59 protein-coding genes, 1 other RNA gene and 2 pseudogenes (2 of these 62 cut by a window edge) are annotated in these 56,747 nt (G+C 40.7%); 31 read left to right on the top strand and 31 right to left on the bottom strand.

All coding sequences use genetic code 11. The annotated features are described in order from the left end of the window. Positions 1-362, bottom strand: partial view of a CDP-glycerol glycerophosphotransferase family protein gene (locus tag CWC16_RS09860; protein WP_138541417.1) — the 5' end (the start) only. It extends 709 nt beyond the left edge of the window; the window shows 362 of its 1,071 coding nt (coding positions 1-362); its start codon is at positions 360-362; its stop codon lies off the left edge, out of view. Positions 363-731: 369 nt separating this feature from the next. On the opposite strand from CWC16_RS09860, the gene CWC16_RS09855 reads away from it, so the two are divergent. The 6 genes from CWC16_RS09855 to CWC16_RS09830 all read left to right on the top strand — a co-directional run bounded on the left by CWC16_RS09855 (position 732) and on the right by CWC16_RS09830 (position 7,431). Further along, positions 732-1,835, top strand: a complete 1,104-nt coding sequence (locus CWC16_RS09855) for a phosphoribosylaminoimidazolesuccinocarboxamide synthase (RefSeq protein WP_138541416.1) — start codon at positions 732-734, stop codon at positions 1,833-1,835. Positions 1,836-1,956: 121 nt separating this feature from the next. Then, complete coding sequence (locus tag CWC16_RS09850) at positions 1,957-2,613, top strand: methylamine utilization protein (protein ID WP_138541415.1); 657 nt, start codon at positions 1,957-1,959, stop codon at positions 2,611-2,613. Next, positions 2,606-4,921, top strand: a complete 2,316-nt coding sequence (locus CWC16_RS09845) for a bifunctional diguanylate cyclase/phosphodiesterase (RefSeq protein ID WP_138541414.1) — start codon at positions 2,606-2,608, stop codon at positions 4,919-4,921. The genes CWC16_RS09850 and CWC16_RS09845 overlap by 8 nt, the downstream gene beginning before the upstream one ends. Beyond that, entirely contained in the window at positions 4,908-5,741 is an 834-nt protein-coding gene (locus tag CWC16_RS09840; protein WP_138541413.1) for a DUF3034 family protein, read from the top strand. The genes CWC16_RS09845 and CWC16_RS09840 overlap by 14 nt, the downstream gene beginning before the upstream one ends. After that, positions 5,741-6,160: a group I truncated hemoglobin gene (locus CWC16_RS09835; RefSeq protein WP_138541412.1), complete on the top strand. Its 420-nt coding sequence runs from the start codon at positions 5,741-5,743 to the stop codon at positions 6,158-6,160. Before CWC16_RS09840 ends, CWC16_RS09835 begins: the two co-directional genes overlap by 1 nt. A gap of 176 nt (positions 6,161-6,336) precedes the next feature. Beyond that, positions 6,337-7,431 (top strand): capsular polysaccharide export protein, LipB/KpsS family, encoded by a 1,095-nt coding sequence (locus CWC16_RS09830; protein ID WP_138541411.1) that lies wholly within the window; start codon positions 6,337-6,339, stop codon positions 7,429-7,431. Between the two features lie 37 nt (positions 7,432-7,468). On the opposite strand, the gene CWC16_RS09825 is transcribed toward CWC16_RS09830, so the two are convergent. Then, positions 7,469-7,819 (bottom strand): DUF5522 domain-containing protein, encoded by a 351-nt coding sequence (locus tag CWC16_RS09825; RefSeq protein ID WP_138541410.1) that lies wholly within the window; start codon positions 7,817-7,819, stop codon positions 7,469-7,471. Between the two features lie 43 nt (positions 7,820-7,862). Here CWC16_RS09825 and CWC16_RS09820 point away from each other — a divergent pair, with 43 nt between their 5' ends. Then, on the top strand, positions 7,863-8,189 hold the full coding sequence (locus CWC16_RS09820; protein WP_138541409.1) for a hypothetical protein: 327 nt from the start codon (positions 7,863-7,865) through the stop codon (positions 8,187-8,189). 123 nt (positions 8,190-8,312) lie between these two features. On the opposite strand, the gene CWC16_RS09815 is transcribed toward CWC16_RS09820, so the two are convergent. Next, a complete protein-coding gene (locus CWC16_RS09815; protein WP_138541408.1) occupies positions 8,313-9,281 on the bottom strand; it encodes a class 1 fructose-bisphosphatase in 969 nt (322 codons plus the stop codon). Positions 9,282-9,436: 155 nt separating this feature from the next. On the opposite strand from CWC16_RS09815, the gene CWC16_RS09810 reads away from it, so the two are divergent. Next, positions 9,437-11,866: a zinc-dependent metalloprotease gene (locus tag CWC16_RS09810; protein WP_138541407.1), complete on the top strand. Its 2,430-nt coding sequence runs from the start codon at positions 9,437-9,439 to the stop codon at positions 11,864-11,866. Between the two features lie 46 nt (positions 11,867-11,912). On the opposite strand, the gene mgtE is transcribed toward CWC16_RS09810, so the two are convergent. From mgtE to CWC16_RS09750, 12 genes are all read right to left on the bottom strand, one after another. Then, the gene (mgtE, locus tag CWC16_RS09805) at positions 11,913-13,271 is read right to left on the bottom strand and encodes a magnesium transporter (RefSeq protein WP_055014217.1); all 1,359 of its coding nucleotides are present in this window, start codon (positions 13,269-13,271) and stop codon (positions 11,913-11,915) included. Between the two features lie 140 nt (positions 13,272-13,411). Then, positions 13,412-13,684, bottom strand: a complete 273-nt coding sequence (locus CWC16_RS09800) for an HPr family phosphocarrier protein (protein ID WP_055014216.1) — start codon at positions 13,682-13,684, stop codon at positions 13,412-13,414. Positions 13,685-13,724: 40 nt separating this feature from the next. Further along, positions 13,725-14,570, bottom strand: a complete 846-nt coding sequence (gene rapZ / locus CWC16_RS09795) for an RNase adapter RapZ (protein WP_055014215.1) — start codon at positions 14,568-14,570, stop codon at positions 13,725-13,727. Positions 14,571-14,589: 19 nt separating this feature from the next. Beyond that, the gene (locus CWC16_RS09790; protein ID WP_138541406.1) at positions 14,590-15,042 is read right to left on the bottom strand and encodes a PTS sugar transporter subunit IIA; all 453 of its coding nucleotides are present in this window, start codon (positions 15,040-15,042) and stop codon (positions 14,590-14,592) included. A 4-nt stretch (positions 15,043-15,046) separates the two neighbouring features. Beyond that, on the bottom strand, positions 15,047-15,334 hold the full coding sequence (hpf, locus tag CWC16_RS09785; protein ID WP_004589084.1) for a ribosome hibernation promoting factor: 288 nt from the start codon (positions 15,332-15,334) through the stop codon (positions 15,047-15,049). Positions 15,335-15,361: 27 nt separating this feature from the next. Continuing rightward, positions 15,362-16,861, bottom strand: coding sequence for an RNA polymerase factor sigma-54 (locus CWC16_RS09780; RefSeq protein WP_055014213.1), 1,500 nt, complete (start codon positions 16,859-16,861; stop codon positions 15,362-15,364). Positions 16,862-16,930: 69 nt separating this feature from the next. Beyond that, positions 16,931-17,656, bottom strand: a complete 726-nt coding sequence (lptB, locus tag CWC16_RS09775) for an LPS export ABC transporter ATP-binding protein (RefSeq protein WP_004589086.1) — start codon at positions 17,654-17,656, stop codon at positions 16,931-16,933. Beyond that, positions 17,653-18,201, bottom strand: coding sequence for a lipopolysaccharide transport periplasmic protein LptA (lptA, locus tag CWC16_RS09770; RefSeq protein ID WP_138541405.1), 549 nt, complete (start codon positions 18,199-18,201; stop codon positions 17,653-17,655). Before lptA ends, lptB begins: the two co-directional genes overlap by 4 nt. Continuing rightward, positions 18,191-18,745, bottom strand: a complete 555-nt coding sequence (gene lptC, locus CWC16_RS09765) for an LPS export ABC transporter periplasmic protein LptC (protein WP_138541404.1) — start codon at positions 18,743-18,745, stop codon at positions 18,191-18,193. The genes lptA and lptC overlap by 11 nt, the downstream gene beginning before the upstream one ends. Then, a complete protein-coding gene (gene kdsC / locus CWC16_RS09760) occupies positions 18,742-19,293 on the bottom strand; it encodes a 3-deoxy-manno-octulosonate-8-phosphatase KdsC (protein ID WP_055017522.1) in 552 nt (183 codons plus the stop codon). Before kdsC ends, lptC begins: the two co-directional genes overlap by 4 nt. Beyond that, on the bottom strand, positions 19,294-20,265 hold the full coding sequence (locus CWC16_RS09755) for a KpsF/GutQ family sugar-phosphate isomerase (RefSeq protein WP_138541403.1): 972 nt from the start codon (positions 20,263-20,265) through the stop codon (positions 19,294-19,296). It abuts the gene before it with no gap. A 2-nt stretch (positions 20,266-20,267) separates the two neighbouring features. Beyond that, entirely contained in the window at positions 20,268-21,236 is a 969-nt protein-coding gene (locus CWC16_RS09750; protein ID WP_055017521.1) for a calcium/sodium antiporter, read from the bottom strand. A gap of 254 nt (positions 21,237-21,490) precedes the next feature. Here CWC16_RS09750 and CWC16_RS09745 point away from each other — a divergent pair, with 254 nt between their 5' ends. The 7 genes from CWC16_RS09745 to murA are packed head-to-tail and all read left to right on the top strand — an operon-like array spanning position 21,491 to position 26,143. Further along, positions 21,491-22,294, top strand: a complete 804-nt coding sequence (locus tag CWC16_RS09745) for an ATP-binding cassette domain-containing protein (protein WP_138541422.1) — start codon at positions 21,491-21,493, stop codon at positions 22,292-22,294. Then, complete coding sequence (gene mlaE, locus CWC16_RS09740; RefSeq protein WP_055014206.1) at positions 22,294-23,073, top strand: lipid asymmetry maintenance ABC transporter permease subunit MlaE; 780 nt, start codon at positions 22,294-22,296, stop codon at positions 23,071-23,073. Before CWC16_RS09745 ends, mlaE begins: the two co-directional genes overlap by 1 nt. A gap of 13 nt (positions 23,074-23,086) precedes the next feature. After that, positions 23,087-23,635, top strand: coding sequence for an outer membrane lipid asymmetry maintenance protein MlaD (gene mlaD, locus CWC16_RS09735; RefSeq protein ID WP_004589094.1), 549 nt, complete (start codon positions 23,087-23,089; stop codon positions 23,633-23,635). A gap of 5 nt (positions 23,636-23,640) precedes the next feature. Beyond that, on the top strand, positions 23,641-24,321 hold the full coding sequence (locus CWC16_RS09730) for an MlaC/ttg2D family ABC transporter substrate-binding protein (protein ID WP_055017520.1): 681 nt from the start codon (positions 23,641-23,643) through the stop codon (positions 24,319-24,321). Then, positions 24,314-24,607 carry an STAS domain-containing protein gene (locus CWC16_RS09725; protein WP_138541402.1) on the top strand — a complete coding sequence of 98 codons (294 nt, stop codon included), beginning with the start codon at positions 24,314-24,316 and terminating at the stop codon, positions 24,605-24,607. The genes CWC16_RS09730 and CWC16_RS09725 overlap by 8 nt, the downstream gene beginning before the upstream one ends. A 5-nt stretch (positions 24,608-24,612) precedes the next feature. Further along, positions 24,613-24,870 (top strand): BolA family protein, encoded by a 258-nt coding sequence (locus CWC16_RS09720; RefSeq protein WP_004589097.1) that lies wholly within the window; start codon positions 24,613-24,615, stop codon positions 24,868-24,870. Positions 24,871-24,883: 13 nt separating this feature from the next. Continuing rightward, the gene (murA, locus tag CWC16_RS09715; protein WP_138541401.1) at positions 24,884-26,143 is read left to right on the top strand and encodes a UDP-N-acetylglucosamine 1-carboxyvinyltransferase; all 1,260 of its coding nucleotides are present in this window, start codon (positions 24,884-24,886) and stop codon (positions 26,141-26,143) included. A gap of 147 nt (positions 26,144-26,290) precedes the next feature. Here the strand turns inward: murA and CWC16_RS09710 are convergent, their stop codons facing one another. The 3 genes from CWC16_RS09710 to CWC16_RS09700 all read right to left on the bottom strand — a co-directional run bounded on the left by CWC16_RS09710 (position 26,291) and on the right by CWC16_RS09700 (position 29,386). Further along, positions 26,291-27,373, bottom strand: a complete 1,083-nt coding sequence (locus tag CWC16_RS09710) for a trypsin-like peptidase domain-containing protein (protein ID WP_138541400.1) — start codon at positions 27,371-27,373, stop codon at positions 26,291-26,293. 100 nt (positions 27,374-27,473) lie between these two features. Beyond that, positions 27,474-28,826 carry a Do family serine endopeptidase gene (locus CWC16_RS09705; RefSeq protein ID WP_055014201.1) on the bottom strand — a complete coding sequence of 451 codons (1,353 nt, stop codon included), beginning with the start codon at positions 28,824-28,826 and terminating at the stop codon, positions 27,474-27,476. Positions 28,827-28,975: 149 nt separating this feature from the next. Further along, the gene (locus tag CWC16_RS09700) at positions 28,976-29,386 is read right to left on the bottom strand and encodes a Z-ring associated ZapG family protein (RefSeq protein ID WP_502705073.1); all 411 of its coding nucleotides are present in this window, start codon (positions 29,384-29,386) and stop codon (positions 28,976-28,978) included. Here CWC16_RS09700 and CWC16_RS20405 point away from each other — a divergent pair. The 9 genes and pseudogenes from CWC16_RS20405 to CWC16_RS09660 all read left to right on the top strand — a co-directional run. Next, positions 29,331-29,459: pseudogene (locus tag CWC16_RS20405) on the top strand (hypothetical protein); the annotation flags it as partial. The gene CWC16_RS09700 and the pseudogene CWC16_RS20405 sit on opposite strands and share 56 nt — an antisense overlap. Positions 29,460-29,554: 95 nt before the next feature. Continuing rightward, positions 29,555-30,643 (top strand): cell division protein ZapE, encoded by a 1,089-nt coding sequence (gene zapE / locus CWC16_RS09695; RefSeq protein WP_138541398.1) that lies wholly within the window; start codon positions 29,555-29,557, stop codon positions 30,641-30,643. Positions 30,644-30,931: 288 nt separating this feature from the next. Continuing rightward, positions 30,932-31,360, top strand: a complete 429-nt coding sequence (rplM, locus tag CWC16_RS09690) for a 50S ribosomal protein L13 (RefSeq protein WP_004589103.1) — start codon at positions 30,932-30,934, stop codon at positions 31,358-31,360. A gap of 8 nt (positions 31,361-31,368) precedes the next feature. Continuing rightward, positions 31,369-31,761 (top strand): 30S ribosomal protein S9, encoded by a 393-nt coding sequence (gene rpsI / locus CWC16_RS09685; RefSeq protein WP_024600778.1) that lies wholly within the window; start codon positions 31,369-31,371, stop codon positions 31,759-31,761. Between the two features lie 555 nt (positions 31,762-32,316). Then, a complete protein-coding gene (gene petA, locus CWC16_RS09680; RefSeq protein ID WP_004589105.1) occupies positions 32,317-32,907 on the top strand; it encodes a ubiquinol-cytochrome c reductase iron-sulfur subunit in 591 nt (196 codons plus the stop codon). Then, the gene (locus CWC16_RS09675; RefSeq protein WP_138541397.1) at positions 32,907-34,172 is read left to right on the top strand and encodes a cytochrome b; all 1,266 of its coding nucleotides are present in this window, start codon (positions 32,907-32,909) and stop codon (positions 34,170-34,172) included. Before petA ends, CWC16_RS09675 begins: the two co-directional genes overlap by 1 nt. Beyond that, positions 34,169-34,918 carry a cytochrome c1 gene (locus CWC16_RS09670; protein WP_138541396.1) on the top strand — a complete coding sequence of 250 codons (750 nt, stop codon included), beginning with the start codon at positions 34,169-34,171 and terminating at the stop codon, positions 34,916-34,918. Before CWC16_RS09675 ends, CWC16_RS09670 begins: the two co-directional genes overlap by 4 nt. An 80-nt stretch (positions 34,919-34,998) precedes the next feature. Continuing rightward, entirely contained in the window at positions 34,999-35,625 is a 627-nt protein-coding gene (sspA, locus tag CWC16_RS09665; protein ID WP_055014195.1) for a stringent starvation protein SspA, read from the top strand. After that, complete coding sequence (locus CWC16_RS09660) at positions 35,625-36,065, top strand: ClpXP protease specificity-enhancing factor (protein ID WP_055014194.1); 441 nt, start codon at positions 35,625-35,627, stop codon at positions 36,063-36,065. The genes sspA and CWC16_RS09660 overlap by 1 nt, the downstream gene beginning before the upstream one ends. Positions 36,066-36,114: 49 nt before the next feature. On the opposite strand, the gene dolP is transcribed toward CWC16_RS09660, so the two are convergent. From dolP to CWC16_RS09640, 4 genes are all read right to left on the bottom strand, one after another. Next, positions 36,115-36,681: a division/outer membrane stress-associated lipid-binding lipoprotein gene (gene dolP / locus CWC16_RS09655; RefSeq protein ID WP_004589110.1), complete on the bottom strand. Its 567-nt coding sequence runs from the start codon at positions 36,679-36,681 to the stop codon at positions 36,115-36,117. Continuing rightward, positions 36,674-37,267, bottom strand: coding sequence for an SIS domain-containing protein (locus tag CWC16_RS09650; RefSeq protein WP_138541395.1), 594 nt, complete (start codon positions 37,265-37,267; stop codon positions 36,674-36,676). Before CWC16_RS09650 ends, dolP begins: the two co-directional genes overlap by 8 nt. Positions 37,268-37,337: 70 nt before the next feature. Next, entirely contained in the window at positions 37,338-37,709 is a 372-nt protein-coding gene (locus CWC16_RS09645; RefSeq protein ID WP_138541394.1) for a YraN family protein, read from the bottom strand. A 12-nt stretch (positions 37,710-37,721) separates the two neighbouring features. Continuing rightward, positions 37,722-39,605, bottom strand: a complete 1,884-nt coding sequence (locus tag CWC16_RS09640) for a penicillin-binding protein activator (RefSeq protein ID WP_138541393.1) — start codon at positions 39,603-39,605, stop codon at positions 37,722-37,724. A 61-nt stretch (positions 39,606-39,666) separates the two neighbouring features. Here CWC16_RS09640 and rsmI point away from each other — a divergent pair, with 61 nt between their 5' ends. Together rsmI and rnpB are read left to right on the top strand one after the other, a co-directional pair. Continuing rightward, complete coding sequence (rsmI, locus tag CWC16_RS09635) at positions 39,667-40,524, top strand: 16S rRNA (cytidine(1402)-2'-O)-methyltransferase (RefSeq protein ID WP_138541392.1); 858 nt, start codon at positions 39,667-39,669, stop codon at positions 40,522-40,524. Between the two features lie 43 nt (positions 40,525-40,567). Next, an RNA gene (gene rnpB / locus CWC16_RS09630) (RNase P RNA component class A) lies at positions 40,568-40,946 on the top strand. A gap of 167 nt (positions 40,947-41,113) precedes the next feature. Here the strand turns inward: rnpB and CWC16_RS20240 are convergent. Both CWC16_RS20240 and CWC16_RS09625 read right to left on the bottom strand, forming a co-directional pair. Beyond that, positions 41,114-41,274, bottom strand: a pseudogene (locus CWC16_RS20240) (IS3 family transposase); the annotation flags it as partial. A 170-nt stretch (positions 41,275-41,444) separates the two neighbouring features. Then, on the bottom strand, positions 41,445-42,632 hold the full coding sequence (locus CWC16_RS09625) for a DNA-methyltransferase (protein ID WP_138541391.1): 1,188 nt from the start codon (positions 42,630-42,632) through the stop codon (positions 41,445-41,447). Positions 42,633-42,757: 125 nt separating this feature from the next. Here CWC16_RS09625 and CWC16_RS20400 point away from each other — a divergent pair, with 125 nt between their 5' ends. Genes CWC16_RS20400 through CWC16_RS09605 form a run of 4 tightly spaced genes read left to right on the top strand, consistent with a single transcriptional unit; the run spans position 42,758 to position 45,778 of the window. Next, the gene (locus CWC16_RS20400; RefSeq protein WP_138541390.1) at positions 42,758-42,994 is read left to right on the top strand and encodes a helix-turn-helix domain-containing protein; all 237 of its coding nucleotides are present in this window, start codon (positions 42,758-42,760) and stop codon (positions 42,992-42,994) included. Then, positions 42,991-43,881: a hypothetical protein gene (locus tag CWC16_RS09615; RefSeq protein ID WP_138541389.1), complete on the top strand. Its 891-nt coding sequence runs from the start codon at positions 42,991-42,993 to the stop codon at positions 43,879-43,881. The genes CWC16_RS20400 and CWC16_RS09615 overlap by 4 nt, the downstream gene beginning before the upstream one ends. Before the next feature lie 15 nt (positions 43,882-43,896). Continuing rightward, entirely contained in the window at positions 43,897-44,928 is a 1,032-nt protein-coding gene (locus CWC16_RS09610; RefSeq protein ID WP_138541388.1) for a ParA family protein, read from the top strand. Further along, complete coding sequence (locus tag CWC16_RS09605) at positions 44,921-45,778, top strand: SIR2 family protein (RefSeq protein WP_138541387.1); 858 nt, start codon at positions 44,921-44,923, stop codon at positions 45,776-45,778. The genes CWC16_RS09610 and CWC16_RS09605 overlap by 8 nt, the downstream gene beginning before the upstream one ends. Positions 45,779-45,989: 211 nt before the next feature. Here the strand turns inward: CWC16_RS09605 and CWC16_RS09600 are convergent, their stop codons facing one another. The 5 genes from CWC16_RS09600 to CWC16_RS09580 all read right to left on the bottom strand — a co-directional run bounded on the left by CWC16_RS09600 (position 45,990) and on the right by CWC16_RS09580 (position 53,404). Beyond that, the gene (locus CWC16_RS09600) at positions 45,990-47,402 is read right to left on the bottom strand and encodes a sigma-54-dependent transcriptional regulator (protein WP_138541386.1); all 1,413 of its coding nucleotides are present in this window, start codon (positions 47,400-47,402) and stop codon (positions 45,990-45,992) included. Continuing rightward, entirely contained in the window at positions 47,399-49,105 is a 1,707-nt protein-coding gene (locus CWC16_RS09595; protein WP_171037641.1) for a transporter substrate-binding domain-containing protein, read from the bottom strand. Before CWC16_RS09595 ends, CWC16_RS09600 begins: the two co-directional genes overlap by 4 nt. A gap of 335 nt (positions 49,106-49,440) precedes the next feature. Further along, positions 49,441-50,502: a putative porin gene (locus CWC16_RS09590; RefSeq protein WP_138541384.1), complete on the bottom strand. Its 1,062-nt coding sequence runs from the start codon at positions 50,500-50,502 to the stop codon at positions 49,441-49,443. Between the two features lie 33 nt (positions 50,503-50,535). Then, complete coding sequence (locus CWC16_RS09585) at positions 50,536-51,807, bottom strand: dicarboxylate/amino acid:cation symporter (RefSeq protein WP_138541383.1); 1,272 nt, start codon at positions 51,805-51,807, stop codon at positions 50,536-50,538. A gap of 526 nt (positions 51,808-52,333) precedes the next feature. Continuing rightward, a complete protein-coding gene (locus tag CWC16_RS09580) occupies positions 52,334-53,404 on the bottom strand; it encodes a mechanosensitive ion channel family protein (RefSeq protein ID WP_055014278.1) in 1,071 nt (356 codons plus the stop codon). Between the two features lie 130 nt (positions 53,405-53,534). Here CWC16_RS09580 and CWC16_RS09575 point away from each other — a divergent pair, with 130 nt between their 5' ends. Continuing rightward, positions 53,535-54,497 carry a YihY/virulence factor BrkB family protein gene (locus tag CWC16_RS09575; RefSeq protein ID WP_055014185.1) on the top strand — a complete coding sequence of 321 codons (963 nt, stop codon included), beginning with the start codon at positions 53,535-53,537 and terminating at the stop codon, positions 54,495-54,497. Here CWC16_RS09575 and CWC16_RS09570 read toward each other — a convergent pair. Together CWC16_RS09570 and CWC16_RS09565 are read right to left on the bottom strand one after the other, a co-directional pair. Beyond that, positions 54,494-55,384 (bottom strand): LysR family transcriptional regulator, encoded by an 891-nt coding sequence (locus CWC16_RS09570; RefSeq protein ID WP_138541382.1) that lies wholly within the window; start codon positions 55,382-55,384, stop codon positions 54,494-54,496. The two genes, CWC16_RS09575 and CWC16_RS09570, sit on opposite strands and share 4 nt — an antisense overlap. Positions 55,385-55,457: 73 nt before the next feature. Further along, on the bottom strand, positions 55,458-56,747 hold the 3' portion of the coding sequence (locus CWC16_RS09565; RefSeq protein WP_138541381.1) for a bifunctional diguanylate cyclase/phosphodiesterase. The gene runs 1,731 nt beyond the window's last position; 1,290 of the gene's 3,021 nt are visible here — the last part of the coding sequence; its start codon lies off the right edge, out of view; its stop codon occupies positions 55,458-55,460.

Here is a 56,747-nt window from a genome sequence, read left to right as displayed (position 1 = left end):
GTGCAATATAAATCATAACAGCCCCTAATGGTAAAATGGCCTCTGTTCCCTTCAGAGCTTCGCTTTTCAGAGTTGAACCCATGAAAAACGGCTACTTTTTTACCAGGGATAAAGCTTGGAACAATATTGCCAGGAATATATGTAATATCGGGTTTCCAATTCCTTACATCTGTAATTGTATATAATCGCTGCTCGTCATCATTTAAAAAGTCAGAGTTTACCTCATTACCCGCTAAAAACCAACGTACCTCACCACCATGCGCTAAAATTTGTGCTTGTAATGGCCTTAAAATAGCGTACGAATAATTTTGCGAAATATACATTAGGTATTTTTTATTTGCGGTCGCGGTTAGGTAGTTCAAGCGGTACTCCTCTAGTTAGCACGCTAAGTTTACCGCATTATTACAGCCATATAAATATTGCCTAGTTATTTAACCTGAGCTTTGGATAATAAACCAGCAGCTACTTTCAGCGCTAACGCCGTTGAATTTACTTGCAATAGGGCAGCTATCAACGCGTAAATTCGCCTTGTTATCATTGAAAACCTCTGGCTAGAGAAAATAAATTAGATATCACCATAATTCAACACGCCCTAGTAAATCTCTTAACCAAGGGTCAGGTTATTTAGTTTTCAGTGCTGATTGAGCTTTAGGGTAGGCTGATTTATTATATAGTGCTTATAACCCCATACCATACTTTGCTCTTTGAGCACCCCTAACCCCGGAGATAGCATGACTAGCTATAAAGTTTTAGACATTAACGATGATTTACCCATTCGCACTAAAGGTGACGTACACAGCGGTAAAGTTCGTTCGGTTTATTGGCTAACAGATGAAGACAGCGCACGCCTCATTAAAGAAAAAAACTATAAAGTTCCGCAAGGAACTGAGCTTGCAATTATGGTTATTTCAGACCGTATTTCTGCTTTTGATTGTATTTGGCAAGGCGAGAATGGCTTAAACGGCGTGCCGGGAAAAGGCATTGCGCTTAACTCTGTTGCATCTCATTGGTTTACGTTATTTGATAAAGCTGGCCTTGCGGGCAACCACATTGTTGACATTCCGCACCCTTACGTATGGATTGTGCGCAAAGCAAGTACCGTTAAAGTAGAAGCAATTGCGCGCCAATACATCACTGGCAGCATGTGGCGTGATTACAGCAAAGGAGTCCGCAACTTTTGTGGCATAGATTTACCTGAGGGATTAACGGCAAACCAAAAGCTTGAAAACGTACTAATTACGCCTTCTACAAAAGGGATTATCGAGGGCGTGGCTGATATTCCACCCGTTGATGATGTAAACATTACGCGCGCTAACATCACTGATAACCTAGATGTATTTAATTTTAAATCAGCTGAAGATGTAACTAAGTACGAAAAGCTATTAGTTGAGGGTTTTAAGCTAATTAGTGAAGAGCTGGCAAAGCTTGATCAAATATTTGTAGATACAAAGTTTGAGTTTGGTTATGTAGAGGATTTAGACGGTAACCAACAGCTTATTTATATTGATGAAGTGGGTACTCCTGATTCTTCACGCATATGGGATGGCGCGGCGTACCGCGAGGGTAAAATAATCGAAAACTCTAAAGAAGGGTTCCGCCAGTTATTAATTTCTAATGTGCCAGAAAGTGATGTGCTATTAAATAAAGACCGTATGAGTGAGCGCGAGCAGCTTGCTAAAGACTTTATTTTACCAGAATCGGTGATGCTTGAGGTGTCTAACACTTATGTAGGCATAGCGAGTAAAATTATTGGCGAAAATATTGTAATTCCTGAAGATCCTCGCCAAGAAGTCGTTAATATTTTAGATACTGATTACGGCCTTATTGTAAAATAGTACAACTAAAGTACTAAAATAAACAAAGCCCAGTCTTTATTTTTGGTTACTGGGCTATATTCCTTGCAATTAGTGCTGGTCTCTAATTAACTTAACCTAAGATTAACTTTTAGGTGTTGTTATGTTTAGGCAAGTGCAGCAAGTTTTTAATAAAAGAGGTTATTTACTCGCCGCTACTTTATTTTTTAGCCAAGGCGTACTGGGTGCAAATGTTGACTTAGTAATTCAAGATCAACATGGTCAGCCATTACCAAACGCGGTCGTTGAGCTTTATAAAGCGGCAAAGCATGAGCGCACTTCGTTACCCGTTGCAGTAATGGACCAAGTAGATAAAGCGTTTTTTCCCGATTTACTTGTAGTGCAAAAAGGCCAGCAGGTTAATTTTCCTAATAGTGATAATATTCGTCATCATGTTTACTCTTTTTCTCAGGCCAAGCCCTTTCAGCTAAAACTCTATTCAGGTCAACCTAAAGAGCCCGTTACTTTTGATCAACAAGGTGTTGTTGTACTAGGCTGTAATATACATGACTCTATGGTTGGCTATATTTATGTAGCCAATAGTGAGCACGTTTATAAAACCAACAATACGGGTAAGTTAACCTTAGACATAACCTCTTTACCGACTACGCTGAGTGTGTGGCATGCGCTACAAACTGCACCGTTGGAAAATAAAAAAATGATAACAATAAATAATAATGAGTTACTAATTCAAATAGATACATCCACCCCAGCCCCTAGAAATACGTTTGGTAATAAGTTTAAGGGCGGTAATGACTAACAGTTTAAAAAACCGCATTATTGTTTTGTGTGTAGGCTTAGTGTTACTGACTACTATGCTGAGTATTGCTAGTTTTTGGTGGTCCACAAGTAAATTTCAAGAAGAAAAAGTAAATCAAAACATTAGCGTGGCGCAAAATGTATACAAGCAGTATCTGAGCGCGAAAGAAAGCTTGTTGCTTACAGCTGCTAAAGTACTCACAGCCGACTTTGGCTTTAAGCAAGCGGTTGCCACTCGCGATGCGGGCACCATAAGTAGTGTGTTGTTTAACCACAGTCAGCGTATTGATGCAGAGCTTATGCTACTGATTGATTTATCGGGTAAATTAATTTCAGCCAATACTCATGCCGATTTATACCCTCAAAACTTAAAGCCGTTACTGGATGAGTTACTAACTTCGCCAGAGCAATCGAGCTTTGTTGTTCTTAATAAACAGCTATACCAAGTTATTTTACTACCTGTAAGGGCGCCTAGAACCGTTGCTTACAGCTTAGTGGGTTTTAAAATTGACGACGAAGTCGCTCTTGAACTTAAAAACCTAACAGGAATGCATGTCAGTTTTATTGCTGAGGAAAATAACTTAGTAAGGAGCTCTTTACTTGAGCGCCCAGAGGTTTTTGCACCTAAAAACTACTTTAATACCACCACAACAACGCGTTTGTTTGGTGATTACCCTATATATAAAAACCGAGACATCACGCTGCCCTCCTTGCAAGGAAACTTAGTAACTATATTACTTAGCGCTGATTTAACACAAAGCTATAACGATTTTGAAAATTTATTGTTTACGTTAATTATTATGGCCATTCTAACGATGCTGGTGGGGGTTGTTACCAGTAGCTTACTGGCAAATAACTTAATCACTCCCCTGTCGCAGCTTGCAGTAATAGCCAAACAATTTGCTCAAGGTAATTACGCGTTTGAATTTAATGCTTCTAAACAAAGTACTGAAATAGCAACCCTTGCTAACGCCTTTGATAATATGGGTAACGATATTAACGAGCGTGAACAAAAAATTAGTTTTCAGGCACGCCATGATTCGCTAACAGGTTTTTATAACCGCTCGGCTATGCTTGAAGTGCTCGACGATGAGCTTATTTCCTCTACACAATACACCCTTGTGGCTATAGATATAAAAGGCTTACGGCATATAAACGATAAACTTGGCCCACGGGTAGGCGATGAATGTTTAAAAGCCGTTGCCAATCGAATTAGTGGTTTTTCGGACGAACTTGGCGGCTTTCATGCGCGCATAGGGGGGGATGAATTTTTAACTGTGTTCCCAAGCGCCGCCGCCAGAGAGAAAAAAAGCGGTATAGTAGGTTTAATGGCACAGCTTTTAGCTTGCTATACCATTAAAACACTAAAAATTAACTTACGCTTTAGTGCAGGGGTTGTAGAGTACCCAACACAAGGGGTTGCCAGCGACGACTTAATGCGCCGTGTACTTATTGCTGTAGACAATGCAACAGATAGTCAAGACAGTATTCACTATTATCAAAATGGTGAAGACGAAGCACATTTAGACCGTTTAAAAATACTCGATGAACTAAAACAAGCCATTAACGATGATGATGGGCAGTTATTTATGACCTATCAGCCCAAGTTGCATTTACACACACAAAAAATAAATAAAGTTGAATCCCTCATCCGATGGCAGCGTAAAGATGGCAATTGGGTAAATCCAGAGCTGTTTATTGATTTAGCCGAGCAATCGGGGCTTATTGTAGAGCTTACATCTTGGGTTGTTAAAACGGTGGTTTCTCAAGTGGCTGATTGGCAGGCTAAAGGAATTGAAATGCAAGCTGCCATTAATGTCTCAGCGCAAGATATTGCCTCACCGAGTTTTCACTCTGCGCTTGTGCGTACATTAAAAAAATACAAGGTTGATCCAACCCTTATTACTGTTGAATTGACTGAGCGCGACATGATTGAAAACGAAGAAAAAGGCATAAAAGCGTTACAAAACTTAAAAGCCATTGGTGTCAAAATTTCATTGGATGATTATGGCATAGGGCAAACATCATTGGGCAGATTAAAAACTCTACCTATTGATGAGCTAAAGTTAGATAAGTGCTTTATTTTAAAGTTAGATGAGTCGCGTAAGGATCAATACATAGTGCAGTCGACTATTACCTTAGGGCATCAATTAGGCTTTAGTGTTGTTGCAGAGGGCGTTGAAAACAGAGATTCGTTAGATTTACTTAAACTTATGCATTGTGATCACGCTCAGGGGTATTACCTAAGTAAGCCTTTAAAAGCAGAATTGTTAGAACAGTGGCTAAAGGAATATTATGAAAAAAGTTAAGTGTTTATTGCTAGGGCTATTAATGACTTCGAGTTTTTATGGGTTAGCAAGCGACGGTAAATTGTTAGCAACCCCAGGGGTTTCGCAAATAGAAGGTAGCGGGGGCGGCGGTATTGTGCCATGGGCACAACTTGCAGGCTATGCCAGTGAAGACGAGTTCTCTGTAAATGGCTTTTGTAGTCATGCCGATGTAACCGATTACACATTAGATGTGTGTGGAGCGCAAGTTAACTTATTTAATCGAGTAGAGTTTAGCTATGCACAACAGCGCTTTGACGTGCCTGCACTTGATACCGAAATAGAGCAATCTATTACGGGGGCTAAAATTCGCTTATACGGCGATATAGTTTATAGCAAATGGCCGCAATTGAGCTTAGGGGTTCAGCATAAATCCCTTGATGATGGCGCTGTTGCGACTCTTGTAGGGGCAAAGGATACTAGCGGCACCGATTACTACCTTGCTGCAAGTAAACTCCATTTAGGCGCTGTAGGGGGGCTTAATTGGTTTTGGAACCTCACAACGCGCTACAGTGAAGCTAATCAACTCGGGTTACTTGGTTATGGTGGGGCAAATGATAATGCAAAAATTTTATTTGAAGGCAGCACTGCAGTATTTTTAAACCGAAGTGTTGCTGTTGGTATTGAATATAGGCAAAAGTCCAATAACCTTAATTTAGGTGAGCAAGACTGGAAGGATTTGTTTATTGCGTGGATGCCAAACAAGCACGTGAGTGTTACCGCCGCATACTTAGATTTAGGTAGCATTGCAGGTGCGAGTGATCAAACAGGGTGGTACGTATCGGTAACAGGGTATTGGTAATGAAAAACGTGGTTATTTTATGGTTATGTTTAAGTGCACTGGCTGGGTGTGTAAGCTCAACACGTTTATCTCTTTATCAACAACTTGATGGCCGGGCGGGGCTTACGCGTATTGTAGACAGTTTTATTTACCAGATAGGTAATGATGAGCAAGTTTTACATTACTTTGAGCACAGCGACATAGACCACTTTAGGGAGGGCTTTATTATGCATATGTGTATGCTAGTTGATGGTCCATGCAAGTACACAGGAGATTCTATGGTAGATATTCATACAGGGATGCATATAACTGAGAAAGACTTTAACCATGTAGTGGATTTGCTTGTTAAGGCTATGGAGGAGCAAAATATTAGCCATAGCATACAAAACGAAATCCTATCTAGAATGGCGCCGCTGCGTAGTAAAATTATAAAAATTTAGGTAACATCTATAATTTATTTACTTGTCGCGGTGAACCTTACTTTTGTAATAGTGTCCACTTAGTATTATTTTCTTAAAAACAATAATTGGCGCGCACAGCTTGTATGTCTTACCTATTTATCTCTCGCAAAAATGTACACGCAAAGTACTATAAAAAAATAATCAAAAAGCTGAGTATGGATTGCCAACTGCATGTTATGGGGGCGCCAAAGCTTTCAGCTATAAACTATTTAGCCAAAGCGTTTAAAGTTGATTTTACCGATGTTATTACTGCACAACTAAAACGTAAGCGCGCCCGTAACAACCTTTGGAACAATGCTTTAGTATCTGCGGTTTACAAGGCGGGGCTGTGCTTTTTTGAACGTTTACGTTATGCAAAATATTTAGCTTTATTAACTGAAGTTAACCCTGATGTAATCGTTATATGGAATGGTAATAAGCTGCCTAACACTACCGTTGCTATGGCTGCCAGGGCACTGGGCATTAAGCAGTTTTATTATGAAAATGGTTTGCTTCCGGGAACTACTAGTTTAGACCCCCAAGGTATCAACTTTAATGCGTCGCTAAGTCGAGATCCTGATTTTTATTTAAATTTTAATGTAAATAATGCCTTAAACTTTGATGCTCCAGCATTGGTCCCACGAGAAAATCATAAAAAACGCTGTGAATTTGCAGCTGAAAATATACCTGAACGTTATATTTTTGTGCCGTTTCAAGTGCCCCACGATACGCAATTAGCGAGTTTTTCACCATGGGTTGATTCTATGGAAATGCTATACGATGAGGTTATAAGCGCAGTGAAGGCGTTAAACGATCCTAGTTTAAAGGTCGTTTTTAAAGAACACCCCTCATGGCATAAGCATTACACTCATTTATACAATAAGGACCCCATTGGGTTATTTGCAAACGGCAATAAAACCTGTGAACTTATTGAATGCGCAGAGGCGGTGATAACAATCAATTCTACGGTAGGTTTAGAAGCGTTGTTATTAAATAAGCGTGTTATTACTGTAGGACAGGCCTGTTATAATATAGAAGGCTTAGTTAAGCATGCAGATACTCGCGAGGAATTAGCTGCTCAAGTAGCAGAGGTCGCTCACGGTTGGCATTTTAATGCGCAGCTGCGCGATAAGTTTTTTTGCTATTTAAAACATGTTTATAGTGTGCCGGGCGTTTGGAAGCACGCAGAGGAAGAACATATCAAAGCAATCGAGTTACGTTTTAAAGGGGCAGATAAATTTGCTCAATTCAGCAATATTGCAGCTGATTAGTTCTTTCAGTTGCGTATTAATTATTAACGTGTGTGATTTACCCATAAGGGCAATTTTTACAGCCATTTTTACAGCACGTTCCTCGTTTTAAAAAATACCACTTACTAAACACCATGTAGCCACTTTGCATGGTGTAATCTAGCCCTTCTATTAAGTGGTCATTACCTCTAAATTTTTTAGCAAACTCAATTTGTGCTTTTATTGGCTGCGTATAAATATGCGCTAAATAAGCGTTTATTTCATTAAGTGTACATTGCGGGCATAAACAGCTTGTTGCTGACTCTTCAAGCGGTAAAATAGCAGGTAATTGATTACACCAACATGCGTTTATATCGTTTACATTACAATCAAGCGCAGTGTGACATTGTGAGCAGTTTAATCTCGTCATTTTAACTCTTATCAGCAGTGGGGCAGCAAGAATAACAAATATTATGAATATACAAAAAGCATTGGCCGAATTTATTACTTTTGGTGAGCAAAGAGATGATGCTATTAGCGTGATTATCTCTACTCCCGCAAAAGAAAGCGCCCCCCTTTATACACTCACAAAACCGATATTGATTCACGTGCTAACACGCTGTGTAAATAACGAAATAGAGCTGGATGATTTAGAGTTATGGGCAAATGTTGTTGATTCTAGAGATGATATAGATAGCGGCGAATACGAAGGGGTTATTTTTGCGCTCAGTAATAGCGAGCAAATGGGAGAGCTTGATCGCCAAAAGCTTGAAAAATTATTGGCATTATTAAAAGAGTAGATATTTAGGATGATTCACATTTTTAGATGTGGGCTTATTGCGGTTATATGTAGCGAATACATAAAAAAAGCCGCATTTAAATTAAATGCGGCTTGGTATTTTATTTTTTAACTGACAAAGTGTTTACTTGTGGTATCCCAAGCATGTTTCTACTTCGTTTTTAGAGCCTAATATGACTGCCACACGCTGGTGGATTGCATCAGGTTGAATATCCATAATTCGCTCAGTACCCGTTGAGGCTATACCACCGGCTTGCTCAACTAGCATAGCCATGGGGTTGGCTTCGTAAAGTAAGCGTAGCTTGTTGGGTTTATTCGCATCTTTAGTGTCGGTTGGGTAGGTAAATAAACCACCACGGCTAAGTACACGGTGCACATCGCCAACCATGGCAGCAATCCAGCGCATGTTAAAGTTTTTAGCGCGTGGACCCGTATCGCCAGCGAGTAAATCATTAACATAGCGTTGTATTGCTGGTTGCCAATGACGTTGGTTAGACGCATTAATAGCAAATTCGTTGGTATCAGCAGGAATAGTGGCAAAATCTTGTGTTAGTAAAAAGCTACCTTGGGTTTTATCTAGCGTAAACATGCGTGTGCCTTTACCTGTAGTAAGTGCAAGCATAGTTGATGGGCCGTAAAGTACGTAACCTGCAGCCACTTGTTTGTGGCCAGGCTGCATAAATATACTTTGATCGGCGGCATCTGAGCCTTCAGGCGCTTCCATAATCGAAAATATAGTACCAACCAGTGAATTTATGTCGGTGTTTGATGAGCCGTCAAGGGGGTCAAACGCCACAATGTATTTAGCGTCTTGGTTACCTGCAACTGTGTAGTCTTCTTCTTCTGAGGCGATGGCTTTAACTGCCCCAGACTCCAGTAAAATATCTTTTAAAAGCTGATTAGAGAGTACATCGAGCTTTTTTTGTGTTTCACCTTGAATGTTTTCATCAAGCGTTGACCCTAATACGCCAGAAAGCGCACCTTGGCCAACACGAAACGATATTTCTTTACATGCTGCTAAAATGGTTCTAATTAACGATAAAAGTTCTCTAGGGCAACCGTCTTCTAGTAATACGGGTGGGAGTCTACGCATTCTATTTTCCTGATAACGTGTACTAGCTAATCTAAATGTGAGAGAGATTAACTTAGTGCGCTGAATTTCGTCTTAAATACCTGTATTGTTTAAATAGCACTGTAATAATGGTGCTACCTAATCGTACTTAAAACGCCAATAACAAAGATAAGATTATGAAAAAAATACCACTAATAAGTTACATACTCTTTACTGTGCTGTGCTCTATCATAACCCAAGCGCACGCAGCAATTAAGTCTATAGATGAATTTACTGCGCAAATGAATCACTTTCCAGGGTACTTTTCGTTTTATTACGATACGCAAAACGGCAAAGTGTTCTTAAAAGTAGATAAATTAGAACAGCAATTTTTACTTCAGCAGAGCTTACCTTATGGAGTTGGCTCAAACGATATTGGTCTAGATAGAGGCCAACTTGGTAATACGCACCTTGTGCAGTTTGAGCGTTTTGGCAATAAAATAATGCTGCGCGCTGTAAATACTTACTATCGTGCTAATACCAATAATAAAGCCGAGCAACAAAGTATTAAAGAGGCCTTTGCATCTAGTATCTTAGCGGGCTTTAAAGTTGTTGCACAAGATAAAACCAGCGCATTGATTGACTATACACCTTATTTATTGAGTGATGTGCACGGGGTTAGTCGAAAATTAGCTGCACGTAAACAGGGTAATTTTAGCCTTGATGAATCACGCAGTGCTGTGTACATGAGTCGCTCGAAGGCGTTTGTAAAAAACACCGAGCTTGAAGCTGTATTAACGTTTAAAGGCACTAAGCCGGGTAAATTTGTTCGCCAAGTGAGTGCCGACCCGTTCGCACTTACAGTGCATATGCATCACTCCCTTATTAAATTACCCGATGATAATTACACGCCGCGCAAATTTGACCCGCAATCAGGGTATTGGAGTATTGAGCATAAAGACTATGCCGCTGCGCTTGATGAGTCCATGTTTGTGCGTTACATACCGCGTCACCGTTTAGCTAAAAAAGATCCAACTTTACCGATAAGTGAGCCCGTAGAGCCTATTATTTACTACCTAGACCCAGGCGTTCCTGAGCCAGTTAAAAGTGCCTTAATAGAAGGCGGTAAATGGTGGAATGATGCATTTAGTGCTGCTGGTTACAAAAACGCATTTGTAATAAAAGTACTGCCGAGTAATGCAGACCCTATGGATATTCGTTATAACGTAATTCAGTGGGTGCACCGTGCTACACGTGGCTGGTCATACGGAAGCTCTGTAATAGACCCTCGCACAGGTGAAATATTAAAAGGCCATGTTACGCTTGGTTCACTGCGTGTGCGCCAAGATATATTAATAGCCGAAGCACTTGCTGCTCCCTATTTAAAAGGGGACGAGGTAGCTAAAAACCTACAAGCAATGGCGCTTGATAGGATCCGTCAGTTAAGTGCCCACGAAATTGGTCATACACTGGGCATTGCGCATAATTTTGCGGCTTCGGTGGGTGATAGAGCCTCGGTTATGGATTACCCACACCCACTTCTTAGCTTTAACGAGCAAGGTGAACTTGACGTAACTCGAGGCTATGCAAGTGGTATGGGTGTATGGGATACCCAAGTTATTAAATATGGTTACAGCGACTTTACTAATCAGGACGAAAACGCTGAGCTTGCTGCAATAATAAAAGAGAACAAAGCCAAGGGGCTTGAGTTTATATCTGACAATGACGCACGCGCTAAGGGCGGTGCACACCCTACAGCACACTTATGGGATAACGGTACTAACCCAGCGCAAGAGCTACTTAGAGTGCTTGATGTGCGTAAAAAAGCGCTTTCGCAATTTGGCATTAACAACATTAAAACGGGCGATGCTCTTTCGCAGTTAGAAGAAAAACTTGTGCCGCTCTATTTATTTCATCGCTATCAAGTAGAGGCTGCAGTTAAACTTATAGCGGGGGTTAATTACGAGTACGAAACACGCGACAATTCACCTGTTAAGGGCGCACAAGTGGTTGCAAAAACTCAGCAGCAAGAAGCGGTAAATGCTATTTTATCCACATTAAAACCCGCTAATTTAATTTTGCCCGAGTCGGTGCTAGCGCTTATTCCGCCAAAGGCCTATGGGGAGTCTAAATCGCGCGAAAGCATAACTGGACGCACAGGTTTAACACTTGATGCAATGGCTTTACCAGAAGTCGCTGCACAGCATAGTTTATCTTTATTATTAAACCCACAGCGTTTAAATCGTTTAGCTCAACAACAAGTGCGTAATTACAATTTCTATAGCTTAGATGAGTTGCTTGAGCAGCTTTACAGTCACGTGTTTAAAGTGTCATCACCTAATACGATGAAAGGTAAAGTCACTCAACGTGTACAGTTTTTAACTGCAAAAAATATAGCCGATTTAGTGGCAAGCGATAAAGTAAGCCCAGAGGTGCAAGCGCAGTTACGTTACTACTTAGTTAAGTTGAGTGATGAGTACAATCAAAACTCAATGCTGAGTAACACCAGTGTCGGCGAAAGCGCGTTTAAGCAGTATTTAGCAGAGCAAATTAAACAGTTTATAAAAGCTGGTAAGTGGCCTGAAAACTTTACTAATTTACCAATGCCACCAGGCTCACCAATTTAATTTTACGTTTTAACTAATAGTGGCTACTTAACCTAGGGTTAGGTTGCTAAATAAGTAGCCACGTTGCTGTGCCTAAAAAGGCAAAAATACCAACAATATCAGTCACAGTTGTTAGTACAACACTGCCGGCAAGTGCAGGGTCTATATTCATTTTTTTCAATAAAATAGGAATACATGCGCCAGCAACGCCCGCTACTACAAGATTCATAAACATAGCAAATGCGAGCACGCCGCCAAGCATAAAATCCCACTGCCAAAGTGCAATTACACCAGCGATAAGTAATGACCAAATAATCCCGTTTAATGCGCCTATGGCCAATTCTTTAGCCATTAAAAAACGTTGGTTAGTTTGGTTAATATGCCCCACAGCTATACCGCGAATAACCAGTGTTAAAGACTGACTACCTGCTACACCACCCATTGAGGGCACTATGCCATTGAGTACAGCTAAAATAGGGAGAATGTCTAAGGTACTTTCAAAAAAGCTGGCCACAAAGGCGGCAGCTAAGGCGGTAAGTAAGTTAACGCCAAGCCATACTGAGCGTTTTTTTGAACTTTTTAAAACAGGTGCAAAGGTATCTTCTTCATCATCAAGACCCGCTAAGCTTAATAAGCTATGCTCAGCATCTTCACGTATAACATCAACAATATCATCAATGGTGACACGCCCAAGCAAGTGTGCGTTATCATCGACTACCGGTGCCGATATCCAGTTGTGGCGTTCAAATAATTGAGCGACTTCACTTTCATCCATCGAAATTGGGATAGACTCACAGTCTTCATCCATTAAATCTTGAACAATTTTTTCAGGCGGATTAGTTAAAAGCGTACTAAGAGACAATGCACCTAAAAAGCAGTTGTGCTTATCAACAACGTATAAATCATCGGTGCCTTCTGGTAGCTCGCCTCGCAGCCTGATATAGCGCAGTACAACATCAAGTGTAACATCTGGGCGAATGGTCACCGTATCGGTGTTCATTAGCGCGCCTGCAGAGCGTTCTTGGTATGATAAAGCCTGTGTCGCCCGTTCACGGTCTTGCGTGTCCATCGCGCTAACCACATCTTTATACACGGTGTCAGGTAGGCTACGTAGTACTTCACCTAAATCATCGTGGCCCATATCCTCAGTGGCGGCGGCAATATGTTCAGGTTCCATTTGTGCAATGATGCCTAAACGTACATCTTCAGAGAGCTCTTCTAGCACGTCCCCTTGTACATCTGGGTCAACCAGCTGCCAAAGCATGCGTCTAATTTTATGCGGAGAGGATTCAAGTAAAAGGGCAGTATCACACGGAGCCGTTTTTGCTAGCATGCGTCTTACTTGAACAAATTGCCCACTATTAAGTGATTTAGTCACCTGTTTTAGTTGTTGCAGTGGGTAGTCTTGTTCAAACGCTTCTGGCATTGGCATCCTAATTTTTTATATACGAGGGGAGGCGATTAACCGCATTGCGATTAATCTAATTAAACACTATTCATTTACCAAGCCACACACAAATTAGGGTATAAAGCGAAAATGTATGAGTAAGCTTGGTAATTAAACGTTTATTCTTGTTCGTTAAATCGCTGTGCGATTAATTGTCCGACCGCATGCAAAGCCTTTTCTGAGTCTGGGCCTTCACATACAACTTTAACTTCTTTGCCTTTACTACTTTCGAGTAGCATTAAGGCTAATACGCTATCACCAGCGGCTTCTTTATCATCTTGATGTAAGGTAATTTTAGCATCAAACTGCACAGCTAATTGCGCAAGGACCGTTGCCGCTCTGGCGTGTAAGCCTAATTTATTTTTTATTAAAAACGTGTCTTCACAACGCATAAATTACTATACCTAAACTGAACAGGTTATTATTTTAAGGTTACTTTTCTTGCTCACGGTGCCTAATTTTTACATTTGGATGTGTCATTGCAAAGCTCTCACCTATAGTTTGGGCTAAATAAACCGAGCGGTGTTGCCCACCCGTACAACCTATTGCAATAGTCAGGTAGCTGCGGTTATTGCGCTCTAAGTGTGGTAACCAAGTTTGTACAAATGTTTGAATTTGCCAAGTAAATTTTTGCACTATGCTGTGGTTTGCCAAAAAGTCTTTTACAGGTTGATCAAGACCTGTAAGCGGTTTAAGTTCAGGCTCCCAATGCGGATTTGGCAAAAAGCGAGCATCAAATACATAATCAGCTTCTTTAGGTATGCCGTGTTTAAAACCAAACGATTCAAACGTTACAATTAGTTGTTTATCTTTTTTTCCGAGTATTTTTTCGCGAATTGACTCAGCCAACTGGTGAACACTTAAATCAGTCGTATCAAGCATAAAGTCTGCGCGGGTTACAAGTACATCAAGCAGTTCTTTTTCTTTTTTTATTGCTAAGTCGAGCGGCAATGAATCGATTGATAAAGGGTGTAATCTGCGTGTTTCTGAAAAACGTTTTATGAGTGTTTGATCGTCACTGTCTAAATAAAACAGAGTGGGTTTAGCAAAGTCCGGTAGGTATTCAAGAATATCGTTAAACTCGTCTTGCTCTTTGGGGATATTACGAACATCGATACTAACAGCTATTTTGTCATAGTTATCTGAAACACTACGTACTAAAGAGGGCAGCAGGTTGACCGGGATATTATCTACGCAATAATAACCTAAATCTTCAACCACGCGTAAAGCAACCGATTTACCTGAACCGGAACGGCCGCTTATGATTATTAACTCCATTTATAGCCCTTAGTATTTACTACGATTGATCAACAATTACTTGATACAGTTCTGCATCGGTTTTAGCGCTTCGCAGCTGTTTGCAAAATTCTTTATTGCTCAGTTTATCAGCTATGGTTGCTAGAGTCTTTAGGTGCTGCTGGTTATCGCCATCTGGTACGATGAGTGCAACAAAAATATCAACAGGACAGTTATCAATAGCATCAAAGTTTACAGGCTTGTCACTAACGAGTACTAACGCAAGCGGTTCTTCTACGCCACCCATTCTACCATGCGGAATTGCGATACCGCGGCCAATACCCGTACTACCTAGTTTTTCTCTGCTGGCTAGCGCATTAAGAATATCCTGTTGTGGTAAGTAAGGGAGCTTTTCATGAGCCAGCTCACTGATAAATTCTAAAATTCTTTTTTTACTACTAAAAAGGACCGCAGCTTTGCTGCAGTCCTGGCATACTAATGTACTTAATTTCATAATATTAGTGTCTAGCAAGCTTCTCTTTATGTTTTATGACTTGACGATCGAGCTTGTCAATCAACGAGTCTATAGCAGCATACATATCTTGGTGCTCTGTTGAGGCAAATAAATCTGCGCCGCTTACATGAATAGTCGCTTCTGCTTTTTGGTTGAGTTTTTCTACATCGAGAATGACATGCACATTGCTAATATGATCTGAGTGCCTTTCTAGCTTTGCAAATTTATTATTTACATAGTCTCTAAGTGAATCAGTTACTTCTACGTGACGACCAGTTAGGTTTAGTTGCATAAGCATTTCCTCTTTGTTTTTTACGTCTTATATCAAACTCTTTCTCTGATTTGACGGTGGAATAGCTAGCGATTCACGGTATTTTGCTATTGTGCGTCTAGCTACTTTAATTCCTTGCTCTGCCAATATATCCGCAATTTTACTATCACTCAATGGTTTGGCTGAGTTTTCCGCGGCAATTAGCTTTTTAATTAAGGCACGTATTGCGGTTGACGAACATTCGCCACCGTTTTCGGTGCTTACGTGGCTTGAGAAAAAATATTTAAGCTCAAAAATACCACGTGGCGTATGCATATATTTTTGCGTAGTAACACGCGAAATTGTTGATTCGTGCATTTCTACCATTTCAGCAACATCGTTTAAAACCATTGGTTTCATGGCTTCGGGGCCATGTTCAAAAAACGCTTGTTGTTGTTTTACAATACAGTTTGTTACTTTTAGCAGCGTGTCGTTTCTGCTTTCAAGACTTTTTATAAACCATTTAGCTTCTTGCAGATGAGAGCGAATAAACTGGCTATCACCACTTGATTTTACGGTACGTGACATGGCCGCATACTGACTATTTACGCGTATTTTTGGCATGCTATCTGGGTTTAGCTCTACCACCCAACGGCCCTTAATTTTTTTAACTGACACATCCGGTATGACATACTCAGACTCTTCCCTTACTATTGTATCTGCAGGTTTTGGGTTGAGGGTATGTATAAGAGTCATGACCTCTTTAAGCTCGTCTTCTTTAAGCTTAGTCTTTTTCATTAATGTACGATAGTCGCGTGCCGCTAATAGATCAATGTGATCGGTTAAGATCATTTTAGTTTGTTCTATAAAAGGGGTGTCTTTATCAAACTGGTTAAGCTGAATACACAAGCACTCCTGTAAGCTTCGCGCGGCTATACCTACAGGGTCGAATAATTGAATACGTTTTAAAACGGCTTCTATTTCATCCAGTTCAACTTCAACGTCGTCATCGTTTTCTTGGTTAAAGCTTTCTAAAATTTCTTCACAACTTAGCGTTAAAATACCCGAGTCATCTACAGCTTCTACAATGGCTATAGCAATGGCCTCGTCAGTTGGGCTAAAAGGAGTAAGCTGAAGTTGCCACATTAAGTACTCATGTAGCGTTTCAGTAGAGGCGCCCTGATAAATAGACTCATCTTCTGGCATTGGGCCTGAGGATGCCGCAGGGGCTGCACTCATGTACTCATCCCAAGTTACATCCATCGCCATATCATCGCTAACGGTGTCTTTATTTAAAGCTTCACCACTGTCTTGCTCGTATTCACTGGTTGTATCATCAGCCGATGCGCTTACGGTTACATCATCCGTATCTGCTTTTTGTTCATTTTTTCCAGCCGACTCTTCCGTGTAATCTTGCTCTTCTACTTCTAATAGCGGGTTGCTATCCAGTGCTTCTTGTATTTCTTGCTGGAGATCCAATGTACTGAGCTGCAGCAAGCGAATCGCTTGTTGCAATTGTGGAGTCATTGTAAGTTGCTGGCCCATGCGCAGCTGTAATGATTGCCTCATGTATCTCTAACAATCCTTTTATGTTGTTATAATTAATATTAGCAGATGCTTGTAGGTGTGGCTTAAATGTTACAGCCTAAATTGCTCGCCTAAATAAACATCGCGTACAGTTTTGTCATTTAATACGTGTTCTGGGGTGCCAGATGCAATTAGCTCCCCATGAGAAACAATGTAGGCTTTTTCACAAACATCAAGGGTTTCTCTTACATTGTGATCGGTAATTAATACGCCAATGCCACGATTTTTAAGATGTTCTATTATTTTCTTTATATCTAACACTGAAATCGGATCAACACCAGCAAAAGGCTCATCCAACAAAATAAATTTAGGGTTCGCTGCGAGTGCTCTGGCTATCTCTACACGGCGGCGTTCGCCACCAGAAAGTGCCATACCTTGGCTATCGCGTATATGTTGAATGCTAAATTCATCAAGTAAGTTGTTAAGCGTTTCTTCTCGCGCGGCTTTATTTAGCTCTTTGCGCGTTTCTAAAATAGCCATTAAATTTTGATAAACTGTTAGCTTTCTAAATATAGATGACTCTTGCGGCAAATAGCCAATGCCTAAGCGAGCACGACTGTGCATAGGTAATAACGTTATATCGTTATCATCAATAGATATTTTACCTTTGTCGCTAGGTACTAACCCTACAATCATGTAAAAGGTGGTGGTTTTACCTGCGCCATTAGGGCCTAATAAGCCCACTATGCTGCCGGCTTCTACCTCAAGGCCTACATTTTTTACAACTTGGCGGCCTTTATAGCTTTTTGCTAATAGTTCTGCTTTTAAGGTGCTCATGGTTGACCTTCGTTACCTGTTTTTTCTTTAATATTTGCTTCAACAGGCACTAAAATTGTGTGGACACGATCCGTTGAGTTTTCGTCTTTTTCTGCGCTAATAAGTTGCTGCTGCATATCGTAGGTAATACTTTTAGCATTAATTTTTTGACCGGCTTGCGCGACTTCGGCATCCCCAACAAGTGTTAAAAAGCGCTTTGCTACGTCGTAACGTACTTCGTTTGCACTGGCACTCATTACGGTACCATCGTCTTGTTTTTCTTCGAAGTAGGCAGGGCTGCCAGTGGCAATAAGCAGTTGTTTGTTATCCCCTAGGTCTTCACGTTTATGTACTTCGAGTCGGTCGGCTGTAATTTTGCGGTTCCCATGCACAATTTCGACGTTTTTTTCAAAAATACCTACGTTTTCTTTAAGTTGACCTTCTTGACGGTCTGCACTAATAGAAATTTGGTTTGCTGGCGGTTGAGCAGCAGGCTCAGCAGCAGAAGCGCTAAATGCAAGCATCAGCGATGGGATAATAAGTATTTTAGAGAGTTTATTGGTCATAATATATTGTTCGCGTGTGGTTAATTAGTTTTATTACTTCGGTTTTCAAATCGGCTTCAAGGCCTTTACCGATAATCTTTAAATTTGGCCCAGTGACAACCACTGGCTGCTCAGAGCGCATCGTTAGCGCTTTAATGTCGACTTCGATGTTGTCAGCATTGATGTTATCTATCATGGCGTTATCAACTAAATTTTTGGCAACCACGTTGCCTTCTAAAATAAGTTGTTTATCTTCGTAAAGCGTTGCTTCGTCAGCGTTTATTCGCCAAGTTTGTGTTTCGTTATATAAAGTAAAAATAGGTTTTTCAAAAAATGTAAAACCAAGTTGTTGGTACAGCTCCATTTTAGCTGCTGTAACTTTATGGCTAATTTTACCTTGCTCGTCATAGGCTGTTTGCTTAAGCTCTATAGCAGTGTAATCAGGCTTTGCAATGACTTCTGGTTCTTGCTCTGGCGCTACATTGCTTTGCGTAAAATAAGGGTACCAAAGCCAAACCATACAGCCGATGAATAACGCACTGAGTATAACGCGTGCTGCATTCATGAGCTGGTACCTTGTGTCGTAAGTGCTATACCGTTTTCAAGCATGAGTAAATCTGTGAGCTCTCTCACTGCACCAAAGCCACCAGGCATTTGTGTAGTATAATGCGATAAGCGTTTAATTAGCGGGTGCGCATCGTTTACTGCGACGGCAAAACCAACGCGCTCCATGACGGGCATGTCAGGTCCATCATCGCCAATATAGGCTATTTGTTCATCAGTTAACTTTAAAGTGTTTTTGAGTTCTTGATAAGCAATAAGTTTGTCTTCTTGGCCTTGATAAATGTGCTGTACGGTTAAGCTGCTCATGCGAGCTTGCACTATTTTTGAATGACGCCCCGTAATAACCGCGACTTCAAAACCGCTATTGATCAGTGCCTTAATGCCAAAACCATCTTTTGTATTAAATGCTTTTAACTCTTCGCCTTGGTTACCGAGGTAAATTCGGCCATCAGAAAATACACCATCAATATCGCATATGAGTAGTTTTACTTTTTTGGCGCGTGCTCTGGCATCATCGCTTAGCGGTTGATAGAGATCTTCAAATTGCATTTATAATACTCCTGCTTTTAAGAGGTCTTGCATATTTAAGGCGCCCACAGGCTGGTTTTGCTCATTAACTATGATTAAACCATTAATCCGCTTATTTTCCATTATATTTAGTGCTTCTGCTGCAAGCATATCGGCCGTGGCGGTGGTGCATGACTTAGTCATAACTTGGCTAATAGCGGTGTTATGTATATCGACTTTTTGCTCTAAAATACGACGTAAGTCGCCGTCGGTAAAAAGGCCAGCAAGCTGTTGATTGTTATCTACAATAGCAGTCATGCCTAGTCCTTTGGCTGACATTTCTATTAACGCGTCTTTAATTGTTTGCGTTACACCTATAATAGGGGTGTTTGTGCCGCTGTGCATTACATCTTTTAAAGTGAGCAACAATCGCTTACCTAAGCTGCCGCCAGGGTGAGAGAGTGCAAAGTCATCGGCGGTAAAACCGCGTGCTTCTAAAAGCGCAACCGCCATTGCATCACCCATTGCTAAAGTGGCTGTGGTGCTTGCTGTTGGCGCTAAACCTAACAGACATGCTTCTTGTTCTACCTTTATGCATACATGCACATCGGCAAGTGTTGCCATAGTAGAAAGCGGGTTGCCCGTCATCGATATTATTTTTGCACCGAGGCGTTTAAGCACCGGAATAATATTTAGTACTTCACTGGTTTCGCCCGAGTTTGATATAAGCATAACCACATCATTTTTGGTTATCATGCCTAAATCACCATGACTTGCTTCGCCTGGGTGAACAAAAAAAGCAGGGCTGCCTGTACTTGCAAGGGTTGCAGCAATTTTATTACCAATATGGCCTGATTTACCCATACCAATAACAATAATGCGGCCTTGGCAATCAAACATGGCCTGACACGCATTATTAAAGTTTTCATCAACGTATTGTTTAATATCCGCAAGCGCTTGGCGCTCTATGTTTAATACGCGTAAACCTTGCTCTGTAAAGTTTAGTTGTGCCATTGTTACCCTACTTGACTAAAAATATAACCTTGGTACGCCAAAAATGCGATGAGTAATAGACCACCTTCTACTCTATTGATACGCTGAGAACCTCTAAAGTTCAATGACATAATAATAAGTGCAAGCGTTGCACCTAACATAATAAGTATGTCGCGGTTTGCAAGTGATGGGTCGACCACTGATGGGTTAATAATACCTGCAAGCGGCAATACCGCTAAAATATTAAATATATTTGAGCCAACAATATTACCTAGCGCTAAATCGTCTTCGTTTTTAAGAACGCCTGCAACAGAAGCCGCAAGTTCAGGCAAGCTTGTGCCAATGGCAATAATAGTTAAACCAATAACTAAATCGCTTAAACCAAAGTATTTTGCTATATCGACAGCTGAACCAACTAAAAAATGGGAGCTTACAGGCAATAAAACCATACCAACAATAAGCCAAAATATAGCTTTTTTAGTGGGAACATCATTAGGGACTTCATCGCATGCTTCTGAAACAAATGGATCATCTTGGTTTTTAGCTCGTAGGGATACAATAATTAACCCACCAATAAACACAATAAAAGCGACTAATAAGGCGATACCTTCGGTGAGTGAGAAGTAGTTATCTGAAAACACATACCACGTAGCCAATGATGCCAACATTACGAGCGGCATTTCGCGTTTTAACGTACTTGAGGAAACACTCAGCGGGCGCAGCAATGCAGTTATCCCTAACACAAGTAATATATTTGTTATATTTGAGCCCACCGCGTTACCTACCGCTGTATCGGTTTTATTGGCCAGAGCAGCCGAGGCCGACACCATCATTTCAGGGGCCGAAGAACCCATAGCAACAACCGTTAAGCCAACTATTAAAGTAGGCACTCCAAAGTTTTTAGCAAGCGCAGCCGCACCGTATACAAATCGGTCGGCGCTCCACACAAGTGCAGCAAAACCAAGAATTAAAATAACAAACGAGGTAACCATTATGTTAAGCCAGATGTTCAAAATACAGATGGCGCGAATAGTAACAAAAGCCAACATGAAAGTATAAGCAAAAGAGTGGGGTCTACTATAGCAGTGCGCGAATTTTATGCGCTTAAGCAAAGGTTAAGGCAATTTACTTCAGCCTTACAGCGCTTTTTGTAGGCGTATTACAAAATCTTACGAATTGTTTTTTCCATCTTGGTTAAAAAACCCTTAAAATAGGAGCACGAGTGAACATTGTTACGGAGAGCGACTTGTCGCAATCAATAGTAGAAGTCAAGGATGTTAGCTTTTCGCGAGGCGATAGAACCATATATAAAAATATGAGTTTTAGTGTTCCTAAAGGTAAGATAACAGCGATTATGGGGCCAAGCGGAATTGGCAAAACCACAATGCTACGCTTAATTGGTGGGCAGCTTAAGCCTGACGCCGGCGATATTTTATTCGAAGGTGGCAGTATTCCTAAAATGTCGCGCAAAGAGTTATATGCGGCACGAACCAAAATGAGCATGCTGTTTCAAAGCGGTGCGTTATTTACTGATATGTCGGTATTTGACAACATTGCATTTCCTCTGCGAGAGCATACCAAGTTAAGTGAAGCGTTAATAAAACTAGTCGTATTAATGAAACTGCAAGCAGTGGGTTTACGCGGCGCTAAAGATTTAATGCCTTCTGAGCTTTCTGGTGGTATGGCCAGACGAGCAGCACTTGCACGTGCTATTGCGCTGGACCCAGAGCTCATTATGTATGATGAGCCATTTGCCGGCCAAGACCCAATATCTATGGGCGTATTGGTAAAGCTTATTAAGTCGTTAAATGAAGTGCTAGGTTTATCATCCCTTATTGTAACCCACGATGTGACGGAGGTAATGAGTATTGCCGATCACGTTATTATTATTGCCGAGCAAGGCGTAATAGGGGCAGGGACACCGGATGAAATGCGAAATCATGAATCTCCATTAGTACAGCAGTTTTTAAAAGGGTTATCGGATGGGCCTGTGCCATTTCATTACCCAGCACAAACGTATGCTGATGAGCTGTTAGGAGAAAACACTTAATGTTGGATTTATTTCAAAAGTTAGGTCATAAAACGCTAGGGCGTTTTGCAGCATTAGGGCGCTCTGCCACCATGCTTTTTAATGCACTGTGGAATATACCTAACTTTAAAAAAGGCACACCGTTGTTAGTGCGCCAACTTTATATGGTTGGTTCGCAATCATTATTAATTATTATGGTGTCAGGTTTGTTTATTGGTATGGTGCTTGCGCTGCAAGGGTATACCGTATTAGTAGGCTATGGTGCCGAAGACAGCCTCGGCCCATTAGTTGCGCTTAGTTTGTTACGTGAACTAGGTCCTGTGGTAACCGCGCTATTATTTGCGGGGCGTGCCGGCAGTGCACTAACCGCAGAAATTGGTTTAATGAAAGCCACCGAACAACTCTCTTCACTAGAAATGATGGCCATTGACCCTCTTAAGCGCATTATTGCTCCGCGTTTTTGGGCTGGTTTTATTAGTATGCCATTGCTTGCACTTATTTTTTCTGCGGTTGCCATTATCGGTGCTCATTTAGTTGGGGTTGATTGGTTAGGCGTAGATACCGGCAGCTTTTGGTCGATAATGCAATCGCAAGTATCGTTTCAAGAAGATGTATTAAACGGCATGATCAAAAGTTTTGTATTTGCCATGGTAGTGACCTGGATTGCGCTTTATAAGGGCTACGATTGTATTCCAACCTCAGAAGGGATCAGTAAAGCAACAACAGAAACAGTTGTTCACTCATCACTGGCAGTATTAGGGTTTGACTTTATTTTGACAGCGGTAATGTTTACCAGCTAATAGGGTATAGATAATGAATTCACGGAAATTAGAGATTTTAGTTGGCTTTTTTGTCGCATTAGGCATTTTAGCGTTTGCAATGTTAGCACTTAAAGTGGCTAATTCGGGTATTAGCGGGTCGGGCGAAACCTACACGCTAAATGCAAAGTTTGAAAATATTGGCTCACTTAAAGCGCGCGCACCGGTAAAAGTAGGGGGCGTAGTAATTGGGCGTGTTGAATCTATTTATGTCCATCCGCAGGAGTTTTTGCCTGTGGTCAATATGACTATTGATGCACAGTATTTATGTCGTTTTTCAGACACGAGCTCAATCTCAATTTTAACATCGGGAATTTTAGGGGAGCAGTACTTAGGTATTCACCCTGTTATTTCTCCTAATGCAGCAGAACAACGCTGTTTAGGTGAAACAGTGACCGAAAACGCGCAAGATCAAGCAATCGATGAGTTATTTGGCGTAGAAAGCAAAGCGCTAGGTGATGGTGATTCAATCACAGATACGAAGTCTGCACTTGTTTTAGAAGAGTTAATTGGGCAGTTTTTATTCAATCAAGGTAGTGAGTAATTATTATGTTGAAACAGTTTTTAGCCGTTATTGCACTTGGTGCAACCCTTGCAGTGCAAAGTGTTAGCGCAGCCGAAGTAAAATTGACAGATCCTAATAAAATGGTACGCCAAGTATCAGAGCATACTTTTGAGCGCATTAAAAAAGATCAACCGCTTATCGTTAAAGATAAAGAACACCTTCGTGTTATTGTTGAAGAAGAGCTTATGCCTTACATAGACTACAAATATGCAGCATTACGCGTATTAGGTAGTGAAGTGTCTAAAGTACGTGCGATTAAAGATGAAGCGCAAAAGGCCAAAGCGATAAAAGACATCCAAGAATTTATTGGCGCGTTTAGAAGCTATTTAGTCGCAACTTACGCTGGGGTATTTACTCAATATACAGACCAACATGTTGAATTTGGTGCAGCACAACCATTTAAAGGAAAAGATGTGGTTGTAGTAAAAACTAAAATCATTGAAGATGGTAAACCTGACATAAAAATTGATTTTAAAGTGCGTGAAGATCGCAGTGGCGAGTGGCGTGCATACGATATGATTGCAGAAGGAATTAGCTTACTTGATGCAAAACAAAGTGAGCTACAAGGTATTTTGCGCCAGCAGGGTATTGCGCATGTAAGCAAATTACTGGAGCAAAAGAGTCAGCTACCTGTGCAATTTAGAGGCAACAACAGCAATGACTAAATTGGCAATTAGCCAAGTTGATGAGCAGCATTATAGGGTAAGTGGTGAACTTACCCGCAGCTCAATTGGCAATGAACAGCTTCTGAACGTCCAGTCATTAAGTAAGCATAAAACCATCTATTTTGACCTTTGTGAGGTAATGAGGGTTGACACAGCGGGCTTAGCTTGGTTAATTCACTCTTTTGCTGAATTTAAGCAACAGGGCACACGCCTTGAATTGCAAAACCCACCTGAGCAATTGCAAAATTTAATGCAATTGGGTCAGGTAACAACTTTATTTGAGTGAGAGTTATGGAAACTAGCCAAGTCGAAACGTTATTACGCGATGAACTTCAATTATCTGAAGTAAAAGTAAAAGCCAATGGTAGCCATTATGAAGTAATTGCGGTAGGTGAGTGCTTTGACGGTTTAAGCCGCGTTAAAAAGCAACAGCTAGTTTATGGCCCATTAATGAATACTATTTCAGACGGTACAATTCACGCTGTATCAATTCGTGCATTTACGCCAACTGAGTGGAAGCGTGAACAAAAATTTATTTTACCTCAATAGTTAAGGCCTCTTAATGGATCAGTTTGTAATTCAAGGTGGCACTTCACTTGCTGGTGAAGTAACTATTTCTGGCGCTAAAAATGCCGCATTACCAATTTTGTTCGCTGCATTGCTTGGCGACGGTAAGAGTACATTTACGAATGTACCTCGCCTTCGCGATATTGTAACCACCGAAGCGCTTTTAAGCACCTTAGGCGCGACCGTAAATTGGCAAGGCGATACACTCTACATTGACGGTGCAACCGTTAATAAAACACTTGCTCCTTACGATTTAGTTAAGCAGATGCGCGCTTCTGTTTTAGCCCTAGGGCCTTTAGTGGCACGTTTTGGTGAGGCGCAGGTATCGCTACCTGGTGGGTGTGCAATAGGCGCTCGCCCAGTTGATATACATATTCAAGGTTTAGAGCGCATGGGCGCGCAAATAAACGTTGAAAACGGTTATATCAATGCAAAAGTAGAAGGTCGTCTTAAAGGCGCTGAAATTTTTATGGAAATGGTGAGTGTTGGCGCAACCGAAAACTTACTAATGGCCGCAGCACTTGCCGATGGTAAAACGGTACTTGAAAACGCAGCACGCGAGCCCGAAATTATTGACCTTGCCAATTGCCTAATAGCAATGGGTGCAAAAATTACTGGTGCAGGTACAAGCCGTATAGAAATTGATGGCGTAGAGCGTTTAGACGGCTGTGAGCACAGTATTTTACCTGACCGCATTGAAACGGGCACTTTTTTAGTTGCAGCAGCAATGGCTGCAGGCGAAGTACTGTGTAAAAAAACAGATTATCATTCACTTGAGCCTGTTATTGAAAAATTACGTGCCGCGAATGCATTAGTTGAAGTAAACGATGACAGCATTTATTTAGATATGCGTAATCGTGAGCTTAAAGCCGTTAATATTAAAACCATGCCTCACCCTGGTTTTCCAACCGATATGCAAGCGCAGTTTACCGCGTTAAATGTAGTGGCTAATGGCAGTGCAACAATTACCGAAACCATTTTTGAAAACCGTTTTATGCATGTACCTGAGTTACAACGCATGGGCGCTAATATTCGTTTAGAAGGGCACACGGCTATTTGTGGTGAAACGCAAAGTTTAAGTGGTGCTCAGGTAATGGCAACTGATTTACGTGCCTCTGCAAGCTTAATTTTAACCGGTATTGTGGCGCAAGGTGAAACGGTAGTCGATCGTATTTACCACGTAGACCGAGGCTATCAACGCATTGAAGATAAACTCAGTGGCTTAGGCGCTAATATTAAGCGCAGAAGTAGCTAATACCCATTCGCAATAATATTTATTTGCTTTGAGGTGAGGGCAAACTTGCTCGCTAAATTAAGTACACTGGGTTAAAGACAGTTTACTTTAGACATAAAAAAGGTCGGATATGCGTATTGCTATCCGACCTTTTTATTGTCACTTTGGTTAGAGTTTAGTCTCGAGTTCTGCAACTCTAACCATTATTTTTTTTATTTTACCGTTTCGATACAGCTCAAATTCTATTTCTTTACCGGGCTGTGTATTGCCTATTTTTTCGAGTACTTTTTGCGGGTTGGCAACGCTTAATCCTGCAATTTTAATAACAATATCTTGCTCTTCAATGCCAGCTTGCCATGCAGGGCCTAGTGGGTCTAAATTGGTGATTCGCATGCCTGCAACCGGCGTTAGACTGTCGTTTACTTCTTTGCCTGTGCTATCAACGGCCGTGCCTTCAAACCCTAAATAACCACGTACTACACGGCCATGGCGTATCAGCTTTGCCATTACTTCTTTAGCCAGCGAATAGGGAACAGCAAAAAATATTCCTTGGATATTTAGGTTTTCACGGGTTTTAAACTGCGCAGACGTAATTCCCACTAAATCACCATTAGAATTAACTAAGGCGCCACCAGAGTTACCTACATTTATAGCGGCATCCATTTGTAATAGGTTGTTGTAAGGGCTATCGGTAATTTTTTGTTTACCGGTGGCGCTGATTATACCTTGGGTGATGGTTTGCCCTAAATTGAGTGGGTTACCTATGGCTAGTACTACATCGCCTACACTTGTGGTGTAATTGTCGTTTACCGGAATAACGGGCAGGTGATCGGCGTTAATTTTTAATAAGGCTAAGTCGGTAATAGTGTCAAAGCCAATTAACTGCACATCAAAAAAGCGTCGGCCATCGGTTAATATAACCAAAATTTGATCTGCATTATTTATGACGTGGTAGTTAGTTAAAATGTAACCATCTTGGGTCATAATAACCCCAGAGCCCAGCTCTTGAACGGTGTTTTGTTGCTTATACCTAGGCTCTTTAGAAATGCTTTCTGAAAAAATAGTCACTACCGACGGTGCAGCACGTTTAACCGCGTCAGCAAAACTAAGATGATTTGAGCTCATAGCACTGGGCAAGGGAACATTAGGGAGTAAAGAGGCGCGCATATTAGGGCTGAAAAAAACCACTAAAAAAGCGATACCTAAACCGACAAACAAGGGGGGAAGTACAAATTTTAGTAATTTCAGCACGAGATTCTTATTGTTAGTGAGCAATTCTTTATGATGGCACAAAAAAAATAACAGCGGCAAGTGCTGCTGTTATTTTTATTGCTTATTTATAGTGTGTTACTTATTGAATAAGTACAAAGATAGACTCTCTACCACGTTTAACGCCAAGTACAATATTACCTTGGGTATCTTCGATAATTTTGTTCATTTGACGAATGTTTTCTACACGTTGGCGGTTAACTTGTACAATAATATCACCTTCTTCAAGACCTACGCGTGCCGAAGGAGAGCGCGGATCTACTGTGGCGACTTCAATACCTTTAGTGCCATTTTTTTGCACGTTTTCAAGCGTTGCACCTTGGAATGCAGGATGCAGTTCATCGCCTGCAGCTGTTACACCTGATGCGCCATCAAGGGTCACCTTAATAGTTTTTACTTTGCCATCGCGGTAAATACCTAATTTAACTTCACGGCCTTCACCTAAAGTCGCTATTTTGCTACGCAGCTCGTGGAAGCCACTAATATCGCTACCATTAATACTAATAATAACATCGCCAGCTTTAATACCTGCTTTACTTGCTGCGGTATCATCCATTACTTGCATAACGTAAGCCCCTTGTTTAACGTCAAGTTGTTGTGCTTTTGCAAGGCCTGCATCAAGTGGGCGGCCAGAAATACCCAGTGAGCCACGGCGAACTTCGCCATGTTCAATAATTTGGTCAACTAGGTTTTTCATCATATTTGATGGAATAGCAAAGCCAATACCTACATTTCCACCCGAGGCACCTAAAATAGCAGTATTAATACCAATGAGTTCACCATTTAGGTTTACTAAGGCGCCTCCTGAGTTACCTTGGTTAATAGCCGCATCGGTTTGAATAAAGTCTTCGTAGCCTTCAATATTTAAACCACTACGCCCTAATGCACTTACAATACCTGAGGTTACGGTATGGCTTAAACCAAATGGATTACCGATGGCCACTGCAAAGTCGCCGACACGCAATTTATCTGAATTGGCTAATTTAACCGCGGTTAAGTCATCTGCATCTATTTGTAATAATGCAATATCTGACTCTTTATCTGTACCTATTTTAGTCGCTTCAAATTCACGGCCATCTTCTAGCGTCACCACCATTTTTTCGGCATCTTGAATTACGTGATTATTTGTTACGACATAACCTTCATCGGCATCAATAATAACCCCTGAACCCAACCCGCTAAATTGACGTTTTTGGCTACGTGGTTGAGGGTTGCCAAAAAAGTATTCAAGGGGGTCTGCACGACGACGTACTTCTTTTGACCCAGAAACCTGAATGCTCACAACGCCAGGAGTAATTTGCTCAAGCATAGGCGCAAGTGTAGGTAATTGTTGGCCGTTAACAGCAATAGGTAGTTTTGCATAAGAGGCCATAGGGCTTAATAATAAGCTTGTAGATAAGATTGCAGCACTAATAAGTGATAATTTCATTTTCATAGTCAGGGTGTACTCCACATCACAGGAAAAGCAAAAAGGCTGCATAAGCAGCCTCTTCGAATTTAAATATAAAGCTGTTACATTTAAAGACTATGGGGTCAAAAAAAAGTTCCTCAAGATAGCACTAACATTTTAGCGTGCATCGTATATTAAGAGGCTTTTACTGTTTTTGAATCGCTATCTTGCCCTGCAAACAAACCAGACTCGCCCGATACGTAATCGGCAGGTTGTGCCTGTGCAGATGAACGGTCAACTTCGCGTTCTTTTAAAGACGCTTGTAATTGCTCGGTTGTTTCTTTAGAGAAAAACGGCTCACTAGGGACTTTGTTTTTATCATCAAGTAGTAGTTGATTAGTTTCTTCAACATGGCTGAGTAGTTGGTCGTAATTTTCTTTCATTTTATTCACAAGCTTACCGGTGCTTGCTAAATGATCAGCCACATCTTGGCGATACTGCTCAAGCGCGTTTTGTGCTTGCTCTGCTTGTTCTTTTAATTCATCTTGTTTAAATTGTTTTTTAGTAACGAACGCACCAACAAAAAATGCCACTACAGCAGTAATAATAATTAAACCTACCCACGTAACTGTGCCCATAACTTTACCCCTTTGGGAAAAAATATCTAATAATGCCTGATTCAAATATAAATCATCCTGTGGGTAATATACCCCGAGTTAAGATGCGTGTTAATATGCTGAGCAAATTAAACTGTGTTTAAAATGTAATTAGATATGACTCCTTGGCAAACTTACCAGCAAGATCTTAAGCGCGATGACTTTGTACATGACCAAGCACAAGAAAATGCAGTGCGCCATTTACAACGTTTATACGATGACCTGACAAATAAAAAACCGCAGCAGCAAGGTTTTTTTGCAAAGTTGTTTAATAAAAACAAACCTGAGCCAATAAAAGGGCTTTATTTTTGGGGCGGTGTAGGGCGTGGTAAAACCTACCTAGTCGATACCTTTTATGAGGCACTGCCAGGTGAGCGTAAAATGCGCGTGCATTTTCATCGCTTTATGCACCGAGTTCACGATGAACTAAAAAAACTTAATAATAAAAGTAACCCGCTAGAAATTGTTGCCGACATATTTAAAGCCGAAACCGACATTATCTGTTTTGATGAATTTTTTGTGCAAGATATTACCGATGCCATGTTACTCGGCGGCTTAATGCAGGCATTATTTGCACGCAATATCGTATTAGTCGCCACCTCTAATATAGTACCTGATGATTTATATAAAAACGGCTTACAGCGTGCGCGTTTTATTCCGGCCATTGAACTGGTAAAAGCGAACACAGAAATAGTAAATGTAGACTCTGGCATTGATTATCGCTTGCGTACCCTTGAGCAAGCCGAAATATTTCACAGCCCATTAGATGAGCAAGCCGATAAAAACTTATTTGAATATTTTGATAAGCTCTCGCCAGAGGCGGGGGAGCTTGATCAACCCATAGAAATAGAAGGGCGCTTAATCAATACGCGTAAAGTAGCTAAGTGCGTAGTGATGTTTGAATTTAGCGAACTGTGCGAAACCGCACGTAGCCAAGTCGATTACATGGAAATTAGCCGTTTATATAACACCGTTATACTTTCTAATGTAAAGCAGCTTGGGCAAAATAATGACGATGCAGCTAGACGCTTTATAGCCTTAGTGGATGAATTTTACGAGCGCCATGTCACCTTAATTATTTCGGCTGAAAAGCCGATTACTGAGCTATATACGCAGGGCAACCTTAACTTTGAATTTAAACGTTGTATTAGTCGCCTTCAAGAAATGCAGTCATTAGAGTATTTAGCAAAAGAGCATTTATCGTAGCGCCAGTTAATAAGCGCGTAATAACTCTTTTTACCGGCCTTATTATGTTTTTATATCAATACATAATTTTTTGTAATTTTCTTGTGGAAAAAACAACCGCTCGGTAGCAATGTGTTTTAAGTGCTGGTATACTCCCGCGTCTGCCACGTTGCGTTCTATGTCCTCATATAGTTTAGCCACTTGTGAGCGGCGCTAAAGTCTAAAACTCGAAGGGGTTATAGCATACTTAGAGCGGTAGTTAATAATAACTGCCTGTGGTTTTAATTGAAAAACATTGGATTTTTATAAATGAAAACGTTTGTTGCTAAACCAGAAACAGTAAAACGTGACTGGTACGTAGTTGACGCTGAAGGTAAAACTTTAGGTCGCATCGCTACTGAAATCGCTCATCGCCTACGCGGTAAGCATAAAGCTGAATACACTCCACACGTAGATACTGGTGATTACATCATCGTTATCAACGCTGAGAAAGTTACTGTAACTGGTAACAAATTCAAAGATAAAGTGTACTACGCTCATACTGGTTTCCCAGGTGGTCTTAAGTCTACTACTTTTGATAAACTTCAAGCTGCAAAGCCTGAAATGATCATCGAAAAAGCTGTTAAAGGCATGTTGCCACGTGGTCCTTTAGGCCGCGCAATGTACCGTAAACTTAAAGTTTACGCAGGTACTGAGCACAACCATGCTGCACAACAGCCTCAGGTTCTAGACATTTAAGGAGCACTATCATGGCAAATCAATACTACGGTACAGGTCGTCGTAAAAGTTCAAGTGCTCGCGTATTCTTACGCCCAGGCACTGGTAACATCGTAATCAACAAGCGCTCTTTAGAAGAGTACTTTGGTCGCGAAACAGCACGCATGGTTGTTCGTCAAGCTCTTGAGCTTGTTGACATGACTGAAAAATTTGACCTTCACATCACCGTTGCCGGTGGTGGTACAACTGGTCAAGCTGGTGCTATCCGTCACGGTATCACTCGTGCACTTATGGAGTTTGACGAGTCATTACGTCCACAACTTCGTAAAGCAGGTTTTGTTACACGTGATGCACGTAAAGTTGAACGTAAGAAAGTGGGTCTTAAGAAAGCGCGTAAGCGTCCACAGTTCTCAAAACGTTAATTTTTACGTTATCAAGAATTCAAAAACCCAGCTTATGCTGGGTTTTTTGTTTTTGGCATTTAAATTTAAGTACTTACCTACCTCCAGCCGCCTTTTTTAAGGCCAGGCGCTGATCATATTTTGTAATTACCGCGTATTTAATGTACGAAAGTTAAAAAATACCCATTTCACTGCAAAAAAGTTAAATAATTATCGTAATTAGTGTAAATCCATCAGTTAATTGGTGGAATTTTTTGCTACAATTGGCTGGCAAGTAGTATGAGCAAGTTCAACATCACCATGTACAGTTTATCTGTTTCCTCTTAGTGGGGTTGATCTTGGTCAGTATATTGTTTTTACAGAAGCGCTATTATAGTCATTCGGCTTTATTCTCGAGCTTACTTTATCAACCTGTTGATCAAGTCGGGTTATTCGAGCGTGAGGCTGTGAATAACCTTGTTTTAATCAAGGGTTTTAATTATGATCGCTTCTATTTTAAAAATTTCGAAAAATTAACCTGCTGTAACTGATGTTCTCAATATAGCAAGTGTTGAGAATCATAGTGGAGATAAGTGGATGAGCAATGCGCCTGTAGACAATGGCCGACGTCGCTTTTTAACCATAGCTACCTCTGTTGTAGGTGGTGTTGGTGCGGCTGGGGCTGCTGTTCCTTTTATTGCGTCTTGGAATCCAAGTGAGCGAGCTAAATCTGCGGGTGCGCCTGTAGAAGTAGATATCAGCAAACTTGAGCCAGGGCAATTAATACGTGTCGAGTGGCGTGGTAAACCTGTATGGGTTGTATCACGTACCCCTAAAATGCTTGAGCAGATGAAAGAACATGAAGGTCAACTTCGTGATCCGCAATCGCAAGAGCCACAACAACTAGAATCATCAACAAATGATTACCGTTCATTACGCCCAGAGATTTTTGTCGCTGTGGGTATTTGTACGCATTTAGGGTGTTCTCCAGGCTTTTTCCAAGGTAACTTTAGTGAAAAAGTTGAAGGGACAGATGATGGTTTTTACTGTCCATGTCACGGTTCTAAATTTGATATGGCTGGGCGAGTATTTCAATCAGTTCCTGCACCATTGAACTTAGAAGTACCACCTTATACTTTTCTTGATGAAACCACTATTTTAGTGGGCGAAGAAAAAGGGGTAGCCTAATGTTTGGTAAAATTGTTAGTTGGATTGACGACCGTATCCCAATGACACGTGTTTGGAACATGCACATTGCACAGTATCCAGCACCTAAAAACTTTAACTTCTGGTACTTTTTTGGCTCGCTAGCCATGTTAGTACTAGTAAACCAAATACTTACTGGTATTTGGTTAACGATGAACTTTGTTCCCTCTTCTGAAGGCGCTTTTGCATCAGTAGAGTACATCATGCGTGATGTTGAATACGGTTGGTTATTGCGTTATTTACACTCAACGGGTGCATCTGCGTTCTTCATCGTTGTTTATATGCATATGTTCCGTGGCATGATCTACGGTTCTTACCAAAAACCACGTGAATTACTGTGGTTGTTCGGTATGTTTATTTTCTTAGCATTAATGGCTGAAGCCTTCATGGGTTACTTACTACCATGGGGTCAAATGTCGTTCTGGGGTGCGCAGGTAATCATTTCGTTATTCGGGGCTATTCCGGTAATTGGTGATGACTTAACACTTTGGATCCGTGGTGACTACGTAATATCGGGTGCAACGCTTAACCGCTTCTTTGCATTACACGTTATTGCACTACCATTGGTTATTGTAATTTTAGTGTTCTTACACATTGTTGCGCTACACGAAGTGGGCTCTAACAACCCTGACGGTGTTGAAATAAAACGCAAAAAAGGCACTGTGGCTGAAGAAGATAAGCCTAAATTTAAATTCCATGAGTATTACACCAACAAAAAAGACATTGTTGATGCGATACCGTTCCACCCGTACTACACAGTAAAAGATATTGTGGGTGTGGTTGGTTTCTTAATCTTGTTCTGTTGGGTTGTATTCTTTATGCCTGCGATGAATGGTTTCTTCCTAGAAGCGCCAAACTTTGAAGCAGCAAACCCACTTAAAACGCCAGAACACATTTTCCCAGTTTGGTACTTTACGCCATTCTATGCAATCTTACGTGCAATCCCTGATAAGCTTATCGGTGTTGCGGCAATGGGTGCGTCAATTGTGGTACTCGCATTGTTACCGTGGATTGACCGTGGTCGTGTTAAATCGGTTCGTTACCGTTGTGGTTTCCACAAATGGAACATTGCAGGTTTCGTTGTAACTTTCGTTCTTTTAGGTTGGGTGGGTGCAACTCCACAAACTGATATGAAAACGATAATTTCTCAAATCTGTACTGTGACTTACTTTATGTTCTTCGTACTGTTGTTTATATACAGTAAGAATGAAAAAACTAAGCCATTGCCTGAGAGGTTAACGAAATGATGAAAAAGCTACTTATTGGTGTATTTGCTTTATCAGTAAACTTGCTGCCTAATATGGTTATGGCTGCGGGTCCTTCGGTTCCTCTTATGGAAGCGGGTAACGATATATCTGATCAGCCTTCTTTACAGCGCGGCGCAAAGTTGTTCATGAACTACTGTCTTGGTTGTCACCAAATGCAGTATCAACGTTATGAACGTACTTTTCGCGATATTGGTATTCCGACAGAGCTTGGTAAAGAGCAACTAATTTTTGACGGTTCAAAAGTAGGTGGTCATATTCTTAACGCTATCGCAAAAGACGACGCTGCAAAATGGTTTGGAGCGGCTCCGCCGGATCTAACAAATGTGGCGCGTGTGCGCGGTAGTGATTGGATTTACACTTACTTAAAATCGTTTTACAAAGACGAATCACGTCCGTTTGGTGTTAATAATACGTTATTTCCATCAGTAGGTATGCCGCATGTTCTTCAAGAGCTACAAGGTTTACCTACACCTATTACTGAAGAAGTAGAACAACACGGTGAAACAGTCATCAAGGTTGTTGGTACTGAAACAGATGGTAAGGGCGAGCTAAGCGTTGATGAATACGATCAAGCTGTTCGTGATTTAACGAATTTCTTAGAGTATGTAGGTGAGCCTACACGCCTTGAGTCAGAAGCGTTAGGTATTAAGGTAATCGGATTTTTAGTTATCCTGTTTATCTTGGCATTTATGCTTAAGAAAGAATACTGGAGAGATGTTCATTAATTTGAGCATTTTACAAGGTAATTTTGCAATAGGGGCTTAAGCCCCTATTGCTGTTTTAGTTATTTAATGGAGGTATAGGCATGGCCGTAGCTGCCAATAAGCGCCCTGTAATGACCCTTTTTTCTGGTGCTAACTGTATGTATAGCCACCAAGTACGTATTGTACTTGCAGAAAAAGGTGTAAGTGTAGATATTCATTTGGCTGAAAAGGATAACTTGCCAGAGGCACTTCACGAAATTAACCCTTATGGTACAGTACCGACACTGATTGACCGTGAGCTTGGCTTATATCAGGCAAACATCATCATGGAATACCTTGATGAACGTTTCCCTCATCCTCCACTAATGCCTGTTTATCCGGTAATGCGTGGTCGTAGCCGTTTAATGATGCACCGTATTGATACTGATTGGTACAGCTTAGCTGAAAAAATCAATAACAATACTGCAGATGCTGAACAAGCTCGTAAAGAGCTAACAGAAGCACTACTTGCAATTGCACCAATCTTTAACGAAGCACCTTACTTTATGAGTGAAGAGTTTAGCTTAGTAGATTGTTACTTAGCACCGCTATTATGGCGTTTACCAGAGCTTGGTATTGAGCTTAATGGCTCTGGCGCTAAAGAGCTAAAAGAGTACATGATCCGCTTATTTGAGCGTGAGTCATTCCAAGCTTCTTTAACTGAAGCAGAGCGTGAGATCCGTTTATAATGACGCCTAATCGTCCTTATTTATTACGTGCTTTTTTTGATTGGATCGTAGATAACGAGTGCACACCGCATTTAGTGGTGGACGCAGATTACCCAGCAGTGCAAGTGCCTACGCAGTTTGTACAAGATGGCCAAATAGTGCTTAATATTAGCCCTTCAGCCGTAACTGGGTTTTCGTTAGATATGGAGCAGCTAAGCTTTAATGCGCGCTTTGGTGGGCAGCCAATGCAGGTATATGTGCCTTTAGGTGCAGTACTTGCTATTTATGCGCGTGAAAATGGCGAAGGAACAGTCTTTACCGCAGAAGAGTTTTTAGAGGACGAAGACGATTTTGCACCTGAGCTTGAAAGTGTAGAGACATCAGATGAACTTATTGATGAGACTCCGCCGCCAGAAAAGCCAGAAAAGAAAAAAGGTTCGCATTTACGCGTTATTAAGTAACGTTTAAATACAAAAAAAACCGCTAATTTAGCGGTTTTTTTATGTGCTTTTATAAATATTCAAACACTTTAATAACGCGCTCTACACCCGATACATTGCGTGCAATATTAACCGCTTGGTTAGACTCAGATTCAGATACTAAGCCCATTAAAAATACTTCAGCGTTTTCTGTTACCACTTTAATATTATTACTTGGAATATCTTTCGCTGTTAGCAGCTGCGCTTTTACTTTAGAAGTTAGCCATGAGTCGTGTGTTTGTGTGGTAATACCAATATTAGAGCCAATCCTAATTTGATTGTGTATTTTACGTATACCTGAAAGCCCCTCAATGCTTTGTTGAGCTTGGTTTTTCATTTCTTGATTGGCAACTTGCCCAACTAATAAAACAATGCCATTTACGCTTATAGCGTCTACATTGGCAAACTTTTCTAATCGTTCAACTTCACTCAGCGCAATACTGGCTTTAATTTCTATATTATTATCATCTATTTGAGAGCCAATTGTACGGCGATCATTTGCTGCAGTTACTGCACCAGCTGTTCCTGCAACCACCGCGGCTGCACAGCCTTGCAGTAAAACAACAGTACCTAAAACAATAAGAGAGCGTTTAAACATAATTTTCATCCTGCGGGAAAAGAGTTAAATCAACCAGTTCACTTAAACAATGTAAGTTAACTAAGTGAGATTCAATAATGCGGCTAGGTCGCTTAGAAGGCGTACGAATTTCTACATCATTAGGGCCTAATAAGCCAACAAGTTCTCCACCGTCATCACCTACCATCACTATGACCTTCATATCTTTGGTAAGTGCAGCCTCTACAGCAGAAATAATATGTTTTTCGTTACCATTAATGGCAAGCGCAAGAAGTAGGTCGCCTTGTTGTGCAAAGGCGCGTACTTGGCGAGCAAAGGTATCATGCTCATCCACCTGGCTATTTTGTCCTAAATTAATGTTTTCTTGAGATAGTGCAATAGCAGGCAAACAGGGGCGCTCTGTTTCGTAATGATTAACTAATACGCCGGCCATGTGCTGCGCTAACATATGGCAGTTTGTTGTGCCGCAGCAAAGAAGTTTATTCCCATTAATTAAACTTTGTGCAATGGTAAATGCAGCAGACTCTAGTGCACTTGGCAGTACTTCGCCTGCCGCTATTTGTACTTGTATGCTCTCTGTAAAAATTTCTTTAATTGTATCTTGCATAGACTACCAATAATTTATTCGTCATTTTTGTATGTTGCTGGACGTTTTACTAATCTGTTTGTGGATAATTCTAAAGTACGTTTTTAATCCAGTTTATATTGCCAGCCCCTTGACCTGTAATGGCTACATAGTCGGCTCTGATAGGCTGATTAGTTAAGTTTTTTGCTGCCAAGTAGTGATAAATAGTACGTTTTAATCGTGCTTGTTTTTGTGCGCCAAGAGCATAATTTGCGCCGCCTCTGGCATTGTTTTTACGAAACTTAACTTCTACAAATACCAGTGTATCGCCGTGTTTCATAATCACATCAAGCTCACCAAAGGGGCAATAATAATTACGCTCAATAGGCGTTAGCCCCTCACTGATTAAGTATTTTTCTGCTTGGCGTTCATAGTACTGGCCTTTTTCTCGGCTATTTTGCCACAGCGCTTTAAACCACGACATAGCCGCTCCAGATTAATCAAACGTAAGCGAAGTGCTTTCGTTGGCTGATTGCATAAATAAAGGCACGGGCTGCTTTGTTTCTAGCTGTACAGCTTTTATGCGTCTATTTGTGTATTGTGCCCAATCAAGCGTACGCTCTATGTGCCCACTGGTATTAACCGAAAGCTTTCCACTTAAACCGGTAAACTTATTACCGGGCATTATGCTCAGCTGCCTAATATCGCTTAGCACCGACACGGCATCGTAAGCCATGGCAAATAAGCGTTGGCTTATATCGGCATTTTCAGGCCACAGGGTGTTGTATTGGTTGCGTAAATTGTGCTGTTTAACTGTTGAATTAAGCATCCAGGGCAGCTCTGTAAAGTAAAGTCCTTCTAAATCGCCTTTGTCGGTACGATCGATTTGTTTACTGTGGCTTTTTGAGCTGGCGTACAATGGAATACGCTCTGCAAAAGTACTGACATTTACATCTAAATAAGGTTTTATCAGGCGTGTTTCTATGGCATCACCTAAAATGTAAATAGCATCGATATCGCTACGTGAGCGGGTTTCACTTTCTACTTCTTGTTTAAATAAAGACTTAACCGTTTTAATACGCTGTTTAGACTTATCAACTTCCAATAAACTGGTGATTGTGTTTGGCATGTCTTTGTTATCGTTGTAAAAACCAATTTGGGGTTTGGTTTCGCTATAGCGTTGCCACTGAATATTAAAGTAATCAACCAAGCGTTGGCCATTAGCATTATTAGGCGCTAATAGCATGGGCTTTTGATAACCTTTAGCTAAAAAGTGCTCCAGCGCTTGCTGTACTTCATGTTCAGGATTTAAAGCAAAAAAGTAGTGTTGCAACGAGAGTCGTTCGCCATCAAACGTATTTAAGTGTAATGTTGGCGTATCGATAAGTGTTTTAGCTTGCGCAAGTTTATCAATATTCGCTTTTAATAATGGCCCAATCACAAAGTCTGGATTAAATTGGCTTAGTTGCTCGTTTAACGCTTGAGTTGAAAGGTTTTCATCAATAAAAACGGTATCGTTAATAGTTTGCTTATCAAGCCCTGCTAAAATGCCTGCTTTAAGGGCGTCACCTAAACGCTCATTGGCGCCTGATTGCGGTAAAAGTACAGCTAAACGCTCAATGTTAACTGGAGCTAGGTTGGCTAGTGCTTCATCTTGCTCTGGTAAAATAGCCACTGCAGGGTGCCCTGGGTAACGGCGACGCCAGTTATTAATGGCTTGGTCGAGCTCTACACCGCTACTTGCATATACCTGGTGGTACAAAGCTAAATTAGTCCAACCTTGTTGAATAACAGAGCCACGATTAAAGCGCTCTAGCGCATAAGAAGACAGCTTAGTTAAGTTATCCCAAAGCGCTTGTTGCAATGAAGGAATTTCAATATTGTTTTTATTCGCTGTTTCTGAGGCCCTAAAAAAGTAAGGTGCAGCGCGCTTAGGAAAGTTTTGTGATGCATAAATGCTAGCAGTTAAATATTGATGCCAAGCAAAGTGCTCAGGCTGTTTAAGTTGGCCATCGAGCGATTGTAAAATAACGAGTGCTTGATCGTTTTTATTTTGCTGCTTTTGCGCATAAGCAATGTATAAGCGGTTTTGAATTTTATCAACGCTTGGGGTTTGCTCAAGCTCATTACAAATATTTTCAAGTAACGGCCAGCTTTGCTCCGAAATTGCGGCATCTCGGGCACTGTAAAGTAATTGAATTTTGTCTGCACCGGTGCGGTTTAAGGCTAATTTATAAATAGCATCGGCACTGGTTGCTTGATTTTGCAGCGCATTCGCACTGGCATTAGTACTATCGCTATTTTTAGTTGGTTTTTCGGTTGTGCTACAGGCCGATAACCCTGACAATATAATTAATAGACTAACAAGTTTAAGTCGCACAATGATTTCCCAATACGTTAACGCGATTTGCTTATATTACTGACAGACGCAGGAGACCTCAATGTTAAATGAGGAGAATTCACAGAAAATTGGCACTCTTTACATTGTAGCCACCCCAATTGGCAATTATGACGACTTAAGCCAGCGTGCCATCGCGACATTATCGCAGGTTGACTTAATCGCTGCTGAAGACACGCGCCACACCGGTAAGCTGCTAAGCCACTTTGGTATAAAGGCTAAAACCTTTGCATTACATGACCATAACGAAAAACAAAAAGCGCAGCAGGTTATTGATTGGCTAAACGAAGGCAAAAATATCGCGCTGGTATCAGATGCCGGCACGCCGCTGATAAGCGACCCAGGTTATGCCGTTGTAAACCTGTGCCGCGAGCAAGGCGCGCATGTAACACCCGTGCCCGGTGCCTGTGCTGCGATTACTGCGGTATGTTGCTCAGGTTTACCTACAGATCGCTTTCAATTTATTGGCTTTACACCGGCTAAAAGTAAAGCAAGGCAAGACTTTTTTATTGAGGCTGTTAATTCAGGCATTACCAGCATAATGTACGAAAGCACCCACCGTATTATGGCAAGCCTAGATGATTTAGAAGCGGCACTTGGTAATGAGCAACAAGTGGTTTTTGCAAAAGAGCTTACCAAAACCTTTGAAACCTTTTTTAACGGCACAGTGAGTGAGTTAAAGCAATTTTTAACTGATGATCCCACTAAGCAACGTGGCGAAATTGTTTTAATGTTGCCAGGCAAACCTAAGCTTGTGGACGATATTCCACCCGAGGCGCGAAAAATGCTGGCACTGCTTGAGAGCGAAATGCCAATGAAAAAAGCCTGTGGAGTAGTGGCTGAGTTCTTTGGGATGAAAAAAAATGCACTATACAAAACAATTATTGACGAAAAAGCGTAAATCTTTACTGCGTACAAGGCGCAGCTCATGTATACTGCGCGCCGAGTTAGCCAAGATAATCGCTGCCTGTGACGAAAATGATCAGGGGGAGGAAAGTCCGGGCTCCACAGGGCAGAGTGCCAGCTAACGGCTGGGGGGCGTGAGTCCACGACAAGTGCAGCAGAGAGGAGACCGCCAACCTTCGGGTTGGTAAGGGTGAAAGGGTGCGGTAAGAGCGCACCGGGCCGCTAGTAATAGTCGGTTGCAAGGTAAACTCCACTCGGAGCAAGACCAAATAGGGTTCTATCATTTTAAATAATGAACGCGTGGCCCACGTGAGAACCGGGTAGGTTGCTTGAGCCATAGAGCGATTTATGGCCTAGACGAATGATTATCACTTTCTTCGGAAAGGACAGAACCCGGCTTACATGGCTAACTCACTCATTCAACAAAAAAGCCCGCAGTTAACGCTGCGGGCTTTTTTGTGCCTAAAAATTAAAATAAGTCATTAGTTTTTGGCTATCTGTTTGCAGTATTCGTTAGAATTTCAACAACGAGTGGTAACTGGGCTGTGAGAAATTATGATGTTTTTGAAGGCAAGATTTGACCTCATTGGTGAAGCCGATGGTGCTTGGTCATTCCGTTCTTGCTTTAATGAGTAACCCACATGTTGACGGTTGAGTTACCCCCCATCACTTTGCCTTCTTCTGCTTCTGCTTCTGCTTGTGTATAGCCTTGGTCGATTATAAGCTGAGCTGTTTCTAATTTGATTGCCGCAGAATACGTTGCCCGTTTTAATTTCGTCTTTTTTCACCCAAATTTGTATGCTAATTAGCATAACATTTCTCTCTTAATGGATGGCCAAATTAACTATGCCGCTACAAACTTTAAAACTACAGGTTTTGGGATGGGTTTTTATTGTATTAAATAGCAAGTAAAGGTTATTTTCTAACTGATTCAGCTGTCCATAACCCTATCTTTTCGCGGTTTAATCGAATTTTCTCAGGAAAGAGTGCATTAACTTTTTCTCTGTATCCTTTTAATATCTCACGCTCGGATTCAATTATTGAAAATCTATCCTCGATAATATCTATAGGCCCTAACTCTGAGCCTATCCATTTTCTATTCTTTAATTCAGCGGCCATATATGTTGTACCTGAACCACCAAATGGGTCGAATACAGTATCCCCTTCATTAGAGGACATTTCAATAATCCTATCAAGCAATTTCAATGACAGCTCATTAGAGCCTTCTCTTCGCTTGTATTTTGCATGTCTAACGGGTGGTATATCTGTCCATATATCGCTGATATTAATTCCAAGTGGGTTCATTTTGTTTTTGTACCCACCATAGTCTTTTAGTTCACTGTAGCACTTGGGGCATGTTTGCATTGGTAATCTATCAGGTTTAAATGTTTTAGGCTTTTCGCCCTTTACATAATAAAGCAAAGAGTAGTGACTTGGGTACAATCTACCTTGAATTGGCATAGAGTACTTAATATCTACACCTATCCAGTTTCTAAAAGTTAGTATGCCATTCAGTATCGTCGTCAATGAAGCATTCCACTTTGGAAGATTCCAAATAAACATGGACCCACCTGGTTTTAATATTCGAGCGCATTCATTAATCCACTCTTGGCACCAGTGCAGGTACTTTTCAGTTTTTATGTTGTCGTCCATTTCTGAAGGGTACATTTTGGCGAGATTAAAAGGAGGATCTGCAAAAACTAGATCCACACTATCATTTTCCATTGATTTTAGGAGTTTGTAACAGTCGCCACGGTAAAGCTTACCTAAGCTGGTTTCGAACTCTAAATGGTAATCATTCATTGGAGACTCAAGCTTAGGCGCGTAGTTAGATAAAATGGGCTCTAGCTGATCAGCATATTTCTGAATAGCTTCTAAAATATCCTTATCAAGTCGCCCCATTTTTAAACGTAAAGCTAACTCTGTTAGATCGGTCGCAAATTTTAGTTTTTTAAGGTCATTTCCTGTAGGTACAATATTGTTGGTGTTGTAGTACTTTAATTGTTTTAACGAAATCCCCGACCTTTTTGCGAATGCTTTCAAACCTTCTTGCGATAAAGGGTCAATACCTAGTGCTTCGAAAAACTGATTTGAATAACCCATAATTCCTCCAAATTAATATTTTCTCATCATATCACATTAATTCCCTTTGTGCAGACTATTGTCCGTCGACTATTGTCTGAGTAAAAGGTAGCTTTATATTACTTATCATGCGGTTGGAGTGAAGTTTGCGATTGGAAGATGCTTTTGGAGCTACCTTAAAAGAGTTAAGAGTTGAAAGAAGTATTTCTCAGGACACGCTCGCGTCGTGCAGCGACTTAGATAGAACTTATATTTCCTTGTTGGAAAGGGGTCTTAGATCCCCTTCACTAAATACTCTATTTCAAATAGCAGAGGCTATGGATATATCGCCCGAGAGTATAGTCCGTGAAGTAAAAACTAAATGCAATGAAGGGATATCATGATAATAAATAGAAGAAATACTGTCAGTTTAAATACCGGGGTAGTTAATAAAGTTTATACTGCCGTTGAAGGAGCTTTGCAAGGCATTACAACGTCAGGAGAGGAATTTGTTGTTAATGATACAACATGGTTCGCTCGAAATCGTAAAGGCTCTGTAACCTCTTGTGTTGTAAATTCTGCCCAATATATGTCTAAAAAATTTCAATACAACTTGGCATCTTATAATGGTTGGAAAGGGGAAACTCGTTTGGACAGGCAGAATTTCGATGGTTTTGGATTAGTTCAGGCCGAAGGTGCTGTTTACACTTTGGATGAAAAAGTAATAGTAGAGTTTATTAAAAAGTACCTTTTAGCAATTAATCAGCCAGAGTATCTCATTTCTAAGTATTTTTCGGTTTTCTACGGCATGTATGTTAAGCGTAACTTTTTTAACCTCAATGGTGTTCCAGATGAGTTACACGGCTATTTTACTAATTCATCTTCTTCAGAGAGTATTCGAATAGGTGTAGAATTTGAGACTGGAAATATAGGTAGTTCGTTTAGAGCTTTGATGAAGCTTAACAATTTATTCTTAAAAGGTTTTATTGATGTAGGTGTATTTATTACTTCAAATGATAAAGAGAATTGCTCTGCTCGAATTTGGCCGAGTAGTAACAGAAATGGTAGTTTTGCAGAGCTTGAAAATAGGAATTTTAGGGACAATGTACATTTACCTCTGATTGAGATTGGTTTTAGCCCTGATAGGTTTTCAAATAATATTGGTTATTTAAGCGAAAGAGGCGGCCTATATCTCCCATTAGCAACAGGCAGCTCAATAGTCCATAAATCTATCAATTATAAGGTTTATCTTGGTGACAATAATGACGAAATATTGTTACCAGAGAATTAGTCTAAGGAATATAATATGAAATCCATAGTTTTTTTTAACAACAAGGGAGGGGTCGGTAAAACAACGTTAGCTTGTAATATAGTTTCGTTTTTAAATACAAATAAAAATAAACGAGTATTGCTAATTGATGCAGATCCCCAGTGTAATGCTACCCAGGCTATTTTGAGCGATGATTTATGTGAGTCTATTTACCTAGAACAATCTACTAATGTAGATACTTTATATACTTCATTAAAACCCTTTGAAGATGGTGAAGCTTCAATAGAAACCAATATCACACCTATGTTGGGTACTAAAAACAGGTTTGGAACTGATCTAATACCAGGGCATCCCAAAATGTCTGTTATTGAGGATAATCTGAGTGATGCTTGGTCCGAATTAAGAGGCAGGCAAACGCGTGGATATCGTATGACTAATTGGTGTCACCAATTAATGAAGTCATTTGAAGATCAATATGATTATATCGTATTTGATGTTGGTCCTTCGTTAGGGGCATTAAATCGTTCAGTGATATTAGCTTGCGACTTTGTCGTAACGCCCTTTGGTTGTGATATTTTTAGCTTACTTGGTATTCAAAATATTGCCGGTTGGATATCAACATGGAAAAGCCAATATGACAGTTCAATAAATGAGGCTGTCAGCCAAGATCCCACTGTTATTGATAGATATCAGATCATACATGACACCTCTAAAAAGTATCGTTTTGCTGGTTACTCTGTTCAGCAGTATGTTACTAGAAAATTTAAAGAGGGCCCAAGACCTGTCAAGTCTTATGATAAGATTATGAAAGAAATACCAGAAACAGTTTCTTCTGCAATGGAGTTTCTTTACCCAAACAACTTCAAGCCAGCTAATGCTGAATTAGGGCACATACCTTATTTGTATAGCCTAATCCCTATGGCTCAATCTTCTAAATCTCCGATTCATAAATTAGAAAGAGGTGATGGTGTGACAGGAAGTCAATACGCTCAGGTAACCGCTTACTCTGAACTTATGGATGAAATATGCACAAGGCTCTTGGATACTTTAGAGGGTAGTGATGATTAATTGGCCAAAATCATTAGTAAGAGAAATAGCTAGAAGGCGGGTCGTACTTTTCTTAGGCGCGGGAGTTTCTGCTACATCAACAGACTCATTTGGAAATCGTCCTAAGACGTGGAAAAACTTTTTAATTGAGGTTTGTAGCCTAGTCCATGACACAACTGACCAATCAACTATTAAAAAGTTGATTGAAGACAACCAATTTCTTTTAGCTTTGCAGGCAATATCGGAAGAAGCGAATACAGCCGACTATCGAGACATATTAAATTCTAATTTTAATAATCCGAATTTTGAACCTAGCGATATTCATGAGATAATTTTGGCCCTGGATGCAAGTATAGTTATCACCACAAACTTCGATAAAATTTACGAACGTTATTGTGAGTCAACATCAACAGACGGCTATAAAGTTGTGAGCTACAACGATCGTGATTTAGGAGACTTAGTCCGTTCGGATGACAGGTTAATAGTAAAAGCGCATGGCTCAATTAATAATATTGGGAATATGATTTTTACTAAGTCTCAATATCATGAAGCTAAGAAAAATTATCCACAATTTTATGAATTGCTTAAAGCAATATTTTTGACTCATACCTGTGTATTTATTGGTTGTGGTTTAGATGATCCCGATGTGTTGTTGATGCTAGAAGATGTGAAAATTACGTCTTCAGGAGATTTGCCTCACTATGCTGTATTTCTTGAAAGTGAGGTTAATAAATTTGCAACCAGAGATTGGAAGAAAGCATATAACATTGATGCGCTTACGTATGGTCCTTCATATGATGGCTTAAAGCCGAACTTAGAACAGTTACTTGAAAAGGTCGAGGAGTTTAGGTCGACAAAGCCTTTGTCTTAATTTCTATACCCTGTCGTTATGAGCAAGTTTTCTAAAATTTCCATATCATAATCAAGAAATCGTGAATTCATTAAAGCCCTTTTAGAAACAAGTTGTTAATTATAGCTTTTTAGTTAACTTATATGGCTAACTCACTCATTCAACAAAAAGCCCGCAGTTAACGCTGCGGGCTTTTTTGTGCCTAAAATTTGGTTAAGTATTGTGTTGTTTTTTAAGGCTCTGGCTGGCCTTTTTTAAGTCGCTTACTTAATGCTGGTTGCGATATACCAAGTAACTGTGCGGCTAATGATTGGTTTGAATTGGCGCGCTTCATTGCCTCGGCGACTAATAACTCTGCCGCTTGTTTTAGGGTAGGCAAAGTGGATGACGACTCAAACAGTGGTTTTGAAAGCTGGGCATGCATATCTATTGTGGGCACGGCGCTGCGCACACTTTCAAAGGCTTTCATCGATAAATCCCCTGATTGGTGGGTGCTCATTGCATCAAAGGCCATGGCGCGCAGCTCTCTTATGTTGCCAGGGAATGTATAGTTTTCGAGTAAAATTAATAGTTCTTTTGGAATACTTGCCACCGGTTTATTAAATTCTTGCGCGGCAAGCGTTAAAAAGTGCTCTAGCAGTAAAGGGATGTCTTGTTTGCGCTCTCTAAGTGGTGGAATATTCACATGATGAATTTTTAAACGGTAGTATAAGTCGTTTCTAAATTCGCCGTTTTCTTTTTTAGTGAGTAAGTTTTGATGCGTGGCTGCAATAATGCGCGCATTGATGCGTTTTGGGGTGTCGCTACCTACGGGGTAATACTCGCCTTCTTGCAAAAGCCTTAATAACTTTACTTGTGAGGCGAGGCTTAAATCGCCAATTTCATCAAGAAATAATATCCCACCTGATGCACGCTCTATCATACCTTTACGGGCTTGCTCTGCGCCTGTAAACGCGCCTTTTTTGTGGCCAAATAAGGTATCTGAAAATAAGTTATCGTCAAGGCCGGCTACGTTTACACACACAAGCTCACCATTACAACCACTGGTTTCGTGAATAGCTCTGGCTATGAGCTCTTTGCCTACGCCACTTTCACCGGTAATTAAAATAGGTTGCTGGCTGTTTGATATAGATTGAATGTAATTAAACACCGAATGCATTTGATGATCCAAACTAATAATTTTAGAAAACGCAGGATCCAGGCTTGTTTGATTTTCTAGTAGGTAGCCGCGCATGGCTTGGTTTTCTAAGTTTAGCTCTTGAAAACGCACCACCTGCATTATGCTATTACTTAGGCGTTCGGGATCTTCTGTTTTTACATGATAACCATAAGCGCCTAATTTTATACATTTTACAGCGGCTTCTACTTGATTAATGCCGCTGATGATCACCACCGAAATGTGAGGAAAAAGCTCGGTAATTTGCGCTATAAGCTCATCACCACTGATATGTGGCATGTTTAAATCAAGCAATACAACACGAATATTTCCTTGGTTTAGTTTGGCTATTACATCACGGCTATCGTTACATTGTACAATGTTGTTAATGCCGCAGTAGCGCTCTATTGCAAACGATATGCTTCGTAGAAAGCTGTTGTCGTCATCACAAATAAGGACCTCAAAACTAGGGTATAAATTAGTATTCATAGTTCACTCTCGTGTTGTAATAAGGGTAGTGAAAGCTTTACTTTTGTGCCTTTACCAAGTGTTGATTTGAAGGTGAGTTGGCCTTGGTGATCCGCCACGATCCCCGCTGATACAGAAAGCCCTAAACCGGTGCCACCCGATTGCCGTTTGGTGGTATAAAACGGATCGGTAAGCTTAATTAAGTGCTCTTGATCAATACCTACACCATGATCTTCAATGCTCAGCACAACTTGATTGTGTTTAGTATGGAAATAGCTGGTGATAATGATTTTTTGCGATTTGTCTTCAAGCGCTTGGCAAGCATTTAAAATCAAATTAACGATTACCTGTTCGATGCGGCTGCCGCTGCCTTTAAACAAAGGTAGCGAATTGGCTAAGTTAACCTCTAAGTGGTTTGTAGCGTTTTTAATTTGGTTTGTAACTAAGCGAATAGAGCGGTTTGTTAGTAAGTTTAAATCTAATTGCTCTGTTTTTTCGTGCGATGTTTCACCTTTTACCGCAAAGCTTTTTAAATCTTCTACTATGCCTTTTACTTTGTTACTGGCGATGTGCATATCATCTAAAATTTCTGGCAACATTTGTTTAAAACGTGGGTAGCTTACACCCGCAATAAGAAAGTCGCCTTGGCGTGCTTGGTGCTCATCGAGTATGTCTGTTGCATCTTCAAAGGCTTCTTTTATAAACGGAAAATTCAAAGTTAAAATGCTACAAGGGTTATTAATTTCGTGAGCCACTCCTGAAACCAACACCCCTAAGGAGGCCATTTTATCTGCATGAAGTAGCTGTAACTGCTGCGCTTGTAGCGCTTTGGTACGGCTTTCTACTTTTTTTCGCAGTGCTTTGTTCCATATTATTACCACGATACTAATGAGTAGCAGCACCACTACACATATACCTGCGATTACCCCAGCTTTTGACCACGGCGACACGTTTAACGGGCCAAACCATTTGTCGTAAATTTCTTGCTGGCGACCGGTATTTTTTAAAATAGCTAAACCTTGAGTAAATTGCGATAACAGTGCTTCATCTGCGGTTTTAGTGGCATAACCATAAAGCCTGTTTCTTTCTAGGCTAGAAATAGCCGTAATGTTTGATAGCCCTAGTTTTTTACTTAAATACAAACCAGGTAGGTTTGAAACTACAGCAAAATCATAGCGCCCAGAGGCAAGCAAGCGCAGAGCATCGGCGTGCGTTTCAACGGGTATTAGTGTTATTTTTAGGCCAGAGTCTTTTAGCATATCAAAGGCTGAGCCATTATTTTGAACAATCACACGAAAGCCTTCAAGCTCTGTGTAATTAGTAATTTTAGGGCTATTGTCACGCGCAAAAATAGAGTGGTTCACAAAGGTATGCGGGCTAAAGTTATACAGGTCGGTGCGCTCGGGTGTGGCGGCCATGCCTTGCAAAATATCTACATTTCCGCGGTCAAACTCAGCTCTTATTTCGGCCCAAGGCATCAGCTTTATTTTTATATTAAGCCCCATTACCGCCGCTATTTCTTGGCTAAGCTCTACGTTATAGCCTGTAAGCTCGCCATCTTCGTTAATAAACTCATAGGGTGGGTAGTTAAAATCGCCGCCCACTATAATTTGTTTAGGCTCAGTTAAATTAGCCTGCGCTACACTGCTTACGCTATTGATCGCCATCAGGCTTAGTAGCGCTATTTTTAGTACATAAAACCAAGCGTTTTGTTTGTTGAGCAAGTGTGTAAACCTCTGCATTTTTAGTTGTGTTAGGTCCGTTAGTTAATTGTGTAAGCAATACAAAAAAATGGTGTGTATGCTCCTTTTACAGCTTCAAAATGGTTATTTTTATTTGGCGGAAGGGGACTATAGTCTGTATTTTAATTTTATATAAATTAGGTACTAACGAATTTGGCATGATTTTAGGTCTTATTTATTTGCATTATAAGGTAACTAAAAATAAGTTATCCATGAGTTTTGATGCTAACTAGGTAGGTTATGTCTTTTTACTGCTAAAAATAAAAGCGATTTAATAACAGCTATTAAATCGCTTTTATTTGGTTGGGAGAGAGCGCTTAAAACTTCATGTTTAGATTTACTTGAATGCGATCGCGGCCATTGTTGTTTGTAGGTAAATCGTTATTAATATTATCCACGCTGTACCACCTTAAATCGGCATTTAAGTTATCTGCAATTTTATAATCTAGTTGTACGCGTGTGCCTTTAATATTGGTGTACGAACCCGGCGTATTGGTTTGCGTAAACGCGCCGTTCATCGGTAATGCATAGGCTTCGGTACGTAGCACATAAAAGCGCAGGCCAAACTCTTTATTTATTTGATAGCGTGCGTGTACGGTATAGGCGGTGTTTTCAGTGTCGGCTTCACTGGTGTAGTAATCAGTTGCAAAGCGCACTGGGCCATAACGTACAACAAGGTTGTAGGTCATTACATTACCCGCCTGGTCATCATCAAGGCCTGATTCAGCACTGGCGTAGGCCGTATCGGAGGCACTTACAAAAATGCCGCCGATACCTGCTTTCACTTTTACGTTATTAAATTCAGTAGTGTATACACCTTGCAGCTGTTGCCAGCTGGCATCGCGCTTGCCTTCGCCATTATCAACGTTTTCTTCAAGAATAATATGCCCTGCATTAACGCTAAAGGTGTTGTTACTCCAATTAGCTTGTACACCTTCGAGCGCTATATCGTCACGAAAAAGCAGCTCTGATGAGTGCATATAAACGGGGGCCGCTTTACCAATATATACTTGGGTGTTACTAAGGCCTGTGTATTTCATAAAGGCGCGGTCTAGGCCAAAATCGTCGTTGTCGCTGGTGTTGGTTATTCCAAAGGTTTGGTGAGTAGAGTCATGTGCGCTTGATGTGGTTCTAAAGCGCATTTGCGCTGACCAGTTTTCGGTCGCCGCGTATTTTATGCCAAAACGGGCACGCAAACGAGCGCGGCTTGTTGAGTCAATTGTATCGCCTTCGGTGCGCTCAAAACGCATACGCATATCGCCAAATAGCTTAACGGCTTCAAGGCCATTTAAACCTTCAATTGTAATATCTGCATGAGCAGGCTTTGCTAAGGCAATAACACCTAGTGCAACGGGTAAATATATCAGTTTACTAGTCATGGTTTGTTCTCTATAAAATTACTAAAACGAGGGTTATTGCTTAGCGGGTTGAGCCGCAGTGGTGTTTTGGTTGTAAAGGGTTTCGTCAAGCTCGTTTTCGCTTTTGCCAATTAATAAAGTAACCATTAAGTCGCCCGTTACATTTATGGTGGTGCGTGCCATATCTAAAATTCGGTCAATACCTGCAACTATTGCAATGCCTTCAAGTGGTAGGCCAACGGTGGTCAGTACTAGCGAGAGCATGATAAGGCCAGCGCCGGGTACACCAGCGGTGCCCACAGAGGCTAAAGTAGCTGTAGCTATAATGGTTAAGTAATCTGTTGTGGTGAGGTCAATGCCAAAGGCTTGGGCAATAAACAGAGCTAGCACACCTTGGTATAAAGCGGTGCCATCCATGTTAATAGTGGCGCCTACTGGCAGTACAAAGCTTGATACAGTACGTGATACCCCTAAGTTTTGGGTGGCGCATTTAATGCTGGCAGGTAAAGTACCTGAGCTACTTGTGGTGGTAAAAGCAATAATTTGCGCTTCAATAATACCTTTATAAAAACGCTGTGGATTAAGCTTGCCTAGTAGGCCTACAAAGCCGCCACCCAACACTAAAACGTGAATAATGCAGCCTAGGTACACTAAGCCAATTACTTTTATAAGTGGCAGTAAAACATCCAGTCCGTACTTGCCAGATACCCACGCCATTAATGCAAATACACCGTATGGTGCTAGCTTCATTACAAGCTCAGTTAATTTGTACATTGCATCGGCTAGGCTTTCAAACATTTTGCTAGCGGGTTCGCCTTTTTCACCAATTAGGTTTAAAGCAATGCCTAAGCTCAACGCAAACACTATAATTTGTAATATATTACCTGAAGCGAGCGAGCCCACTGGGTTTTTTGGTACTAAACCTACAATGGTGTCTACTAGGGTAGGGCTTGGTTTAGCATCAGCCACTGTGGTTGCAACCATATTTAAGCCTGCGCCAGGTTCAAACAACAGCCCAAGGCCTAAACCAATCGAAATAGCTACTGCGGTGGTGGCTAAATAAAATACGATTGATTTAACACCAATACGACCCATTTTGGTGGTGTCTTTCATTGAGGTAACGCCAACAATTAATGAGCAAAATATAAGCGGTACAATTAACATTTTTATGGCGTTAATAAATAGCTGGCCAATTGGTTTTATATATTCAGCATTATTGCCAAGCAGCATGCCAGCAATCATACCTGCTATCATACCTATGAGTATTTTTAGCCAGAGCGCCATTTTTTTAGGCTCGTTGTTATTAATACTTGTTGTACTGGTCATAATGTTATTCCAATTATTTATAATTTTAGTGGGAGCTATTTAACTTTTGCTTAGGACGTCAACGCGTATACGCTTACCGCACAGGCACGTGCACAGGTCATACAAGGGGCTTGCAATGATATGGGTAAGCGCTCGTTAGCCTTTTTAGATAGGGGTTGTTTGTACACGTGCATAATTAAGCTCTAAAGTTGTTAGATTATTGTTATTGTATTAATAATGCCAAGTGCTATTTTGTTAATAACATATTGAATATTATCGATTTTATTGTTTTGGGTTGGTGGTTTGTGAATATAACTTTTTGAATAATTATTTATAATGAGTGATAGGTTAAAGGGCGTTTAATCTATGGTTTTTTATTATTTTATTTAAAATCAGCAACTTGCATAGGTTATAACTTTTATTATTGATATAACAAAAGTTATACTTCCTGCATTAATTAATCATATTTCTCAGTTTGAAAGAGTTTAAAACAATATTAAGTTGTAAATAGGCTATATATGGCTGTATTTTTTCTTGTGCCTTGAACTTAGATAATATTTTTACCCTGTTCAGGATCGCGCGACTTTTCAGCTTGGTCGCGAATTTCGTCGGTATCGCTACTTACATCATCAAGGGTTTCATTTTGTTGTTGCAGCTGTTTAGTGGTTTGCTGAGCAGTTGAAGGTTGCTCAGTTTTGCTGGTGGGCTTTTGTGTATCACTCTCATCGGGTGTACTGAGTAAAATACGCTCACGTGCATCATCAGGCATGCTAATGCTTTGATTAGTAAACTCGGTTACAAGCTCACGCATTAACTGCGAGGCCACTTTTAAAGGGCTATGCTGTTCGCTGTTAACCCAAAAAAATAGATTAAAGTTAATTGTTGAACTGCCTAAATTGTTAATCAGTACTTGGGCTGGTGGCTCACTAAGCACACCCGTTTGCTTGTTAGCGATTTCAAGTGCGAGTGTTTGGCAATAACGAATATCGTTATCGTAACCTATACCAATCACCACCTTTGCACGCATTTTTGGATTTGCTGTTAGGTTTTTAATGGTATTTTTGTAAACCGTGGCATTAGGTATTTGTATATGGTTGCCATCGTAATCAACTAAGGTGGTTGCACGGGCTGTGACCTTTTTAACCACCCCTAAGCGGCCATCTACCTCTATTACATCGTCTATTTTAAATGGCCGCTGTACGCTCAATAGTAAACTAGCAATAAAGTTCTCTGCTATGTCTCTAAAGGCAAAGCCTAATATTAAGCCTATTAACCCGGTACCGCTCATAATGGCAATAGCAAATTCGGTCAGCCCTGCTAAACGTAAAAATAAATACACACCCAGTAATAAAATTAAAATACTAATACCGCGTTTGGCCACAAGGTGTACAAGTTTACTGTCGGTCATATAATGAAGTGGCTTTACTAATAGCTTAGACAATGGACTTGCAACAAAGTAGCTAAGAGTTAAAAGAATAAAACCTAGTAAAAGAGTGGGTAATATTTGCGCTGTTGCGTGAAGTAATTGCAAGCATTGGCTATATAAATACTGCCAACTTAGCACGTTTTGTTCGGTGTTTAAGGCATTAACAGCCGTGGTGTTCAGTGCAATTAGCATGGTTATAGGGCTGTTCATGGGGATTTACCTAAAATTTGTAATAATCTTACAATCAGCAATTTTAGTACCAATGTTAAGCGTGCAGCTTGGCAGACTTTTTGCTCAATAATAGGCTAAAAAGGAGTAGATGATGAGCAAAGCAAAACGAGGACAACATGCCGAGCAACCAGTACACATTCCAGTTGTCGGTTGGTGGGACATAGCCAAACGCATTTTTAAGCAAATGAGCCAAGATAACTTATCGTTGGTTGCAGCGGGCGTTGCATTTTATGCCTTGCTTGCCATTTTTCCTGCTATTGCTGCCATGGTTTCTGTGTATGCGTACTTTTCATCGCCCACCGATATTAGTGAACACTTGAGTAAAATAGTTACCTTATTACCACAAAGCACCAGCGATTTAATTTTATCGCAGGTCTCGAGCTTAGCTCAAACCTCTAACGCCAGTTTAAGCTTAAGTGCAATTGGTACACTTATTCTAACTATATGGAGTAGCTCCAAAGGCAGTCAGGCGCTGATTACGGCGTGTAATATTAGTTATCATGAATATGAAAAACGCTCATTTTTTCATGCTCAAGTTGTGCGTTTTTTATTTTCGGTAGGGGCTATTTTAGTGGCTATTTTTGCTTTGCTAATTATAGGTATTTTGCCCATAGTACTTAATTTGGTAGGCTTAAAAGAAAGTATAGACTTACTAATAAAGTTAATATCGTGGCCATTGCTCGCCTTTATGTTTAACTTTGCATTGGTGCTTTTGTATCGCTATGCTCCACACAGAAAACCCGCTAAGTGGCGCTGGATCACTCTTGGCTCTTGTATTGCAACTGTATTATGGATTTTAGCCTCAATTGGTTTTTCGTTTTATGTCTCTCACTTTGCAAGCTACAACGAAACCTATGGTTCGTTAGGTGGGGTAGTGATTATGCTAATGTGGCTCTATATAAGTGCCTATATTATTACGCTTGGGGCGGTAATCAATGCGGCAACCGAACAACAAACAGCGAAAGATAGTACCAAAGGCCCCGCTAAAGAGCGCGGTAAACGCGGCGCCTATGTAGCTGATCACCTTGATGTAGATGAACCAACAAACTCTTAGTTGTGTTTGTTATTACACAAGCTTATTAAATGCTGAGTAAATGCTTGGCCAACAGGACCTAAACGGTCACTGTCGTTGCACATTAAGTAAAGCTTTAGGGAGCGGGTTGTTCCTTGCTCTAATTTAAGGGGCTTAAGTGTATTGTTTTTAAGGTAGGGTTGAATCTGCGCACTAGGCAACCACGCATAACCAAAGTTTTGGCTAACCATATCGATAGAGTTACGTAAGTGGCTTACTGTCCAGCGCATATCAGCGCCAAGCCAGCCATCGTCATGGCTGGTGAGAGTGGCTGAATCGCGAACAACTATTTGTCTGTGTAATTTAAGCTCTCTGAAGGTTAGAGGCTCAGTGCGCTGATGTAAGGGGTGGTCAGGGTGCGCAACAGCAATAAATTCTATATCGCACAGGCTATGACAATTAATACCATAAAGCGCAATAGAGGTTATAGCTAGGTCGACCACTGCATTTGTAAGTAATTCGTTTGCGCCGTTAAGTACGCTCTCTATTAATTCTATTTTTACCAGTGGGTATTGCTCATTAATATGGCGTAGCGCTTGATACAATAAATGCTGCGGAAACACTTCATCTACCGCTATTTTTAATGTGCTTTCAATGCCTTCGCTCAACGTTGCGGCAACCGACTCTATTTTACTGGCTTCGTCTATTAAAAACTCGGCGCGGCGTAATATAAGCTTACCGTTATCGGTTAAATACGCTTTGCGGCCTTTTACTTCAAGCAATTTTACTTGTAATGCAGATTCTAACTTTTGCACTGCATGATGCACGGTTGATTGGCTTTTAAATACTGCGTTGCTAGCACCAGCAAATCCACCATGTTCTACAACAGCTTTAAACATTCTCCATTGCTCGAGTGTTGCCTTTGCCATTTTAAACCTTGTTACTACTTACTATTAATTAAATAACCTGACCGTGTAGATACACTATTTATTGCGTATTGGCTTATTTATTATTGGCAATTACCATTTTTTTGCCGATCAGCAATGACATAAACTCTTTTTTAGGCACTGGCTTTGAGAATAAATAACCTTGTCCGTAGTCGCATCCTGCTTTTAACAGTAGTTGCATTTGTTGCTGCGTTTCAATTCCTTCGGCAATAACTTTAAGACCAAGCTGGTGGGCCATTACAATTATGGCTTCACATAAAGCAAGCTCTTGGCTTCCTGCTTTTATATTGTCAACAAAGCGCTTATCTATTTTTAGGTAATCGGTATCCATTTCTTGCAGGTAAGCAAGTGATGAATAGCCGGTACCAAAGTCATCTAGAGCCAGTTGCATTCCTGATTGCACTAATGTTTTTAAGCGACTTTGTGTGAGTGGCTCAGGGTTGACCATAAGGCCTTCTGTGATCTCAGCTACTATGGAAGAAGCGGGCAATTTTGCAGCCTTTAGCATATCGCACCAATCCTCAATTCCACTGTCGGATGTCGATAGCTGCACAGGTGAGACATTGATACTAATTTGAAATTGCTCACCCATGGTGGTGTTTATTTCTTTTAGGGTGTGTATGGCTTGTGTAAATACAAATTGACCCAGTGCATTTATTTGCCTAGTTTCCTCTGCAAGCGGTATAAATGTCGCCGGCGAGACTAACCCTTTTTTAGGGTGGTGCCAGCGAATAAGCCCTTCGGCTTTGTGAATGAGTAAATCATTTAAGGCCACAATAGGCTGATAAAATAGCTCAAATTGTTCAAGCTCTATGGCTGAGCGTAAATCTTTTAAAAGCTGCATACGCGCTTGCGCGTGAATACGCATATCTTTTGAGAAAAACTCAAAGCCGTTACGGCCGTTATTTTTAGCCTTGTACATGGCTTGGTCGGCAGCTTTTAATAGCAGCTCTGTGCTTTGGCCATCGTTAGGTGCGCATGCAATACCCATACTGGCGCTGATAAACAGCTCTTCGTCTTCAAGCTGTATGCTCGATGAAAGGCTTTGCAATACATTGCTGGCAATTTGGTTTATATGGCGAGCGCTTTTAACTTGATCGTAAACAATTACAAATTCGTCCCCGCCAATACGCGCAACAAAGCTAGCGTTTACTGCTGCTTGAATTATTCGCTGAGAAACTAATTTAAGTAGATTATCTCCATAATGATGGCCTAACGTGTCGTTAATATCTTTAAAGTGATCAATATCGAGCAACATCACGACAAGTTCGCACGTTTCATCAGTTACATTTTCAAAGCGTTTATTTAAACGCTCTTTAAGCTCTAACCTATTAGGTAGGTCGGT

Origin of the sequence: Pseudoalteromonas sp. S3776, assembly GCF_005886915.1 — a bacterium.
In the GTDB taxonomy this organism is placed as follows: Bacteria; Pseudomonadota; Gammaproteobacteria; order Enterobacterales; family Alteromonadaceae; genus Pseudoalteromonas.
This window is presented reverse-complemented; position numbering and strand designations above follow the sequence as displayed.

Excerpts from the sequence above, each read along its gene's own strand:
- CWC16_RS09835 (WP_138541412.1), top strand. The coding sequence starts at position 5,741 with ATGAAAAACGTGGTTATTTTATGGTTATGTTTAAGTGCACTGGCTGGG.
- kdsC (WP_055017522.1), bottom strand. The coding sequence starts at position 19,293 with ATGCAATTTGAAGATCTCTATCAACCGCTAAGCGATGATGCCAGAGCA.
- sspA (WP_055014195.1), top strand. The coding sequence starts at position 34,999 with ATGGCCGTAGCTGCCAATAAGCGCCCTGTAATGACCCTTTTTTCTGGT.
- CWC16_RS09750 (WP_055017521.1), bottom strand. The coding sequence starts at position 21,236 with ATGGTTACCTCGTTTGTTATTTTAATTCTTGGTTTTGCTGCACTTGTG.
- lptB (WP_004589086.1), bottom strand. The coding sequence starts at position 17,656 with ATGAGCACCTTAAAAGCAGAACTATTAGCAAAAAGCTATAAAGGCCGC.
- CWC16_RS09820 (WP_138541409.1), top strand. The coding sequence starts at position 7,863 with ATGAATATACAAAAAGCATTGGCCGAATTTATTACTTTTGGTGAGCAA.
- CWC16_RS09730 (WP_055017520.1), top strand. The coding sequence starts at position 23,641 with ATGTTGAAACAGTTTTTAGCCGTTATTGCACTTGGTGCAACCCTTGCA.
- CWC16_RS09575 (WP_055014185.1), top strand. The coding sequence starts at position 53,535 with ATGAGCAAAGCAAAACGAGGACAACATGCCGAGCAACCAGTACACATT.
- mlaD (WP_004589094.1), top strand. The coding sequence starts at position 23,087 with ATGAATTCACGGAAATTAGAGATTTTAGTTGGCTTTTTTGTCGCATTA.
- CWC16_RS09725 (WP_138541402.1), top strand. The coding sequence starts at position 24,314 with ATGACTAAATTGGCAATTAGCCAAGTTGATGAGCAGCATTATAGGGTA.
- CWC16_RS09845 (WP_138541414.1), top strand. The coding sequence starts at position 2,606 with ATGACTAACAGTTTAAAAAACCGCATTATTGTTTTGTGTGTAGGCTTA.
- dolP (WP_004589110.1), bottom strand. The coding sequence starts at position 36,681 with ATGTTTAAACGCTCTCTTATTGTTTTAGGTACTGTTGTTTTACTGCAA.
- rsmI (WP_138541392.1), top strand. The coding sequence starts at position 39,667 with ATGTTAAATGAGGAGAATTCACAGAAAATTGGCACTCTTTACATTGTA.
- mlaE (WP_055014206.1), top strand. The coding sequence starts at position 22,294 with ATGTTGGATTTATTTCAAAAGTTAGGTCATAAAACGCTAGGGCGTTTT.
- CWC16_RS09650 (WP_138541395.1), bottom strand. The coding sequence starts at position 37,267 with ATGCAAGATACAATTAAAGAAATTTTTACAGAGAGCATACAAGTACAA.
- CWC16_RS09675 (WP_138541397.1), top strand. The coding sequence starts at position 32,907 with ATGTTTGGTAAAATTGTTAGTTGGATTGACGACCGTATCCCAATGACA.
- CWC16_RS09610 (WP_138541388.1), top strand. The coding sequence starts at position 43,897 with ATGAAATCCATAGTTTTTTTTAACAACAAGGGAGGGGTCGGTAAAACA.
- CWC16_RS09720 (WP_004589097.1), top strand. The coding sequence starts at position 24,613 with ATGGAAACTAGCCAAGTCGAAACGTTATTACGCGATGAACTTCAATTA.
- CWC16_RS09850 (WP_138541415.1), top strand. The coding sequence starts at position 1,957 with ATGTTTAGGCAAGTGCAGCAAGTTTTTAATAAAAGAGGTTATTTACTC.
- rapZ (WP_055014215.1), bottom strand. The coding sequence starts at position 14,570 with ATGGAGTTAATAATCATAAGCGGCCGTTCCGGTTCAGGTAAATCGGTT.
- CWC16_RS09800 (WP_055014216.1), bottom strand. The coding sequence starts at position 13,684 with ATGCGTTGTGAAGACACGTTTTTAATAAAAAATAAATTAGGCTTACAC.
- CWC16_RS09660 (WP_055014194.1), top strand. The coding sequence starts at position 35,625 with ATGACGCCTAATCGTCCTTATTTATTACGTGCTTTTTTTGATTGGATC.
- CWC16_RS09615 (WP_138541389.1), top strand. The coding sequence starts at position 42,991 with ATGATAATAAATAGAAGAAATACTGTCAGTTTAAATACCGGGGTAGTT.
- CWC16_RS09855 (WP_138541416.1), top strand. The coding sequence starts at position 732 with ATGACTAGCTATAAAGTTTTAGACATTAACGATGATTTACCCATTCGC.
- CWC16_RS09840 (WP_138541413.1), top strand. The coding sequence starts at position 4,908 with ATGAAAAAAGTTAAGTGTTTATTGCTAGGGCTATTAATGACTTCGAGT.
- CWC16_RS09570 (WP_138541382.1), bottom strand. The coding sequence starts at position 55,384 with ATGGCAAAGGCAACACTCGAGCAATGGAGAATGTTTAAAGCTGTTGTA.
- CWC16_RS09580 (WP_055014278.1), bottom strand. The coding sequence starts at position 53,404 with ATGCTAATTGCACTGAACACCACGGCTGTTAATGCCTTAAACACCGAA.
- CWC16_RS09780 (WP_055014213.1), bottom strand. The coding sequence starts at position 16,861 with ATGAGGCAATCATTACAGCTGCGCATGGGCCAGCAACTTACAATGACT.
- CWC16_RS09605 (WP_138541387.1), top strand. The coding sequence starts at position 44,921 with ATGATTAATTGGCCAAAATCATTAGTAAGAGAAATAGCTAGAAGGCGG.
- CWC16_RS09585 (WP_138541383.1), bottom strand. The coding sequence starts at position 51,807 with ATGACCAGTACAACAAGTATTAATAACAACGAGCCTAAAAAAATGGCG.
- mgtE (WP_055014217.1), bottom strand. The coding sequence starts at position 13,271 with ATGCCAGAAGCGTTTGAACAAGACTACCCACTGCAACAACTAAAACAG.
- CWC16_RS09790 (WP_138541406.1), bottom strand. The coding sequence starts at position 15,042 with ATGAAATTAAGTACATTAGTATGCCAGGACTGCAGCAAAGCTGCGGTC.
- rplM (WP_004589103.1), top strand. The coding sequence starts at position 30,932 with ATGAAAACGTTTGTTGCTAAACCAGAAACAGTAAAACGTGACTGGTAC.
- lptC (WP_138541404.1), bottom strand. The coding sequence starts at position 18,745 with ATGAATGCAGCACGCGTTATACTCAGTGCGTTATTCATCGGCTGTATG.
- CWC16_RS09625 (WP_138541391.1), bottom strand. The coding sequence starts at position 42,632 with ATGGGTTATTCAAATCAGTTTTTCGAAGCACTAGGTATTGACCCTTTA.
- hpf (WP_004589084.1), bottom strand. The coding sequence starts at position 15,334 with ATGCAACTAAACCTAACTGGTCGTCACGTAGAAGTAACTGATTCACTT.
- CWC16_RS09645 (WP_138541394.1), bottom strand. The coding sequence starts at position 37,709 with ATGTCGTGGTTTAAAGCGCTGTGGCAAAATAGCCGAGAAAAAGGCCAG.
- CWC16_RS09755 (WP_138541403.1), bottom strand. The coding sequence starts at position 20,265 with ATGGCACAACTAAACTTTACAGAGCAAGGTTTACGCGTATTAAACATA.
- zapE (WP_138541398.1), top strand. The coding sequence starts at position 29,555 with ATGACTCCTTGGCAAACTTACCAGCAAGATCTTAAGCGCGATGACTTT.
- murA (WP_138541401.1), top strand. The coding sequence starts at position 24,884 with ATGGATCAGTTTGTAATTCAAGGTGGCACTTCACTTGCTGGTGAAGTA.
- CWC16_RS09825 (WP_138541410.1), bottom strand. The coding sequence starts at position 7,819 with ATGACGAGATTAAACTGCTCACAATGTCACACTGCGCTTGATTGTAAT.
- CWC16_RS09810 (WP_138541407.1), top strand. The coding sequence starts at position 9,437 with ATGAAAAAAATACCACTAATAAGTTACATACTCTTTACTGTGCTGTGC.
- CWC16_RS09705 (WP_055014201.1), bottom strand. The coding sequence starts at position 28,826 with ATGAAAATGAAATTATCACTTATTAGTGCTGCAATCTTATCTACAAGC.
- petA (WP_004589105.1), top strand. The coding sequence starts at position 32,317 with ATGAGCAATGCGCCTGTAGACAATGGCCGACGTCGCTTTTTAACCATA.
- CWC16_RS09590 (WP_138541384.1), bottom strand. The coding sequence starts at position 50,502 with ATGACTAGTAAACTGATATATTTACCCGTTGCACTAGGTGTTATTGCC.
- CWC16_RS09815 (WP_138541408.1), bottom strand. The coding sequence starts at position 9,281 with ATGCGTAGACTCCCACCCGTATTACTAGAAGACGGTTGCCCTAGAGAA.
- lptA (WP_138541405.1), bottom strand. The coding sequence starts at position 18,201 with ATGACCAATAAACTCTCTAAAATACTTATTATCCCATCGCTGATGCTT.
- CWC16_RS09830 (WP_138541411.1), top strand. The coding sequence starts at position 6,337 with ATGGATTGCCAACTGCATGTTATGGGGGCGCCAAAGCTTTCAGCTATA.
- CWC16_RS09600 (WP_138541386.1), bottom strand. The coding sequence starts at position 47,402 with ATGAATACTAATTTATACCCTAGTTTTGAGGTCCTTATTTGTGATGAC.
- CWC16_RS09670 (WP_138541396.1), top strand. The coding sequence starts at position 34,169 with ATGATGAAAAAGCTACTTATTGGTGTATTTGCTTTATCAGTAAACTTG.